Genomic DNA, 57,671 nt, shown 5'->3' on the forward strand with positions numbered 1-57,671 from the left:
AGACCTTGGATTGATTCTAAATTCAGCGAATCTACAATGCTGTTGACCAGGCGCACAGGGTCATTGGCATCAATATCTTGACCAAGTTCTGCAGGAAATAGCAGGATGGGGTCGGATATGTAAGGACGAAAGTGTAACTTTGTATTCATTAAGTAATTGATATTTGCTAAGTTACTCAAACTTAGTGAACGAACGAAGCCCTAGCTTGTGAAAGTTGGGGCTTTGTCGTTGGATGAGGAATAAAAAAAGGAGGCTGCCCCAAAAATGAATTTTGACACAGCCCCCTTTTATTTCAAAACCGTGAATTTGCTACAATGTTGACGTGTTGACGTGTACTGAAACTCGCTGCCTGATGATTCAAAATTCTTTGCCTGACGAATTTTTATCCAAGTTAACTTGGATTTTTTTTCTTTGCCTGATGGTTGAAAATCCATCAGGCAAAGAATTTTGAACAAACAGACACTGTTTTTCCGGCAGATATTTTGAGGATAACGTGTACGGACATTTTCATCCGGCGGGAGAAACGCGGATATTTTTTCCAGACTATAATTTACTAACTTTGCGCACTGCATTCATGGAACTTCCCATGAGTAGATATATTAAACATTTATTAAGGGTTGGTTGGAGCTGCAACTCCGTTTAATCCTTTGTTTGATTGAAAATGGTTTCTCTGGAAAAGATAAAAACATATAATAAACAGGAATTGCTCTTTTGTTTTTTTCTGTTTACACTGATACTGCCAAACATTATACTGAGTTTTACCGAACCGTACAGTATATTGTCTTCCTGGATCAATGTATTATTGCCGCTCGGGGTGTATGGTTTTTTGATCAATCTCAAATGTAAACCGGGTATTTCTTTCTTGCTGCTCTCCCCCATTATTTTCATCAACGCTTTTCAGTTAATTATCCTGTCCCTTTTCGGAGAATCCATTATTGCCGTGGATATGTTTCTCAATCTTTTTTCCACGGATATGGATGAAGCGTCGGAATTGTTGGGCAATTTATTACTCCCGATTTTAGGTACTCTGGCAGTCTATATACCGGCCGTAGTCATAGCATGCTTCTCTGCGCGCAGTGAAAAAACCCTTCCAATGCGGTGGAGAAGGTTCAACCGGATCGCCTCGCTTTCACTTATTATATTGTCTGCTGTTTTTATTTTCCTGTCCAAGAAAAAAGATAATACTTATCAGATAAAAAAAGAGGTTTTTCCGGTCAATGTGTTTCATAATATGAAATTGGCGGCAAAGCGGGTAAATGAACTTCGTAACTATAAAAAAACATCGGAAAGTTTTGTGTATAACGCCAAAGCCACACACATGCTTTCGGCGAAAGAGGTCTACGTGCTGGTAATCGGTGAAACGTCCCGTGCCTGTCAGTGGCAATTGTACGGATATGAGCGTGAAACTACACCCTTGCTTTCTGCGATTAAAGATGAACTTATCGTATTCAAAGACAACATGACACAAGCGAATACGACCTATAAGAGTGTGCCTACTATTCTGTCGCCTGCATCAGCACAAGAGTTTTCCGGTTTGCATAAGATGAAAGGTATTTGCACTGCATTCAAAGAGGCCGGATTTTACACGGCTTTTATTTCTACGCAAGCCAAAAGCCATGGTTATATAGAATATTTCAGTCAGGAAGCCGATGAATCTTATTTTTTGAGACTGGAATATCCCGGAAGGAGGATTATGGACCACGAGATGCTCCCCTATCTGGATCGCTTGCTGCATTCTGAAAAACAAAAAATCCTGGTTATACTGCACTCTTACGGCTCTCATTTCAATTATCAGGATCGTTATGAAAAGGAAGAAGCTCTTTTCAAACCCGACAAGGTGGAGTCTACATCAAGAAAATATCTGACTCAACTAAGAAATGCTTACGATAATGCGATACGCAGCACCGATCGTTTTCTTTATGATGTGATCGACCATATCAGGCAGATGAATGGTGTGAGTGCCATGATTTATGTTTCCGATCACGGTGAGGATATATACGACGATGACCGTAATCGCTTTTTACACTCCTCACCTACTGCCTCCTATTATCAGATCCATGTACCTTTGTTGCTATGGCTTTCGGATGAGTATAAAAAAGCTTTTGAAGATATTGCAGAGATTGCCTTGCGAAATGAAACCAAACCGACATCCTCTCATGATGTTTTCCATACCTTACTGGATCTGGCAGGAGTAGAGACTTCTTATAAGAAAACAAGCAGATCTCTGATACGTACGGACTATGAAGCAGGTGTTCGCTACTATCTGAACGACTATAATGAAGCTGTTCCCATTCCCGAACTCGATTTGAAAAAGGAAGACAGGCAGATGTTTGCAAAGAAAGGGCTTGCCTGGCAATAGTAGGAAACAGCCTAGAAGAATATGTGCCGAATTTACAAGAGTATATGGGTAACCGGCACCTCGATACAATAATCGATCGGCATCATTGCATTGATGAGGAGTACAGAGTCATAATCCGAAAGTTCGGAAAGATAAATCACTTTTTCACTGATTATACCTCGCTCTAAAAGCCAGGATCTTTGCACACCTTTGAGCAAAGGATGGGCGGGTGTATAGAGTTGGTGCTCTTTTCTTAGCAGTATGTTCGAGTAAGAGGTGTCTGTGATTTCACCATTTTCTCTAAACAGCAAAATATCGTCAGCGGCTCCTTTTTGTTCGTAACAATCTTGTAAGACTTTCCGATCGGCATATTTCAGATGATAGTCCAAAGAGACAGGCATCGGCACGGCTTTCAGGGAGTTTATTCCCCGCTTTTGATAACGTGTGTATCGAATGTCTCTCACCTCTTCATCGTAAAGCACCCGGCATTTTACTGTCCCACATTTGATTGGAGAAGGCACTTGCTTGAGTACATCGGGGAGAGACCATGTGCAACGAACAGCATATTCATCAAAAACTTGTTTAACCCTTTCATGATGAAAATCGAGCAATTGAGGTTCTCCGTCCGTAAATCGGACAGTTTCAATAAATTGAGGAAAGCTTTTCATCGTTTAGAATGGTAAATAAACTTTTTCACAAACTTCATCGTACTCTTCACGTGCCATACTGTTGATGGTAATTCCTCCACCGCTTCTGTAAAACATTCGGCCGCCCGGACGCTGTTCGATATAACGGATCATTACTCCTGTATCAAGGCTTTGTCCATCGAAATAACCGAATACACCGGTATAAAATCCACGCTTTTCGTTCTCGGCTCCGGCAATCGCTTTAACTGTCGCTTCTTTAGGTGCCCCGCAAATAGAACCGGCCGGTAAGAGTTTGTGAATAATAGAGCCAATCTGTGCCTGCCAGTCATCGGGCAATACTCCTTCTATTTCCGAACTGACCTGTAGCAGTTCTCCCTTATTGGTTTTCAGGCGGTCTATATACCTGAAACGTTTGACCTGCACATTTTTGCTAACCATGGACAGATCGTTTCTGATGAGATCAACAATCGTATAATGTTCCGCACTTTCTTTGTAATCCGAAAGGATAATGGCTTCGGCATCAGGGATTGAGGCATCGATAGTGCCTTTCATCGGGTTGCAGGAGATATACCCGTCTTTTAAACAGACAAACCGCTCCGGAGAAAAACAGACGAACCTCCCCGGTATACACAGCTTGTACAGGGCTTTGGCTCGTAAATAGATTTCCGGTAGGGATAAATCGACTTGAAGAGGCGTTGAAACGGTGAGATTGGCCAAAAAAGAATCGCCCCGCACGAGTGCATCACGTATAATCCGAAAACGTTTTTTGTATTCTTCAAAAGTGATGGGGGACGAGGAAAAGCGGAAGCGAGCAACACCTTTGTCTGTTGTTGAAACTGCATCATTGGAAACTCCTCTTACATCGAATAAAACCTCTTGCTGACTTAGCGGTTCTTCGATCAATATCAATTCCGATAACTCATAATCTACCGCAAAAAGAAAAGGTTTTTTCTGCGAACCCAAGCGATTCATCGCTTCAAATTGATTGTCAATAGAAGTCATGTATACGGATATACTTTTTAATTGCTGCTACAAAAGTAATATCTTCGCAGACAAGTTAGCAGACTACAATGAAAAAGATACTCATTGCCAATAATCATGATTCGTTCGTGTTTAACCTTGTCGAACTATTGAGACGGATCGACGGATGTGTTTTCGATATTCGATTCACGGAAGATATTTCTCCGACTTCCGTGGATTCGTATGACGGCATACTGCTTTCTCCGGGTCCGGGATTGCCTTGCGAGCAGAACAATTTAATGTCGTTGATTGATTATTGTCACACCACACACAGTATTTTAGGGGTTTGTCTGGGACATCAAGCCATTGCAGAATATTTTGGCGGAAAAATCTTCCGCCAAAAAACACCTTTGCACGGTCATGTCGACCGGCTTGAAAGAATAGAGGGAAACGACCTGCTGCTAAAAGATATTCCACCGGGTTCGGTAGTAGGGCGCTATCATTCGTGGGCGGTAGACCCGATTTCATTACCGAATGATTTAGAAGTAACATCTTATGCTGAATCGGACGGGGCTATCATGTCTCTGTCACACACACGGCTCTCTGTTCATGGCGTACAATTTCACCCCGAAAGCTATATAACGCAACGGGGTGAAACATATATTAGAAACTGGATCGTCAGTATTTGACACTCCGATTTTATTATAGGTGTAAGATCAGATTTTAATATTGCCTTCTACATTTTGCTCTAAGATTGCATCTTCTTTACCGGTAAGGGTTGCCCATGCATAACTCAGCATACCGGCAATCTTGCCGTTTTTGGTGTCCCAATAGTAACTGTTCAACGGAGCCACTCTGATAATAGACACGTTGGGGTCTTCTTTGCCCTCAAACCAGGGATTAGCCATATTAGACCATCTTTCTTCAACAGTTTTTCTGTCTTTATAAATGAAAGCATGGCCATAAACCGAAAGATACTCCGAGCTGTCTTTATTCGTAAAGAAAAGCTGCACCCGATTGTCATTTTCGATATCTGCATTCTTCTTGCTGTCGCTGCCGCTGATAAACCATAAGTTTCCATCCTCATCGCATTCCTTGAGTACCATGGGGCGAGATTCTATCGGCAGTTGCTTCAGGTTTGTAGCAAACAGGCAAACACGAGCTTTCTCGGATATTTCTTTCAGTTTATTAATAGCTTCGCGGTGTATTAAATTCTCTTTTGACATAGGTTTAGAATAATTATTTGCGTTTTTAATAAACTCGTTTTATTTTAAACATTGCCAAAATAAAAAAGTTTATTCCGTCTAATCCTTACGATACCGAACAGGACGACTGTTCGGATTTACAGCAATCTACCCTATCCTTAAAAGAAGGTGTGCCAAAATAGACATTTTGATTCATCTTCTTTTTTAGTAATTCCCATATCAGAATTCAAAGAAAAAAGGGTGCATCGAAAATAAATTCGACACCCCCTCTTTTCTTTCGTAAACAAAATGACGGATTAGATACCGACGTAATTCATGGGAGTAATTTCGCGAAGTTCGGCTTTTACAGCTTCACTTACATTTAACGTTTCGATGAACTTAGCGATGGTTTCGGGGCCGACCGCTTCATTTGTTCTTGTCAATGCTTTCAACGTTTCATAAGGGTTCGGATATCCCTCTCTGCGCAAGATCGTTTGTATCGCTTCTGCCACAACGGCATAGTTGGCTTTCAAGTCCTGCTCCAGTGCCTCTTCGTTCAAAATCAGTTTATCGATACCTTTCTTAAGGCTCTTGACAGAAATAACGGTATGTGCAAAAGGTACACCCACATTACGCAGCACGGTGCTGTCCGTAAGATCGCGTTGTAGCCGGCTGACAGGCAACTTGCGCGCCAGAAACTGGAAAACGGCATTGGCCATGCCAAGGTTACCTTCGGCATTTTCAAAGTCTATAGGATTTACTTTATGGGGCATGGCAGAAGAACCGACCTCACCGGCTTTGATTTTCTGCTTGAAATAATTCATGGAAATATACATCCAGATATCTCGTGCAAAATCTATCAAAATAACATTCACGCGGGTCAAAGCATCGAATATGGCAGCCATCTGGTCATAATTCGAAATTTGTGTTGTCAGCATTTCACGCTCAAGGCCAAGACTCATCACAAAATGTTTGGCAAAGGTACCCCAATCATGTTCGGGATAAGCTACTTTATGTGCATTCAGATTACCGGTAGCTCCACCGAATTTGGCCGTATGAGGAATCAGCATGATACGCTCGTATTGTGTGCGCAATCTATACACAAAAACATTGATTTCTTTGCCTAATCTTGTAGGACTGGCCGGTTGGCCATGCGTGCGCGCCAGCATAGGCACATCTTTCCACATTTCCGCCATTGCCTCCAGTGTATCGATCAGGTGAACCAGTTCAGGCAACAGTTCCAAATCCAAAGCTTCCTTTATCATTAAAGGGAAAGCCGTATTGTTAATATCTTGAGAGGTCAAACCGAAGTGAACGAACTCTTTTTCTTCACCCATCCCCAAAGCTTCGAATTTTTCTTTAATAAAGTATTCGACTGCTTTTACATCATGATTGGTTACGGATTCTATGTCCTTAACTCGTTGAGCGTCGGATTCGGTAAATTCCTTATATATATTGTGCAGCTGTTCTTCGCGTTCGGGGGTAATGAATGTCCGTAGTTGGGACAATTCTTTGCAAAGGGATATAAAATATAAGATTTCAATGCGTACGCGGTAACGAATAAGGGCTGCCTCTGAAAAATAGCTCGCCAGTCCTTCTACCTTACTGCGGTAACGTCCGTCAATGGGAGAGATTGCATTCAATACATCCATGATATATACTATTGGGTTTGATTATTATCGGCAGGCAAAAAGAAACATGTGCCTGTCTGTTTTTAACAATTATTCAAAAATAAGCATTATTCTGCTATATGAGGCTAATTATTCATGATGTCTTTTTTGTTTTTAGAGATTGAAATTCTAAGAAATAGAGGAGCTAAAGTCTATGTTTAGAGTGAAATAGCTTGTTTTTCTCATTTTTTTCATCTCTTTTGCAGGATATATGGCCTTAAGATGTTGTTTGAATAAAAAAAAATGCTACTTTTGGTAGTAACAATTGTAGTATAAGCTGACTGTTAAGCTTATAGTTACTTGGGTTTTTATTTATTACGATTGTGTATTAAGAGTTTTATTCGGGGACTTCACATATCATCATACCGGATAGTTAGATTGGTATCTGTCGGTTAATGAATTTCTTTTATGTTTTACTAATACAATGATATTGAATTATGAACAAATCTGAATTTATCGCAGAAGTAGCAGCAAAGGCTGGCATGACAAAAGTAGATGCTCAGAAGAGTGTTAACGCTTTTATTGAGGTAATCCGAGAGCAAATGAAAAAAGGAGAGAAAGTTGCGCTGTTAGGTTTCGGCACATTCTCTGTAACACAAAAAGCAGCACGCACCGGTATCAATCCGAAAACAAAGAAAGCCATTAAAATTCCGGCTCGTAAAGCTGTTAAATTCAAAGCCGGCTCTGCTTTGGATGTGAATAAAAAATAGTTCATATTTTATTTCTGAGTTATACGGATACTTGCAAATCGGGAGGTTTGTAAGTGTCCGTTTTTTATTCTTGACTCATGAAAGGTTTATACTGCTATTGGAGATGTGTCTAAACCTCATTCCGAGAGATTGGTTATATTTGAAACAATTCTCTATATATAAGTAAAGTAAATATGTCATTTAGAAAATATATAAAACTCCCAAATAAGGTCAGTAATCGGTTTAAGGTTTTATTTACACTCTTTATTTTAGCCGTAATTATTTCTTTGCTTGCTCCCGGAAACAAGGGTTTCAAATATCAATTTTATAAGGGAAAACCTTGGAATTATGAGCTATTGACGGCTCCATACGATTTTCCTGTTTATAAGAGTGATGCCATCATTACAATGGAGCGTGACAGCGTAAGAGAATCCGTTTTACCTGTTTACGGTCTGGACAAAGAGACCGGGATGAAGATGCTTACAGACTGGAAACACGATTATGAAAAGAAAGCTTCCGGTCGTGTGAACTATCAATACTACACCTATGTGCAGAATTCTTTGCGTAAGATATACGACACGGGTGTTATGTCGAATGAAGAAAAGTCGAATTTGAGAAAGCACGGACATCTCGAATTAAAGTTGCTTAACGAAAATAACGAAACCCACACCGTACCCATTTCACGGTTTCTCACCCTAAAAGAAGCTTACGAACTGCTTTTTGAAAACATTCCCTCTTCTCTGGAACGGAAAGAACTGTCCAATCTCGATCTTTCTTCTTATTTATCAAGCAATGTTATCTACAATCAAGCTCTTACAGAGCAGATGATCAAGGGCGAAATCGATAAACTGTCCCTTTCCACCGGTATGGTACAGGCCGGGGAGCGAATCGTAGACCGTGGGGAGATTGTGGACGGTTATACTTACAACGTACTGAACTCCCTGAAACGTATATATAATGAGCGTTTGGGTGGAGAGAGCCAGATTTTTGCCGTAACGCTCGGAGGCTTTCTGATGGTCAGTTGCTTATTATTTGCCTTGTGGCTGATGCTAAGTTTTTTCACTAACAGAAACTTCGTAAAAAAATACCGGAATGTGGTTTTTCTTGCTGTATTGCAGCTACTGTTCATCTCTCTGACGCAGATGGTAGTCAATTACCAGTGGTTTACCCTGTACATCATTCCCTATGTAATGTTGCCTATTTTGTTGCGCACATTCTTCGATACCTGGACGGCTTTCCTGGCCTACCTGTCCACCATTCTGATTGCTTCTATTTTCGTACCCAACCCCATGGAGTTTATGGTTATGCAGATTGTTGCCGGTATCGTTGCCCTAAGCAGTCTGCAAAGTCTGACCTCCCGTTCGCAACTGATTCGGTGTACTTTTCTGGTTTTCGTGTCTTATGCTTTAACTTATATGGCATTGGAGCTCTTCCGCGAAGGCTCTCTGGATGCCGGTATTTTCCTGCCTTTTCTATATTTCGGGATTAACCTGATCTTTTTGATGTTTACCTATCTGCTGGTATATCTTATCGAAAAAGGTTTCGGATACGTTTCAAACATCAGTTTGGTGGAGTTGAGCGATATTAACACGCCTTTGCTCCGTCAGCTCAGCGAGGTGGCACCCGGCACTTTCCAGCATTCGCTGCAAGTATCTATTTTGGCTACCGAAGCGGCTTTGCAAATTGGAGCAGATGTACAGCTTATACGTACAGGTGCGCTCTACCACGATATCGGGAAAATGAAGAATCCGACTTATTTTACCGAAAATCAAGGGGTGAATAACCCGCATGAGCTGCTCCCGTTCGATGAGAGTGCACGGATTATCATCAGACACGTTAGCGACGGAATAGCTTTAGCACAAAAATACCAACTGCCCGATGCGGTTATCGACTTTATCCGTACCCACCATGGACGCGGACAGGCAAAATACTTTTACAATTCCTATTACAATCAACATCCGGGTGAGACTATCGATGTCGAGCAATTCACCTATCCGGGACCGAATCCGTTCACAAAAGAGACCGGCATTCTGATGCTGGCCGACGCCGTAGAGGCTTCGAGCCGCAGTCTGAAAGAAGTGACTGAAGAAGGTTTGGAACAGTTAGTCAATAAAATCGTGGGGAATATTATCTCGGAAGGCTTGCTTAACGATACGCCGATAACCTTCCATGACGTTCAGATTATCAAGTCGGTTTTTGTGAAAAAACTCAAAACCATGTATCACGCACGCATCACTTATCCGGACAGGATAGAGACCGATGCTCAACCTGTCAAAGCATGAAACCGATCTACATCATAGGTTTTATGGGTGCAGGTAAAAGCACTGTGGGAAGTTTACTGGCAACGCTCAACCATTTGCAATTTATAGACACGGACATTTTTTTGGAAGCCCGTTTCCGGAAAAGTATTCGCGATATGTTTGTCGAAGTTGGCGAAGAACGTTTTCGGCAAAGAGAACATTCAGTAATCGAAGAGCTCTCCGGTATGAATGATACGGTGATAGCTACAGGTGGCGGACTGCCCTGTTTTCATAACAATATGGCACTGATGAATGAAACCGGAAAAACCGTTTATCTGGAAGCATCGGACGAAGCGCTCTTCGATCGGCTCTGCCTGTGCAAGCGTACCCGTCCTGCCATCTGTAACCTTAGTGAAGAAGAAATACGTGAGTTTGTGCATGCTACCATGCTCAAACGTCGTCCTGTTTATGAACAGGCACAATACCGCATTTCTGCCGAACAGTTGATGAACAGAGACGATGAGGTTCGTCTGGCACAAAAAATTGCAGAAAGTCTCAATCTTTAACCCCGGATTTTATCGGCCAATAAGCCAGACTGCCGAAAATCAATAACCATATCAATATCAACACCCAAATAGAGATAGAGAAATTTAACTTATCCATGGGCAGCCCGGCAAACAGTTCTACAATCCGCTGCATCAGAATACCAAGCCATTCCACCAGATTTCCCAGACAGACGGCAGAACCTACAACTGCTTCCCACAGCATCCAGAATAAGGCAACAGGAATAAGCAGTACAGCAACAAATACCAGGGGGATATTGCTCCAAAAGAAAAGTAAGGAGATACTCCCAAAGTGATACAGGCAGAGCGGTATAAGCAAGATTTGCGCCGAAAGGCAGACTGCCAGACTTTGCCATATATAGCGAAGAACCGGTTGTTTTACCGAAGGTATTAGACGCTCAATCCTCGGCATAAAGATAATAATAGACAAGACAGCCGTAAAACTGAGTTGAAAGCCGATCCCTTTCCATTCGTAGGGATTCCAAAGTAACATGAGCAGTGCCGCTACCCCCAGAGCATTTATCGCATCTGTCTTCCGCCCTATCATTTTACCGCAGCCGTATACCGTAAGCATCAGAGCAGCTCTTACCGTAGGTGCTGAAAAGCCCGTTACCATGGTAAAAAGCCAGCCACCGATAATCATCGACAACCATTTAAGCCGGTGCAATGTAACCCACGGAGCGATAAGCATAAAAAAACAGGCGATGAATCCTACTACAACAGCCAGATGAAATCCGCTTACTGCCAATAAGTGAGCCACGCCTGCATCATTGAATTGCTTCCTGAGTTCAGGAGAATCCTCTTCATTCAAAACACCCAAAGAAACAGCTTTGACCAGAGACTTTACCGAAGGTGCTATTTGTGCCTCATCCACCTGCTCTATCAGTTCTCTTCTTAGTTTTAATGCTTCCGATTGCAATGTGACCGCCGACGTGAAAGAGCTTATCCGTGAGCGAGTTGTGGTATAGATTATACCCACCGTTTTCTTACTTTTCAGCCATTCGGCATAGCGTTTATTTCCATTGGTCGCCTGACGGATATCTTTGATCAGGCAGGCTGAGAGTTCAACCTCATCCCCGGCATCGAATTTCCATTGACCGGTATAGAGCATGAATCTTTTTCCGAACGCATATTCGATGGCCTGCTTAGATGCTTTGTAAAGCACGATTTCATATCTGGTCCTACCGTCACGAGTAGGATGACCCTCGTTTATGACAGCAAATCGGATATTGCTAACAGTATTTGCCGGAAGCTCTTTAAAATACCATTTCTCCATTATCAACCCTACTGTGCTTCCTGCCAATATCAGGATAAAAGGAAAAAGAACCACCGTATGCACCAATTGCTTCCAATTGAAGTTTCCCGCCCCTATGGATTTGCTGATGTTCTTTCGTCCGGATACCGGTATCTTGCGCGTAAGTAAAAGCAAGACCATAATAGCCCAAACAAACCAGAATCTATAAAATAACATCCCCGTAAGTATACAAAGAAACAGCATGAATGCCGGCCTTTTGTACACTTCACGGGGAATATATGTGAGTTTGTTCAATATTTTCCTAACCATAAAACGTTGCGGCTTCGGATTGAACAGATTTTCCTTTAGCGTCTCAATTCTTTCAGCAGATTGATAGCCTCTTCCGGAGATCGATGTCCGAATATATAGCTGCCGGCCACCAATGCGTCTGCACCGGCCTGCACCAGTTCGGCACCTGTTTTTTCATTGACACCGCCATCCACTTCTATCAGCGTATTCAGCCCTTTTTCATCGATCATCCGTCGCAGTTTCTGCACCTTCTCCAGAGTTTGCCGAATAAACTTCTGTCCCCCGAATCCGGGGTTTACACTCATCAACAGTACCATGTCCAATTCACATAAAATATCCTCCAACAATTCCACCGGAGTGTGCAGATTCAATGTCACAGCAGCCTTCATACCGGCATCGTGAATAGCCCCTATCGTCCGATGCAGGTGGTTTTGTACCTCGTAGTGCACATTCATCATCATAATATCCAAATCGGCCAGCCTTTTGATAAATTTCTCGGGTTCCACAATCATCAGATGTACATCCAACGGTTTTTTGATGAGCGGTTTGATAGCTTCCAGTATGGGAAAACCGAAAGAAAGATTAGGCACGAACACGCCGTCCATAATGTCGATATGCAGCCAGTCTGCACGGCTGTTATTTATCATCTCTATATCTTTATACAGATGTAAAAAATCCGCCGAAAGCAATGACGGGGAAACGATGATTTCTTGATGTTTGTTCATAGCAATTAACACATGCGTCATGAGGTTTGCTTCCTGACACAGAAACAACCCTCATGCGATGACATTTGAAATGTGATTAAATTAATGCTGCGAGTAATCGCAGTTTTGCCAAAGTGGCTTTGTGGCGTATCGATTGACGCTCTATTTCAGATTTAAGAACGATTTGGAGCCGTTCACGCTCAGACAAGGAGTAATAATCTCTCATAAGCAGATACGTTACGTTATTAAATAAGAATATACTCAGGCTGCATATTCCCCAACAAATATAGGCAAGAGTCCCAATATTTATACCACAAAAACCATTGTTGCGGTAAGGTTTCTCATAAATACCTTGCAGATAATGATGTAAAATCCTTTTTCTTCCGCATACAGTCTGTCTACAAGGGGGATACTCTATCTATATTCTATCTTTATAACGTATCAGGTATGCTGCTTATTGTTGTGCCTGTCTGCGCAAATTTATCAGAGCATAGCGCATTCGTCCCAAAGCTGTATTTATGCTCACACCTGTGGTTTCAGCTATTTGTTTGAAACTCATATCCTGCCAATAACGCAGAAAAACGACCTGTCGCTGTTCTACGGGCAGAGTTTTAAGATTTCGATACAGTTCGGCAAGTTTATCTTTTTTCAGCATCACCTCCTCCTGGTTAAGATCTTCAGAAGGCATATACTCCACCCACTCGTCTGTTCCATTGAGGAACAGAGGGTCGTCGGCAATCTTTTGAATGCTCTGTTTTCTGTAATTATCCATGATCAAATTGTGCGCAATGCGTATTACCCAAGCTTTGAATTTACCTTGAGCCGCATATTTACCCTTTTTTATCGTGGTAATTACTTTAATGAAAGTATCCTGAAAAATATCTTCTGCCAGATCGGGATCGCTAACATTGAAACGAATATACGTGTGCACCGCAGCATCATATCGTTCCAGGAGTATATTAAAAGCTTCATTACATCCGTCTGCATACAATACAACCAATTGGTCGTCTGCGAGTTCTTTAAGTCTCTTCATAGGTTTTACCATGAATGGATTAAGTTAATAACTATTGCAGGTAGATGTATTCTATAGGCAGTCTGTTTATTGAATAATTAAACTTATTGAAAACAAATTAAAATAAAACAATCGACGTTTGCAAATTTTCAGCTCTACAACTTGACGTCCTATCGGTAAAATTCTCAGTATCGGATAGCCTTCCCGAAAAGAATGTACTTAATATATAACAACTGTTTTGCAAAAATTCCGGATTACTATGGCAGGGCTACCTTGTCGAGGATACCGGTAAGGTAAGCGATTGTAATGCCATAGTTGGTCATCGGCACTCCCTGACGTTGGGCCTGCCGTAAACGAGACATCACCATCCTGCGCGTAAACATACACGCTCCACAATGAATGACAAGGTCGTACGGGGTAAGATCTTCAGGAAAATCTTTGCCTGAAACCACTTCGATCTGCAGGGAACTTCCGACACGGTTACGCAGAAGAGCGGGAATCTTGACACGACCGATGTCTTCGGTCTCAGGAGCATCAGGAGCATGAGTACATGCCTCGGCTATAAGAACTCTCGACCGTGGAGTGAGACGGGCAATTGCTTCGGCACCGTGAACGAAACAATCGACATCTCCTTTGTAGGCAGCAAAGAGAACGGAAAAAGAAGTAAGTAAACTCGTGTCAGGTTTCATTTCACAGACCTTCCCGAAAACCTGCGAATCGGTGATAATCAATTTCGGCGGAGTAGAAAGTCCTTCCAACGCACTTCTCATTGTTTCCGGCGTACAGCAAACCGGTATGCAACCCTTGTCGAGCAGCTCACGTATGGTCTGTACCTGCGGAAGGATAAGCCTGCCTTTCGGTGCCTGTACATCCTGAGGCATCACAAGCAGTACGATATCTCCCGCCACGGCAAGAGAACCGACAATACTCCCGGTTACCTCTCCTTTGGCATATATACTGCGAAGCACCTCCCTGAGTTTTTCTATCCCCATACCGGTATGGCTGCTGAGAAAGACGGGAGACTGTTCCGTTGCCTCCTTGAGTACATCGAACATCCGATCCGGATAACTATTCACATCTGATTTATTGAGAACAGGAATGACCGGAACCTCTTCCAGTCTTAAACGTTTTATCCATTCGAGCTCCAAAGAGATATCTTCGGATGAGATCACTATGATAGCGATATCGGCACTCTGCATCGTACGATCGGTGCGCTCCACACGAAGCGGCCCCAATTTTTCGTCCGCATCATCGAATCCGGCCGTATCTACCAGCACACAGGCTCCAAGCCCCGGCATTTCAATAGCTTTACTCACAGGATCTGCAGTTGTACCCGGAGTTTCGGAAACCAGAGAAACAGACTGCCCCGTAAGAGCATTGATCAAAGAGGACTTACCGCTGTTGGTCCGCCCGTAGAGAATAATATGCAACCGCTCCGATTGAGGTATCTGTGCCATTGAGTTATATCTTAAAATACCGGCCGGAAATTAAAACCTGAAATCTCTCTTCCCCTCTTCTATTTCTGAAAGATTGCGGGTCGCTCTCTCACGTACTTTGAGGTTGGGGATCATCTTAAGGCCGGCAGCAATCAATTTTTCACCTTTCAGCCGAGTATCGGCAGAAGCATAGTCCTCCAAATACTCCTTAAGGGTGATAAGCGCATTGGGGCCGCAGCAATTGGCAATCTGCCCGCTTTTGACCAGAGACATAAATCGATCGCCGGTGCGTCCTTCTCGATAACATGCTGTACAGAAGCTCGGTACATACCCCAAATCGATGAGCCACGAAACAATCTCATCAAGCGTACGCGTATCGCTGAGATCGAACTGCGCCGTTTCCCGTGCTTCGTTTTCCGTACTTGTTGCATAACCGCCCACGGTGGTGCGGGAACCACCGCTGAGTTGAGAAACTCCGACTTCGAGAACGCTTTCACGAGATCTTCGGGATTCCCGTGTGGATATGATTATACCCGTATAAGGTACTGCAATACGCAGCACCATTACGATACGACGAAAAATATCATCGGAAATAGAGTTGGGAAAATCTGCCGTATCCACATCATCGGCAGGACAAATTCTCGGTACGCTGATGGTATGCGGCCCCACACCGAAAACAGCCTCAAGATGCTCGGCGTGCATCAACAATCCTGTAAAGTCATATTTATAAGTACTCAGGCCGAAGAGTACCCCGATACCCACATCGTCTATCCCCCCTTCCATAGCTCTATCCATAGCTTCGGTATGGTAGATATAATTGCTTTTAGGACCTGTGGGGTGAAGCACCTCGTAAGTCTTCCTGTGGTAGGTTTCCTGAAACAGGATGTACGTACCGATGCCCGCTTCACGCAGCTTTCTGTAATTCTCTACCGAGGTGGCTGCTATATTAACATTCACACGCCTTATGGCACCGTTCCTGTGCTTAATGCCGTATATCGTAGCAATGGACTCGAGAAGATAATCCATGTTATTGAGTGTCGGATGCTCGCCCATTTCAAGAGCCAGCCTCTTATGCCCCATATCCTGCAAAGCAATTACCTCTTCTATTATCTCCTGCTGCGACAGTTTGCGTCGCGGGATCATCTTGTTCCTGGCATGATAAGGACAATAGGTACAGCCGTTGACACAATAGTTGGATAAGTAAAGAGGTGCGAACATCACAATACGATTGCCATACAGTTTTTGCTTGATCGCCTTTGCTATCTCAGACATACGCTGTTGCAGCTCAGGATCTTCGCATTCAAGAAGGAGAGCTGCCTCGCGGTGTCCTAATCCTTTTCCCTCTGCAGCCTTAACGAGTATTTTCTCTATCAGCTCCCGATTATCCTTATGCGCTTCAGCAAAAGCCAATGTTTCCATAATCTCCTCATGGGAAATAAATTCATCAGCCTTTTTCGATGTCTTATCGTATTTCATTTTTATAGTTTCATACCGTTTTCACAAGGAAAAAACAAAAGTAACAAGAGTTTGTTCATCCACACCGTTTCCAACTTCTTCCCTGTTATATCTTAGGGAAAATAAGGCTTCCATCCCTCATATCCGGCATGATCGCCGCGAGCCATGGAAATTTCGTACCCGATATCCTGCAGCTCTGTGGCAAGATCTCTGATACCCTGCGCCGATTCGCTACCGAAAGCCACCTTGTTGTCGTACAGGGAATAATCTTTACGGAGTGAAGGAGGCGAAAGGTTGGGCATCACTACGTTGGCTCCGGCCAGAATGCCTCCGACACGTCCTTTGCCCGGAAGGGAAGCCAGTGCAGTGGTTGCCGGTATAAGTGACTTGGGAAGCATGAGACGGCATATAGCAATAAGCCGAAGGGTGCGGTCTATCGTTCCCGCCGTCTCTCCGGCAAAAGGTGTGGCATGATGGGGAATAAAAGGGCCTAAACCGATCATCTCGGGTTGCAATTCTTCAATAAAACGAATATCCTGCACAAGATGTTCAAGCGTTTGTCCCGGACTCCCGACCATCACTCCGGTACCGGTCTGAAAGCCCAGTTTCTTAAGATTGCGCAAGCATTCTATCCTGCGGGCTATGCGCATCGAGGGGGGATGGAGATATGAGTAATGACTGCTATCGAACGTTTCGTGTCTGAGCAGATAGCGATCGGCTCCGGCATTACGAAGTCTGAGATACGAGCGATAAGACTTTTCACCAAGAGACAGGGTTATGGCACAATCGGGAAACTCTGCATGTATATCTCGCACAATCGCTTCGACCCACGATGCCGGCTGCCCGGGATCCTCTCCACCCTGAAGAACAAAAGTTCTGAGTCCGATTGCATACCCTTCACGGCAACACATCAACACCTCATTATGGGAGAGACGATATCTGGTTATCTCCGAATTATCTTTACGTATACCGCAGTAGAAACAGTTATTGCGGCAAAAATTGCTGATCTCTATCAGTCCTCTCAAATAAACTTTATTTCCGAAATGTAAAAAAGCAACCTCTCTTGCCCTTCGGTGCAGATACGAAACGGTATCTGCATCGGAACAAGAGAGGAGTTCTATCAGGTCTCTATCGGAAAGCGTACGATATGCTGCAAGCCGGTCAACCTCTTTCTTCATATGTTTCCTTTACCTTCGTAAGCTGCTGACTAAGCTGACGACGTCCCGATACAATGTCGTTATAAGCACTCGGTCCGGATATACAACCGCCTTCGCAAGTCATCACCTCGATAAACTGGCCGGGGGCTTTCTTCGACTTTGCATAACTGCGCAGCATGGTAATGTTCTTCCTGTTCAGGTCGGCCACCTCTATGCCGTTCACTTTGCCGGCATCCTTTCCGAGGTAAGCCTTTACGGCACCCATTACACCGCCATTAAGTGCAAAACCATGGGCTTCGCGTACCGAATTGAATACCATTTTATATTCAGGAGCCTGTTCAAGTTCTATATCCATCCCCTTAAAAATGGCACCCACCTCTTCAAAGGTCAGGATCATATCCACTTCTTCATCACGACGTATCTCCTGACGTTTACCGATACAGGGACCTACGAATACGATTTTGGCATTCGGGTATTTCTTTCGTGCGATACGTGCAGTATAGTACATGGGCGAGCCGGTCGAAGAAACAAAGGGTTTCATTTCGGGAATGTGCTTATTGACGAGTTCGATGTATGAAGGACAGCAAGAAGTTGTCATAAAAGGTTGTCCTTCTTCGAGCTTCTCAAGAAGTTCATGCGCTTCGTTGCTCGTCGTATCCATTGCTCCCTGAGCAACTTCGATAACATCGGTAAATCCGATCTGCTTGAACGCTCCATAAACCTGATCGATCGTGGTCTTGAACTGACCGAGGATAGACGGAGCAATAATGGCAATAACCTCTTCCCCTCTGCGTATACTCTGTAACACATCGAATGCCTGCGAAATCTCGAATATCGCACCGAACGGACAAGCTTTAAGACACTTTCCACAATAAATACATTTGCTCTCATCGATCGACTCGATGCCATACTCATCCTTACTGATCGCCTTTACCGGGCAAGCCTCTTCGCATGGTACGGGAATATAGACAATAGCGTGGTAAGGGCAGGATTTATGGCAGATACCGCAACTTACACAGGTATCGTGATTGATTTGCGCCTGCCCGTTCTTCTGAAAACTGATAGCATCCTTAGGGCAGTTGGTATAGCAGCTACGTGCCACGCAACCTCGGCAGAGGTTAGACACTTCGTAATTGATCTGCACGCAAGAGGTGCAAGCCTCATCGATCACACACATCAGATTCTCCTTGTTCGGAGCCTCCCGTTCAAGTGCTTTTTTCGCATATTTGGAAAGCAAATCGACTTCATCCTCCTCATCGGTCATATCGAAACCGAGCAAAGGAAAACATTTATATTTCCAGACAGCACGCTCCTTGTGAGGACAGCATCTGCCTAACGTCTTCGATCTGCGTGGGCTGAGTTCGATGGGCAGACGATCTATTTTCTCGACCAACTGTTTTTCATTCCACAACTTAACAAGATTTGCCAACAACTTGTGGCGAACGATCATTACATTGCTTGTATACGCCATACGATATGATAATAATATACTTTTGCGGCACAAAGATAAGCCCCAAAAGTAATACGATGCAATTATTTTTGCCCTTTCTGTAAAAACGGTTTGTAAAAACAGATAAAACCCTTCTTTTCCGTTTTTCCTGTAAGTCTTTAAGGTATCATAAATATTAAAAAGAATTTTCCCAATCTTTTTTCAGTACACGTCAAAATAATACCCATCAGATAACATGAGCGAAATGCTCCTTTGAAAGACCAAGTTCAACGAATCGAAAAGTGAGATGAGACAGAGGAGGGCGGTTACGATAACTTGAGTTGCTGTTTCAATGAGGATTGCATTCTTCTATCCGTTTCGCTTCATCTAAAATCTCCGCAAAAACCCTCCCGGCTTATGCACAAGCCGCCTGCAATCGTTTCAACAAAAGCCATTCAATCGAACTCACGTTTACTGAAGGGAAAATTGTATTTATATAAATATGTATTCCTCTATCCGAAAGCTATTCTTCCGGAATATGATGAAGAACAATAGAGCTATGAAGTTTGAGGCAAATCTTTCCCATCAAATCCGAAGGGCAACAGAAAACGACAATCATCCAAAACAATTGCACTGTCAACACCGACCATATAAACAGGATATGCATGATGGCGCATGGAACTTTCCATAATCACCTGTCTGCAGGCACCGCACGGAGAAATCTCCTCTACACGCCTACCCTCTGTAATGGCCACCAAAACGAGTTTTTTGATACCGACATCGGGGAAATGGGCTCCGGCATAATAAATGGCAGTACGTTCGGCACATATTCCGGATGGATACGCTGCATTTTCCTGATTGGAGCCTACCACGATTTCTCCATTGTCCATCAACAGAGCTGCTCCCACATTAAACCGGCTGTATGGAGCATAAGCCTTCAGAGCTGCCTGCTCGGCAGACTGCTCCAACATTCTCAACTCATCATCGAATTCTGCACGTGGTATTCTCGTATAATCAATTGTAAAAAGTTCCTTCTTCATATCAATTATGTAAAATCTGAATTGATCATTAAAACTGCTCAATAAGCATTCACGAAAACATACCTGTATTGAATATACAAAATCGTATAACGTTCCATGCCCATATCAAAAATAAGCATATTATTATGATAAAATGATATTCCGATAATAAACCGAACATACGTAACGTTATCTAAATACGTATAACTAATAGGTTAAACAAGAAACCTGAAAAAATAAACTATAACAATCAAAACAATAAAGATTAAGAACAATCGCTATGAACAAAATTCTGAAAGTTTTCGTCCTCACTTTGGGAGTAATCGGGTTAAGTGCCGCAACGACTGTGGGCACATACAAATGGATGCAAAGCAAGACGTCCTCAAAAGAGTTTGCAAATTCAATGCAAACTGCACTGCCGGAAGGCACAAACACACTCAATAAATACGGATTTCAAAATGCGGCTTTGGAGCCCGGCTATAAACCGGCATCCGTAACAGCTGCTCCCAATCTGGTGGAAGCTGCAGAAAAAGCAGTACAGGCCGTGGTACATATTCGCGTGGAAGGTCAACGCAGTATGAGCCGCCGCTACATAGATCCTTTTGAATATTTCTTCGGTAATGGCAACCCTTTTGCCGAAAGGCAAATGCAACCTGTTGTCGGTTTCGGGTCGGGAGTAATTGTCAGCAGTGACGGTTATATCATTACGAATAATCATGTAATCGACAATGGAGATAAAATCAGCGTTACACTGAATGACAATCGGACCTTCAGTGCCAAACTCATCGGTACAGATCCGGCGACAGACATTGCCGTGATAAAGATCGAAGGGGAAAAATTTCCGTCCATTCCTTTCGGAAACTCGGACAATCTGCAAGTCGGGGAATGGGTATTGGCCGTAGGCAACCCATTTAACTTTACATCCACTGTGACTGCGGGTATTGTCAGTGCAAAATCAAGAAACACCTATCCGGATAGCTCCAAAGGACCTAAAGTAGAATCTTTTATTCAAACGGATGCAGCCGTCAACAGGGGCAACAGCGGAGGTGCTTTGGTGAATGCTGCCGGAGAGCTGGTAGGTATCAATTCGATGATTTTTTCCGAAACGGGCAACTATGCCGGTATTTCATTTGCAATACCCATAACAATAGCTGCAAAAGTGGCTCAAGACCTCAAAACGTATGGAAATGTGCAAAGAGCTGTTTTAGGTTTTTCCGGAACAAATGTTACCGATGAACTGATTAAAGAAAAAGGACTGAAGGTAAACGAAGGTGTATTTGTGGCCGACTTCTCCGAAATAAGTGCGGTATACGCAGCAGGTATAGAGAAAAACGATGTTATAACCGCCATCGACGGACAAAAAATTAAAGACTTCGGAGAACTGCAAGGGATAATCAGTCGTTACAGACCGGGAGATGTTATCAACGTTACCGTGGATCGTTTCGGACAAAAAAAGGACTTTAGCGTAAGCCTGAAAAATAAACATGGCAATACGAAAATCATACCTCAATTTTCTGGTCTCTCCGAGATGGGAATAAAACTGAGAGAATTGTCCGGCAAACTTAAAAGAACCTATGGCGTTTCTTACGGTGTGGAAGTAACAGAAGTAACCAAAGAAGGAAAGTTTGCAAAAGCGGGTGTCAAAAAAGGATTTATCGTTCTTTCGATCAATGACCAGCCGGTATACAATATCAACAATATGGAAAAAATGCTTTCGACAGCAGAAGATAGAGGAATAAACAAGCTCTACGTCAGAGGTTTCTACCCTAACGGCAATGTTTATACCTATCTGATACAATGACCATAATACTATCCGGAAGCCTCTTATAGAATAAACGGGAAGACGAAATTCTCCCGGAAACGGTTTCTACGGCTCTTCTCTTAAATACCGGATATTTATTTTCTGAAAAGTTGTCCCGCAAGCCGATAAAATCAGCTTACGGGACAACTTGTTTTGAACTTCTTGACCCAGGCTAACCTATTATATAGATATTGTTTAGCTGGCTTTTCTTACCTTTGGAGTAATACAATAAACATTTATTCATCAATAGCATTGAACTATGGCAACGCCCGAATTCAAGTATCAGAAGCCTTTTCCTTTAGGGACTGACAAGACAGAGTATTATCACTTAACAAAAGACTACGTTTCTGTAGAAAAATTCAACGGACAGGATGTATTAAAAATAGATCCGGAAGCTCTAAGGGTATTGGCTCGTACGGCTTTCCATGATGTTTCGTTTTACCTCCGCCCCGAACATCAGCAAAAAGTAGCCAAAATACTGAGCGACCCGGAAGCCAGCGAAAATGACAAGTTCGTAGCCCTGACATTTCTTCGCAATGCAGAAGTTTCGGCCAAAGGACAACTGCCCTTCTGCCAGGATACGGGTACGGCCATCATTTTAGGCAAAAAGGGACAACAGGTCTGGACGGGAGGACACGATGAGGAATATCTCTCGCATGGCGTATACGATACTTATACGACAGACAATTTGCGTTATTCCCAAAATGCACCGCTGGATATGTATAAAGAAGTGAATACCGGCTGCAATTTGCCTGCTCAAATAGACCTGCTCGCAGTAGACGGTATGGAATATAATTTTCTCTGCATTGCCAAAGGCGGAGGCTCTGCAAACAAGACATATCTGTATCAGGAGACCAAAGCTTTGCTTACTCCCGAGAAGTTGAAAAAATTCATCGTTGAAAAAATCAGCACGTTAGGGACAGCAGCATGCCCTCCTTATCATATTGCCATCGTTATTGGCGGCACATCGGCAGAAACCAACCTGAAAACCGTTAAACTGGCATCGGCAAGATATTACGATGAACTGCCCGACTCCGGCAACGAATGGGGGCAGGCCTTTCGGGATAAAAAACTGGAGCAGGAAATTCTGGAAGAGTGTTATAAATTAGGATTGGGAGCACAGTTCGGAGGTAAATATTTTGCCCACGACATTCGCATCATCCGTATGCCTCGCCACGGGGCTTCCTGCCCTGTGGGTTTAGGAGTGAGCTGCTCTGCCGATCGCAATATCAAAGCCAAAATCAATCAAGACGGTATATGGATCGAAAAACTGGAAACAAATCCAGGACAATACATCCCGGAAGAAATGCGGAAGGGCACGGAAGGGAAAGTGGTAAAAATCGATCTGAACCGCCCGATGAGTGAGATTCTGGCCGAACTGACCAAATATCCTGTTTCTACCAGATTGTCTCTTAATGGCACTATCATCGTAGGGCGCGACATTGCACATGCAAAACTGAAAGAGCGCATAGACAACGGAGAGGGATTGCCTCAATACGTAAAAGACCATCCGATCTACTATGCAGGACCTGCAAAGACTCCGAAAGGTATGCCGAGCGGTTCCTTCGGACCTACAACAGCAGGACGTATGGACAGCTATGTGGATTTGCTGCAGGAAAATGGCGGCAGTATGATTATGATAGCAAAAGGGAATCGCAGCCAACAGGTAACGGACGCCTGCAAAAAGCACGGAGGTTTCTATCTGGGCAGTATCGGAGGGCCGGCTGCTATTCTTGCACAAGACAGTATTAAAAAAGTAGAATGCCTCGAATATCCCGAACTGGGCATGGAGGCTATCTGGAAAATTGAAGTAGAAGATTTCCCGGCTTTTATTCTGGTCGATGACAAAGGCAATGATTTCTTCACTCAAATTCGTGAGAATTGCTCCAAATGCGGTTTGAATAAATAACAAACTCCTTTTATTTTTAACCCTGTGAGGGCTGCTTTGAGCGGTTGCATAAACCTCTGAGGCAGCCCTCACATATAAAAAGCGTACGAAAAAAGAAAGCTCCTCACGCTGTTACTTAAGCAAGAATAACGTACCTTTGCAAAGCGTTGTATGGGGTTTGAAAAAAGAGCCTTCTTCCGACAAACCTTTTTCACGTTACGCTGTTTGAAATCATCAAGTTAAAACCAACAAGAAAGTGGCAGACACAAAGTATATTTTTGTTACCGGTGGGGTTGTATCCTCATTAGGAAAAGGCATTGTGGCAGCATCACTGGGCAAACTTCTTCAAGCCCGAGGCTACAACGTAACTATTCAGAAATTCGATCCATACATTAATATAGACCCGGGAACATTGAATCCCTATGAGCACGGCGAGTGCTATGTGACGGACGACGGTCATGAAGCCGACCTCGATCTGGGACATTACGAACGCTTCCTAAATATCGCCACATCCAGAGCAAACAATATCACTACCGGACGCATCTACCAAAATGTTATTCAGAAAGAACGGCGCGGGGATTATTTAGGTAAAACGGTGCAAGTGGTGCCACACATCACGGATGAAATCAAACGCAATGTAAAACTGTTGGGACAAAAACATCAGTTCGATTTCGTGATTACAGAAATCGGCGGTACGGTGGGCGATATCGAATCACTACCGTTTTTAGAAAGTGTCAGACAGTTGAAATGGGAATTGAAACAAAACTGTGTGGTCGTTCACCTGACTTATGTACCTTTCATTTCTGCGGCTAAAGAGGTTAAGACCAAACCTACACAACACTCTGTAAAGATGTTGCAGGAGGTGGGTATTCAACCCGACATGCTCGTTTTGAGAACGGAACATCCGCTATCTGAAGATATCCTCAGCAAAGTGGCTCTATTCTGCAATGTAACCAAAGAAAGCGTGGTGCAAAGTGTGGATGTGCCCACGATATACGAAGTGCCACTGGTACTGCAACGTCAGAGTATGGATAAAACCATTCTGGAAAAAGTGGGACTCGAAGCAGGCCCCACACCCGAACTGAAACAGTGGAAGGAGTTTTTGGAAAAAATGCACTCGGCCAAGGAAACTGTAAATATCGGTCTTGTCGGCAAATATGTGGAATTGCAGGATGCTTACAAATCTATCGACGAATCTTTAATGCAGGCTGCCATCTACAATCATCGGAAACTGAACCTTGTTTCCGTGCAAAGCGATAAAATAAACGAAAATAATGCTGCCGAACTGCTAAAGGATTTCGACGCAGTTGTCATAGCCCCGGGTTTCGGTTCCCGTGGAGTAGAAGGTAAGCTTTGTGCCCTCAAATATACACGGGAGAACAATATTCCCACATTAGGCATCTGCCTGGGCATGCAATGTATGGTCATTGAATTTGCCCGCAACGTACTGGGTAATACGGGAGCAAATACAACAGAAATAAACCCGAATGCCGCATTTAAGGTAATCGATTTAATGGAAGAGCAGAAAACGGTTACGGATTTAGGGGGGTCGATGCGACTCGGAGGCTACGACTGCTCACTGAATCCGGATAGCCATTTGGCTAAAATATACGGCTCGGATTTTATTCATGAGCGTCATCGTCATCGCTTCGAATTCAACAGCCAATACAGAAAAAACTTTGAAGCTCACGGCATGCACTGCGTGGGAGAAAACCCAGACACAGGCCTCGTGGAAGCGGTGGAAATCGAAGGACACAGATGGTTCATCGGAGTACAGTTCCATCCGGAATACAACAGTACGGTGGTGCGTCCGCACCCTCTGTTTATGGATTTTATCCGTGAGGCCATAGCCGTACACAACGAAAAAAAGAAATAACGTCTAATTGCATAAACTTCAATAGCTATACTGCATAACAGATTTGCTATAAAACATAACGAATGGATAAAAATACAATCATTGGGGCGATATTGGCCGGTTTGATTATCATCGGTTTTTCTTTGTTGAATAAACCTACGCCTCAACCGCAACCACCAGTACAATCGACAGCGGATACGGCACTGTTAACGAGCGAACAAGAGACAACCAAAACCTTTTCCATTACAGATTCGACAGCCTTATCGGAAGGTGATACCACACAGACAACGACTGCTACTCCTCTATACCTTCAAAAAGGCACAGAGAAACTGATCTCTCTGAAAAACGATCTGGTAAAAATCGAATTGAATACTTTAGGAGGTATTCCGGAAGAAGCCCAATTATTGAAATATAATGCACAGGAAGGTAAAGAACTGTTCCTTTTCAAAAAAGGAGATCTTTCTTTCAATCTGCCTTTACGCACGGTAGAAAACAAGATACTTAACACGGCAGAACTTTACTTCAATCCGCTTAACGTTACAGACAGCACCGTAACGATGCGACTGAACATCGATGAACAGAATTATCTGGATTTCGTATATACGTTGATGCCCGGAGATTATCGAATTAAAATGAACATCATGGCCAAAGGGTTAGACCGTTTATTACCCGCCAATATGTCGTTGCAGGATCTGGAGTGGGAACAAAGGATAAGACAGCAGGAGCAATCATGGAAATTCGAAAATCAGTATACCAGCGTTATGTACCGCTATGCGGCGGGAGGAGTGGAACGTATCAATAAGAGCAAAGAGAAGAAATCGGTTCAGGAAACTCTGCGCTGGATAGCTTTCAAGGATAAATATTTCAGCACTGTTCTCATCAGCCGGGCTCCGTTTCAAGATAATGTAATCTCTTCTGCCGAATTCAAAGAAGATAGCGGTTACATAAAAAACTTTTCTCTCAAATCTACCCTCCAATGGAATATCGAAGATGGAGAGAAAGCCTCTTTAATATGGTATGTAGGACCCAACGATTATAACCTGCTGAAAGCATACGACAAAGGATTAAACGGCAATGATCAACTGGATCTGGACCATCTGGTCTATATGGGCGGCAAACTGCTGAGAACCATTAACGTATATATGATCATACCGGTTGTAACTTTCTTAAGCTCACAGATAGGCAGCTGGGGTATCATCATATTGATATTGACCATACTGATTAAGATTTTCTTGTCTCCTTTCACATTCAAAAGCTACCTGTCACAAGCAAAGATGCGCGTACTAAAACCGCAAGTGGAGGCGATCAGTGCAAAATACCCGGGGAAAGATCAGGATGCCATGATGAAAAGGCAAACAGAAACAATGAGTCTCTACCGAGCTGCCGGAGCCAATCCGATGAGCGGCTGTTTGCCCATGCTACTTCAACTCCCTTTCCTCATTGCACTGTATATGTACTTCCCGACCTCTATCTATTTGAGAGGAGAAAGTTTCTTGTGGGCAAAAGACCTTTCGACATATGACCCTATCATCAGCTGGAACTTCGATATCCCGTTCATCACCGGATTATTGGGTAACCACATCAGCTTATTCTGTCTGTTGATGACCATCGTCAATATTGCTTTCAATAAATATTTGATGCAACAGAACAGTGCTCCGGCACAGGAAGGAATGAAGATGATGAAAATAATGCCTTACTTTATGTCGGTATTTCTTTTCTTCTTCTTCAACCAAAATGCTTCGGGACTTTGCTATTATTACTTGCTGACGTCTTTACTTACCATGATTCAAAACTGGGCTTTCAGATTTGCAATCAACGAGGAAAAACTTCTGGCACGATTGGAAGAGAATAAAAAGAAACCCCGAAAAAAATCGAAATGGCAACAGCGTCTGGAAGAGGCACAAAAACAACAACAAGCAATGCAACGCCAAAAAAACAAACACCGCTAATGAAGAAAAGATATCGTAATTAGTGCTATTTTAGTTGTATTAAATCATTATAATATATGCACATAAAAGTAGAAAACGTTCATTCTCCTGTCAAATATCGACAGCGTACAAGAATATCGTTTTCTACTTTTTTCAATTATATAACTCTATGGAACCCTTAAAACACGAATGTGGCATTGCCACAGTCAGGCTGCGCAAGCCATTAAGTTTTTATCAAGAAAAATACGGATCATGGATGTATGGTTTGGATAAACTGTACCTCCTGATGGAGAAACAGCATAACAGAGGACAGGAAGGTGCCGGACTGGCCGTAACCAAACTATACAGCACACCGGGTGAGGAATATTTATTCAGAGAAAGAGCTTTGGGAGCAGATGCTATTAGAGAAATATTCGACAACGTATCCACGTATCTCTCCAAATTTAGTAAAGAACAGCTCTCGGATCCTTTATTTGCACAAAATGCCATCCCTTTTGCCGGCGAATGTTATATGGGTCACCTCAGATACAGCACCACAGGTAAGAGCGGGATATCTTTTGTACACCCGATGATACGCAGAAGTAATTGGAGAGCAAAGTGTCTGGCAATCTGCGGGAACTTCAACCTGACCAATGTCGACAATATATTCAAAGAAATCACCTCTGTCGGACAACACCCCCGTCATACCTCGGATACGCATATCCTTTTGGAACAGATCGGTCATCGATTGGACAGGGAAGTTGAAAGGCTATACCGCACAGGTCATGAAAAAGATCATTTGGAGGGCATGGAGATCACTCACTATATCGAAGATCGCATAGACCTTGCAAACGTATTGAAAAAATGTGCTCCACTATGGGATGGAGGCTATGTAATGTGCGGCCTGACGGGTAGTGGCGAAAGCTATACCCTGCGCGACCCTTGGGGCATCAGACCATGCTTCTACTATATAAATGACGAAATCATCGTTATTGCCTCCGAACGGCCTGTCATTCAAACGGTAATGAATGTAAAAGCCGATCAAATCAAAGAACTCAAACCCGGTGAAGCAATCTTTATCAACAGAGCAGGCACTCCAAGACTGGAACAAATTCTTGCTCCCAGAGAATACAAACCATGCTCTTTTGAACGTATCTACTTCTCTCGCGGCAGCGATCAGGATATATACAACGAACGCAAAGCTCTGGGGATAGCCCTTACCGAACCGATCTTAAAAGCGATAAATCACGACTTGGAGCACACCGTATTTTCTTTTATTCCGAACACGGCAGAAGTAGCTTATTACGGAATGATAGAAGGACTGAACAGGCATCTGGATGAAATCAAATACGAAAAGCTGCGGAAAAGGGAAGAACTTTCAGACGAAGAATTACGGAAAATTCTTGCATTGAAAGTTCGTATCGAAAAGGTAGCCATAAAGGATATCAAGCTGCGCACTTTTATCACCGAAGGCAGCAGTCGAGATAATTTGGCAGCACACGTATATGACATTACCTACGGAACGGTAACACCGGGGATCGACAATCTTGTTATCATCGACGACAGCATTGTTCGCGGCACGACGTTAAGACAAAGTATTATCGGTATCATGGACAGACTCGAACCGAAGAAAATTGTAGTCGTATCAAGTTCCCCCCAAATACGCTATCCCGATTATTATGGCATCGACATGAGTAAAATGCGTGAATTTATTGCCTTTAGGGCTGCGATTGCATTATTGCAGGAGCGGGGCATGGAGCATATTATTCAAAATCAATACCGCAAGGCTATAGAACTAAGAGCAAAACCGTGGGATGAGTGTGTAGAAAATGTGGTTAAAGCCATCTACGCTCCTTTTCAACAGCAGGAAATTTCTAAAAAAATGGTTGAACTGTTACGTCCGGAAAATACCCAAGCAGAAGTTCAGCTACTGTTCCAGAGTGTCGAAGGGCTGCATACGGCCATTCCGAACCATCCCGGAGACTGGTATTTTACAGGAGACTATCCCACCCCCGGCGGTTCCCACTTGGTAAACGAGGCTTATATAAGCTATATTGAGCAAGACTATCACAACTAACAATAAAACCGAGCATCAAGCATGTTTCAAAAACAAAGAAAAGCAACTCTTATTCTCGAAGACGGTACGAAATACCATGGATATTCATTCGGCTATGAAAGCCCGGTGGCCGGCGAAGTTGTTTTCAACACAGCAATGAACGGATATCCGGAGAGTTTAACCGACCCCAGTTACCGCGGACAGATTATGGTTATGACTTATCCGTTGATCGGCAATTACGGAGTACCCTCCACTACACTCAAAGAAAACGGACTCTACGAATTTATGGAAAGCGACCGCATCCACATGGAAGCAATTGTGGTATCGGACTATTCGGGAGATTACAGCCACTGGAATGCAGTTGAAAGTTTGGCAGACTGGCTGATACAGGAAAAAGTTGTGGGTATCACCGGCATAGATACTCGTGCCTTGGCCAAACACCTGCGCATACATGGATCTTTGAAAGGCAAAATACTCATGGAAGGCATGGAAGACATCGACTTTGCAGATCCCAACCGGGTAAACCAAGTAGCAGAAGTTTCCGTTAAAGAAATTATCACTTACGGTAATGGGAAGAAGAAAGTCGTCCTTGTCGATTGCGGGGTAAAAGACAATATCGTCCGCTGCCTTATGAAGCCGGACATCACCCTGATACGCGTCCCTTGGGACTACGATTTCAATACCATCGATTACGACGGACTGTTTCTCAGCAACGGCCCCGGAAATCCTGAAATGTGCAGTATCACGGTTGAACATATAAAGAAAGCCATTCAAAAAGATAAACCGATATGCGGAATCTGTATGGGCAATCAGCTTCTGGCCGTTGCTGCAGGTGCCAAAATTTATAAAATGAAATATGGCCACCGGAGTCATAACCAACCCGTTCGTGAAATCGGCACCACACGATGTTTTATTACAAGCCAGAACCACGGTTATGCAGTAGATACAGCAACTTTGGATGAAAACTGGCAAGCAAAATACATCAATTTGAACGATGGATCCAACGAGGGGATATGTCACAAAACGAAGCCTTTCTTCTCTACACAATTCCATCCCGAAGCATTCGGGGGTCCAACCGACACTATGTTTATTTTTGACGAATTTCTGCGCTCTTTATAATTCCTACCCCATGACGAGATACTATCTAAAAGGATATTCACCCAAAAGTAAAACGGTTATTCTCCTAAGAACCCTGATCATGCTTCTTCCGGTCTGCGGAATAATCGGCTTGGGATTGAATATCCATTGGGATTCCATGGGTTTGAATCGGAACTTTTACCCCATTTGGATCAATTGTATCTTGCTGCCATTTATATTTTCTTTCCATCGTTCCGAAATAATTATAGATGAAAAGCTGCAAACATACCGGTTTGTACATTTTTTATGGGGTACACGTTTCACCCAGCCGTATACTTTAGATAAATATCGAAATGTCGAAATCGTCAATAAGAAAAAAGGAGAGGTGAAATTAAATCTGAAAAACGGAAGCGCATCCTATTTCTATATGGATGCTCCCGAGGTATTTGTAGAAAAAGTAAACGGACTTTTACAGAAAAATTTTAACAACGACCATGATAGATAAAAGTAAAATAAAAAAAGTGCTTTTGCTCGGTAGCGGAGCACTGAAGATCGGTGAAGCCGGCGAATTCGACTATTCCGGTTCTCAGGCTCTGAAAGCCATCCGTGAAGAAGGCATCAAAACTGTATTGGTTAATCCGAATATCGCCACGGTTCAAACATCCGACGGCATTGCCGATGAAATCTATTTTCTTCCGGTCACACCGTTCTTTGTCGAAAAGGTCATTGCCAAAGAGCGTCCGGACGGCATTCTGCTTTCTTTCGGCGGACAAACAGCTCTCAACTGCGGTGTACAACTATATAAAAACGGCATTTTCGAGAAATACGGCGTTCAGGTTTTAGGTACCCCGGTTCAGGCTATTATCGACACGGAAGATCGCGAATTATTCGTACAGAAACTTGATGAAATAGACGTTAAAACGATCAGCAGTCACGCCGTCGAGAATATCGAAGCAGCCAGAAAAGCAGCATCGGAGTTAGGTTATCCTGTTATCGTTCGTGCTGCATACGCCTTAGGAGGATTGGGCAGCGGCTTCTGCGACAATGAAGAAGAGTTAAAAGAGCTGTGTCGCAAAGCATTCTCTTTCAGTCCTCAGGTACTGGTGGAAAAAAGTTTGAAAGGCTGGAAAGAAATCGAGTACGAAGTGGTACGGGACTGCCATGACAACTGCATCACCGTATGTAATATGGAAAACTTCGATCCTCTGGGCATTCACACCGGAGAAAGTATTGTCATAGCTCCGTCTCAAACGCTTACAAACAGCGAATATCATAAATTAAGAGAGCTGGCCATCAGGATTATCCGCCATATCGGTATCGTAGGAGAATGTAACGTACAATATGCATTAGACCCGTACAGTGAAGATTACCGGGTCATCGAAGTCAACGCCCGTCTTTCACGTTCTTCGGCTCTGGCTTCCAAAGCGACCGGTTACCCATTGGCTTTCGTTGCTGCCAAATTAGGTTTAGGTTACGGACTGTACGAACTGAAAAACTCCGTTACCCAAACGACGCCGGCTTTCTTCGAACCCGCGTTGGACTATGTCGTTTGTAAAATACCCCGGTGGGATTTAGGTAAATTCCACGGCGTTTCCAGACAGTTGGGAAGCAGCATGAAATCCGTAGGTGAAGTAATGGCCATCGGACGAAGTTTTGAAGAAGCCATTCAAAAAGGCCTTCGCATGATCGGACAGGGTATGCACGGCTTCGTTGAGAATAAAGAGTTAGTCATACGGGATATAGACAAGGCCCTGCATGAGCCTACTGATACGCGCATCTTCGTTATCAGCAAAGCTTTTAGACAAGGATACACCGTAGATCAGATACACGAACTGACCAAAATCGACCGCTGGTTCTTACAGCGTTTGCACAATATTATCAACACGGCAGAAGCACTTGAGTCTTTAACCCGTTTGGACGAACTGCAGCCGGATTTACTTCTCAAAGCCAAACAACAGGGTTTCTCGGATTTCCAAATAGCGAGGGCGATTTATAAAAAAGCCCGTAATTCGATGGAAAAAGCGGTTTTGGAAGTTCGCAGTCGCAGAAAAAAGTTCGATATTGTGCCGGTAGTCAAACAAATAGACACTCTGGCGGCAGAGTATCCGGCGGAGACAAACTATCTGTATCTAACTTATAACGGTACAGAAAATGACATCGAATATACCAACGACCATAAGAGTGTAGTCGTACTCGGATCAGGAGCCTATCGTATCGGCAGCTCTGTGGAGTTCGACTGGTGCGGCGTAAACGCTCTTAACACAATCCGCAAAGAAGGATGGCGCTCGGTAATGATTAACTATAATCCGGAAACGGTCAGTACTGACTATGACATTTCCGATCGTTTGTATTTCGATGAACTCACTTTCGAACGCGTCATGGATATTCTCGATTTGGAAAATCCTCATGGAGTCATCGTTTCTACAGGAGGCCAAATCCCCAATAATCTTGCCTTACGCCTCGACGAACAGAACGTGCCTATTTTAGGAACAACCGCCAACAGCATCGACAATGCGGAAGACAGACATAAATTTTCCGCCATGCTGGATCGCATCGGTATAGATCAGCCCCGCTGGCAGGAACTTACGTCACTGGAAGATGTCGATAAATTCGTCGAAGAGGTAGGCTTTCCGGTATTGGTACGCCCGAGTTACGTACTAAGCGGCGCAGCCATGAATGTTTGTTCCAATCAGGAAGAGTTAAGGCGCTTTCTGGAGCTGGCGGCAAATGTATCCAAACAACATCCGGTCGTTGTAAGTCAGTTCATCGAAGGAGCCAAAGAGATAGAAATGGATGCCGTGGCAAAGAACGGTGAAATCATAGCCTATGCCATCAGTGAACACATCGAATTTGCCGGTGTGCATTCGGGCGATGCAACAATTCAGTTTCCTGCCCAGAAACTTTACGTGGAAACGGTGCGCAGAATCAAACGCATCAGCCGCCAAATCGCAGAAGCATTGAAAATATCCGGCCCTTTTAACATCCAATATCTGGCAAAAGGAAACGAAATCAAAGTTATCGAATGCAACCTGCGTGCCTCCAGAAGTTTCCCGTTTGTAAGCAAAGTTCTTAAAATCAACTTCATCGAACTTGCCACCAAAATCATGTTGGGTCTGGATGTACAAAAGCCGAATAAAAGCGAATTCGATTTGGATTACGTCGGCATCAAGGCTTCTCAATTCTCCTTTACCCGTTTGCAAAAAGCCGACCCCGTGTTGGGCGTGGATATGACAAGTACGGGCGAAGTGGGGTGCATTGCAGACTATACCGATGAGGCCATTCTGAAATCCATGCTTTCCGTAGGATACAGAATACCGGAAAAAAGCGTACTGCTATCTACGGGCGGATACAAACAAAAGGCTGCGATGCTCGACGCCACCAAGCTTTTAGCCGAAAAGGGATACAAGCTCTATGCAACAGCCGGCACGCACAATATGCTCAAAGAAAACGGCATAGAGTCGACTTTAGTCTACTGGCCGAGCGACGAAGGAAAAATGCCCCAGGCCATAGATTTGCTCCGTGAAAAGAAAATCGATATGGTGGTAAATATCAATAAAAATCTGACTCCCGGAGAATTGACAAACGGATATAAACTGAGGCGTACTGCAATAGACCTGAATATACCGTTGCTCACGAATGCACGTCTGGCTTCTGCGTTTATCACTGCTTTCTGCAATATTCCGATAGAAGACATAAAGATAAAAAGCTGGCGTGAATACAAATAGTATTGCAAGCTCCGGCAAGAACAGAATACCGGATATAGACCTGACCAAAGCCATTGGCATTTTGCTGGTGGCTTTTGGTCATTTTGGTGCCATGACAGAGCAGCCGGGATGGTTTCTTACCATAAAAGAAGTTATATATACTTTTCATATGCCCATGTTTATTCTGCTCTCAGGCTATCTGTTTGGGCAATCCAAAGCGAACCGAAGCATCAAACAGTATCTTATCATCGGGTTTTGGCATTTAATCATACCCTATCTGATATTTGCCCTGATATTCGACTCAATCTACCACATCATTACCGGAGATCAAATATGGTTTCAAGCACTGCTTAGCCCGTTATACAAAGCACCGCAGGGGCATGCTGTTTATCTGTGGTTCTTACCGGTACTGTTTTTTCTCCAACAAATAGCCCGCCTCACAAAGAAATTCGGATCCATGCCCGGTATTTTTCTGTTCGGCCTGCTGTGGTTGGTTCGCCAGGGAATAATTTTACCGGAATGGTCATGGCAGCTCGACACGCCTCTTTTTTTCCTCAGTTACCTGTCGTATTACGGCATCTATTTCTTCATCGGATGGGACATGAACAGCAGTAAAAAACAGCCTTCCCGTATCCGGTCGGCAATCTTTACGCTTCTGTTCGCAGCGGCACTGTGGATTCGTTTCAATATGATACTTTGCCATGCCCGTAGTGTGTTGCTCCTGTTAGCCTTAGCCATAACAGGAAGTTTAGCCGTCTGGAACGGGATGAGATTATGGCGAACACCATCTGCAGTCAGAAGCTTCACAATGGAGTTGGGGCGCAACAGCTATATCGTCTATCTTCTGCATCCTCTTATCATGTATCCTTTCGGTTGGGCTATAATACACTATCATTTCAACTATGCTCTGATGATGTTTGCAGCCATCGTTATGTCGGTGGCGGTTTCTGCTTTCATATGGCGAAAACTGCTACCCAAAAGCAAATTGCTAAGTTTCATTTTAGGCAACTCCTCCTCTTCTACAAATACATCCGAATAAAGGATCATAGAAAAAAGACGGCGTGTCATCATGTGCAAATGACTGTGTTCCTTGCGACATTCGGCTTCGGTCACGTACTTCGCGCTCCTTTCAGCCTCAGTCTTAACGCCTTGTACTCTACGCATTCCGATACATCTAACAGGGGCTGTGCCAAAAATGAATTTTGACACAGCCCCCTCTTATTTTTCCGGAATAACTTCCTATACCTGCTGTAATCGGTTTTTACTTTATACGGCTCTAACCGCGCACGATTTCTCCTTTTTCATCGGCTGTTAAGACAATCTCTTCTCCCGGAGAAACCTCCCCGTTCAAAATCATATCCGTGAGCTTGTCTTCTACTTCTTTTTGTAAAGCACGTTTCAAAGGCCGTGCACCGAACTGTACATCAAAACCTTCCCGGGCTATGGCGTCTTTAGCTTCTTCCGTCAGCGAAAGATTATAGCCGGCTTTAGCTATGCGTTTCAATATCGCTTTGAGCTCGATGTCCACAATACGTCTGATATCGGACTTCTCCAAACTGTTGAACAGGATCACATCATCCAAACGGTTCAGGAACTCAGGACTGAAAGTCTTGTTCAAAGCCTTTTTAATGATACGTTCTTCATAAGCTTTGTCAGACGTATCCTCCAAATCTCTATACCCTATACCGCGACCGAAATCTTTCAACTGACGCGTACCCACATTGCTCGTGATGATGATGACGGTGTTTCTGAAATCTACCCGGCGCCCCTCGCTGTCGGTCAGATAACCCTCATCCATTACCTGAAGCATAAGATTATAAACATCCTGATGCGCCTTTTCGATCTCATCGAGCAAGACCACGCTGTAAGGCTTCCGTCGCACCTGCTCCGTAAGCTGTCCGCCTTCCTCGTATCCCACATATCCCGGAGGAGCTCCCACCAGTCTGGATACGGCAAACTTTTCCATGTACTCGCTCATATCCACCCGTATCAAAGCATCCTCGCTGTCAAAAAGATACTCGCTCAGCTTCTTTGCCAGATAAGTTTTACCCACTCCCGTAGGGCCGAGGAATAGGAATGAGCCGATCGGTCTTTTTTCGTTTCTCAACCCCAAACGACTGCGTTGGATGGCTTTGCTTATTTTATTAATGGCATCATCCTGACCGACAACCTGCAGTTTAAGATTTTGAGCCATTTCACGCAATCTCTCATGCTCTACTTTGGCTATCCGCTCAGTAGGCACACCGGTCATCATAGCTACCACACGGGCTACTTCATCGGTTCCTACCGTTTCACGGTGCAGATCCATTTTCTTCTTCCACTCTTCGCGAGCTTCCGAGATAGCACTTTCTATCTGCCGCTCTTTATCGCGGTAAGAAGCTGCCAACTCATAGTTTTGAGCTTTTACCGTTTGTATCTTCAATTCCTGAATACTTTTCAACTCTCTTTCCATCTCCTCGATTTCAGGAGGTACACCAACATTCTTAACATGTACGCCGGCACCAGCTTCATCCAAAGCATCGATGGCTTTATCCGGAAAGAAACGCCCGGATACATAGCGGTCTGTCAGATCGACTGCCATCTTAACAGCATCGTCGGTATAAGATACACAATGAAATTCCTCATACTTCGACTTAATATTTTTCAAAATCTCAAGGGTCTCTTCTTTCGTATTAGGCTGCACGATAATTTTTTGGAACCTGCGCTCCAGAGCACCATCTTTTTCTATGCTCTTTCTATACTCATCAAGCGTTGTGGCGCCGATGCACTGCACCTCACCGCGCGCCAATGCGGGCTTAAGCATATTGGCCGTATCCATGGAGCCTGCGGCTGCTCCGGCCCCGACGATCGTATGCAACTCATCGACAAAAAGTATGATATTGGGGTTTTTCTTCAATTCATCGATAACGGCCTTAAGCCGTTCTTCAAACTGCCCTCTGTACTTCGTGCCGGCAACCAGCAAGCCCAAATCCAGACTCACAATACGTTTATCAAAAAGAACGCGGCTCACATTGCGTTCAACAATGCGTTGGGCCAGCCCCTCCACAATGGCGCTTTTACCCACACCGGGCTCTCCGATCAGAACAGGATTATTTTTCTTCCTCCGTCCGAGTATCTGTATTACCCGTTCGATCTCCTGCTCCCGGCCGATCACAGGATCCAGCTTCCCGCTCTTAGCCTGTTCGGTAATATCCACGCCAAAGTTGTCCAAAGCCGGAGTTTCGGTAGGCGGTTCCATGCTGCCCGTAGCTGTAGCTTTCGCCGAACTTTCCGCTGCGGGTCTACCCTCTGAATAATGGCTGCCGCCATCCTGAGGTGAATTATTCTCCTCCTCATAATCATCCTCCTGATATCCGTTTACGGGATTGGAAAAATTCCGCTCCAACAAATCGGATTCCGCATCACGATTATATGTCTGACTCTTGTCTGATTGCAGTTTCATAAATTTCTCTCTGATTAAATGTTGTCCCTTTGTAAATAAAATACAAGTCAGCAAATGTTCTACATCTATGGCGGCAGCTCCTGCCGCCATGCTTAACTCCGCTGCCTTTATAATACAGGTTTTGCAATTTATATCAAACTCCGGCACCACCGGCGTCGATGGGATATATTCGGGCACCAGTGCAGCTACGCGTGCATTGAGTTGCCCGTATAGCTCCGTCGTGTCTAATCCGTACTTTGAAAAGACACGATTTGCACCGTCTTCATCAACTTCCATAATAGCCACAGTCAGTATATCGGCCGTAACGACCGATATATTAAGATTGGCAGCGATTTCACAACTTCGCTCCAAAGCCTTTCTGAAAGTTGCCGTATAATTCAATTCCATAAAAATATCTCCTTAATTTGAATAAATACAAAAATCGTGCCATAAATATTCAATCAAGAAAGAAGGTGTGTCATCATTTGCAAATTACTGCGTTCCTTGCGACATTCGTCTTCGCTCACGTACTTCAGTATGCTCCCTTGAGCCTCTGTCTTAGCACCTTGCACTTTACACATTCTGACGCACCTGAAAGGGGCTGTGCCAAAAATGAATTTTCACACAGCCCCATCACATAAAATCACGAAACAATCATTGCACAAAAATTAGACAGAAATAATTTACAAGGTTTAATCTCAAGAAAATACCTCCCTTTTATAACGTGTAAACGGGCTGTTTTATGATATAGGCAGCCGGTATAGCTAAATCACTCACAATGAGCAAAGAAGTGCAGAGACTCAAAAGACAAAAATTCTTTGCCTGACGGTTTGAAATTCTCTGCCTGACGGATTTTTATCGAAGTTAACTTGGATTTTTTTTCTTTGCCTGAAGAATTTTCAACCATCAGGCAGAAAATTTTCACTTTCCGCAAAAGGCTGTATCACAAATCTTTATAAAATGAACGAAAAAGACTTTCAAAGGCTCTTATAAACAGAACATTTGGAGACGGTCTCCTGCCCTTTTATACCCTACCCGGCAGTCTTTTTGCACATTCGCCAACAACGTTGAAATATCTCCTCCGATCATGTTTCAGAGATAAAGCAAGATGTCGTATCTTCGAAGAAACAAAATTTGAATCCGCATGAAAAATCGCTTCCTAAGTCAACTTGTCAGTATCTTTTTATTTTTTCTGGGTTTACAGCAGCTAACAAACGCTCAAAGCTGGCATCAGGATAAATTCAGCATGTTTATCCATTACGGTCTCTACAGTCTTTTTGGCGGAGTGTGGATGAACGAACCGGTGACCGGAGGATACAGCGAACAGATTTTATCCTTCGGCATACACTTTTCCGACTGGTATGAAGATGCAGCACGCTCTTTCGACCTGAAAAATTGGGATGCGAACAAAATAGCTACATTGGCCAAAGAAGCGGGAATGCGCTCCATTGTTTTTACATCAAAGCATCATGACGGCTTTTGTATGTTCAAGACTGCCACCACACCGTATAATGCGGTAGAAGCGACACCATCGAGAAGAGATCCGATGAAAGAATTGAGTGAAGCCTGCCGGGAAAAAGGGCTGAACTTCGGAGTCTATTTTTCTCTCATCGACTGGCATTTTCCGCCGGCCATGCCTATCAGCTCGCACAATGCGGATAGCATCACTCCCGAACACCATCGGTATAATATGCAGCAAGTAAGGGAATTGATGAACAACTATGGCCCCATCAGCGAAATATGGTTCGACATGGGTTCGCTCACTCCTGCACAAAGTCAAGAGTTATACAGTCTGGTGCATGATATACAACCTGACTGTAAAATAAGCGGCCGGTTAGGCAACGGTTACCACGACTTTTCGGTTATGGCAGACAATCAGTTGCCTGAAGAGCCTCTTGTTATGCCCTGGCAAACGGCTGCTTCCATTTACCCGGAAACTTGGGGGTACCGTTCATGGCAAAAACAAAAAACCGTTCAGGAAAAAATCGACCAAAAGATCACCGACCTTGTCAGAGTGGTTGCCCGCGGGGGTAACTATCTGCTCAATATCGGGCCTAAAGGAGACGGCTCCGTGGTGAAACATGAGGAGGATATACTCAAAGGAATCGGCCAATGGTTGAAAACATACGGCAAAGCTATTTACGGCTCCGGACACACTCCCTACAACCATATCATGCCATGGGGCGAATGTACGAGACAGGGAAAAAGTCTGTACCTGTTCGTTTTACCCCAGCACAGAAATTCAATTATCCGGCTGTTGCCGCTGAACTGCAAACCGGAACGGATACTGGCTATCGGAGCCGGTAAAGAACAACCTGTACAGTGGCACAGCAACGGGGAAAGGGGTATCGACATCGAAATACCGGACATCGCCGAGAAACCCTGGATTGTATTGCGTGCAGATTTTGCAGAAGAAAATATCCGTGCTACTTCTCACGATTTTGTACGCAAGCATACCACTCTCTCGCCTTCTAATGCCGAAATACGCTTTGCACATACTTGCGGGGATTACTACACAGGGCGGAATATCGCCGTTTCTCAAACATGGTATACGGAAAATCTGCCTCAAGAAATTCGATATACCGAAGGAGAAAAGGGAAAAACAATAGATATTCAAGTGAACGGTTCGGCAAACAAAACCATTACGCTAAACGGAGCAGACGAGGAAACTGTCCGCATCAAAAGAAATGCCTGTGTTTTAGCCCCCGCACACATCAGAGCAACAGGCGGTGTTTTGGGCAGTATACCCAAAACTCTGAATACGAAAACCGAGTTTGAAAAAGAATGGCTGGCTACAATGGAAAACAATGGAAAACTTCCTTATGGAGCTCTCTCTGCCATATATTATGTTCGAGACATTGTCTGTCCGTCTTCTTTGGATCTCCCCGTGGAGGTTGTTTATAATAATGGTATCCATGTGCTTCTTAACGGAAAACAGATTCATTCGCAATTCATCCGTGGTACGGCCGGCCAGAAACAGATGCTGTTGCTTCCTCTGAACAAAGGTAAAAATCGGATTGTCATTAAGTATTACAATCGCTTTGCACCCGTTTTAGAATGGGGCTTCAAGCCTCTCGACAGCTATAAGCGGTACAGTCAACCCTTAAATCTCCCTAAAGAGAAAAAAGAAAAAAGAAACAGCATAACGATCTCAGGCAACAAGACAACTTTTCCTGTAGAAGATATACAGGCTGCGAATATTCGCATCCGGTAACTTTACTGCAATACACAAAAGGGAAAAAGCAGAAATATAAACCTTTTTTTGAAGAAGTTTCGGCCTAAATTTACAATGGTGTTGCTCTTGATACCGGAATCTGCGTTAAAGGAGTATTTCACTTCAAGAACTTGTTTTTTCTCAGAAATTCGTTATCTTTGCACTCGTTATCAAAAACAATGGCCGCGTAGCTCAACTGAATAGAGTAGCTGACTACGGATCAGCCGGTTACAGGTTTGAATCCTGTCGCGGTCACTTTTTGAGAAACGCCCCATGGCCGCGTAGCTCAACTGAATAGAGTAGCTGACTACGGATCAGCCGGTTACAGGTTTGAATCCTGTCGCGGTCACATCTTATTATAATACATTACGTGATTAACCACAAAAGCTGCCCCATGGTTTGGAGCAGCTTTTTCTTTTATCCGGGCACAGTCTTTCGGCCCTGTAAGGTTTTGCCTTCTATCTGGATAAGAAAAATCTCTCAAAATACGAGAATTCGATAAAAGTCTTTCGCTTGTATCGACCCCCGGTTAATTTGAAAAAATCTAAACATTTTATCCTTTTACAGTTTCAGCTCATCGAAATTCAGTCCGAGAGCTCCGGCTACACCGCGACCGTAATTTTCATCGGCCATCGTGCAGTTACGAATATGACGGATCTTTATTTCTACCGGTATGTCGCCCATATGACGCGCAGTATTGTCAAAGAGGGTTTGCTGCTGCTCGGGTGTCATAAGACGAAAAAGAGCGCGCGGCTGAGAGTAATAATCACAGTCATCTTCACGAAAATCCCACTGATAGGCTGCACCATCAAGCTCCAGAGGAGGCTCTTTATATTCATTGTTATCCTGCCACTGACCATAGCTGTTAGGTTCGTAGCCGAGGAGGGAACCATAGTTGCCGTCCACACGCATGGCTCCATCACGATGATACATGTTGAGAAAAGGACAGCGACTTCTATTAACCAGTATTTGATGATGGTTCACCCCCAAACGGTAACGTTGAGCATCTCCGTAAGAGAAGAGACGCCCCTGCAACATACGGTCGGGAGAGAAACCGATACCGGGAACAATATTGGCCGGATTGAAAGCAGCCTGCTCCACATCGGCAAAGTAGTTTTCAGGGTTACGATTAAGCTCCATCACTCCCACATCGATAAGCGGGTATTCTTTCTGTGACCAAACTTTGGTCAAATCGAAAGGATTAAAAGGACAATTCTTTGCCTGTTCTTCGGTCATGACCTGAATTTTCATGTTCCAGCGTGGAAAATCTCCCCTCTCGATACTGTCATACAAATCGCGCTGATGGCTCTCACGGTCCTTCCCAATAATAGCTTCCGCTTCGGCATCGGTCAGGTTCTTAATACCTTGCTGCGTATGAAGATGAAATTTCACCCAAACCCGGTCTCCTGCAGCATTAATCATGGAAAAAGCGTGACTGCCGAAGCCGTGCATGTGTCGATACGAATAAGGGATACCGCGATCACTCATGGTAATGGTCACCTGATGAAGAGCTTCGGGTAAAAGAGTCCAGAAATCCCAGTTATTATGAGGACTACGCAGATTTGTACGCGGATCGCGCTTAACAACGTGATTCAGATCAGGAAACTTCAGTGGGTCACGCAGAAAAAATACGGGTGTATTATTGCCCACGAGATCCCAATTTCCTTCCTCGGTGTAAAACTTCACGGCAAAACCCCGAATATCACGCTCGGCATCGGCAGCACCACGCTCCCCGGCCACAGTGGAAAAACGGGCAAAAAGATCTGTTTTCTTGCCGATTTCAGAAAAAATAGCGGCACGAGTGTATCGGGTAATGTCATGCGTTACGGTAAATGTGCCAAAGGCACCGGAACCCTTGGCGTGCATTCTGCGTTCAGGAATTACTTCACGGTCGAAGTGTCCTAATTTCTCCAGAAACCATACGTCCTGAAGTAACATGGGGCCACGCCTGCCGGCCGTTGCCACATTCTGATTGTCAGAAACCGGCGCTCCGGCAGCCGTAGTTAATTTTTTTGTTTTTTTTGAATCCATAGAAATGATTTAATTGAGATAAAACTTATTTCTTAATATGTGCTATAAAACCATCCAGCACCTGTTTATGCTTATCGCTGAGACAAGCCTTTTTGGATTTGAGTATAGCCGCTTGCTTGACAGCCGAAAGGTCGAGTTGCTTTTTCATACGACGGAAAAGGCTGCCTGTACTGAACTTATAAGTAGAAAAAAGCAAAAGATTTTCCGGTAAAGCGGATGGAAGTTGACGGGCAAATTCAACCCATCTGTCATGCGGATGTTGATTGACAACAAACCAGCCGCCGGTCCAGCAGCCGAGCAGAAGAAAATCGCAATCGTGCAACATCTCCTGCTTGAAATCCGCTGTAGAACAAAAACTAACGCTAACACCTTTTGTCCATAGATACATCGCCATTTCACGGGCAAAAGCTGCCGTTTTTCCTCTACGACTATAATAGACGATCGTTGCTTTCATGTTATTCGAAAATATAATACGCTTTATTGGGATTGTGATTATTTTATTCACACAACAAATCTGAGCCAAGCAATAGTATCGTTCAAATGAAATGATCTATATTAAGGATAGTCCGAAAGTATTTCTATACGGATAAACTTCAATTTATCATCTATGATACGAAATTTATGTGATGAACAAAAATCGTCTGGGATCTTTAATAATGGTAATATTTCTTTTTTATACAATATAACGTTTTTATGGATTTAATAAATAAGGTATCACAAATCTCTCAAATGACGGTGCGCCATCATGCGCAAATGACTGCGTTGCCTGTGACCTTTGGCTTCGGTCACGTACTTCGGTGCTCCCCCTTGGGCCTCAGTCTTAGCTCCTTGTACTTTACGTATTCCGACGCATCTAAAAGGGGCTGTGCCAAAACCGAATTTTGACACAGCCCCATTGATAATAATTCTGAAAATGGTTTGTAAAGCTATCAATTGTTATAGCTTGTCACCGTTCTCCTCTGCTATTTTTTTAAGTATTCTATCTATTTCTTTACCATGCAAACCTCTCTCCACGATGGTACCATCCGGTGCAAATAATATAATATGAGGAATACCCTCTATGGCATACAAGGTAGTAGCTTCTTCATTGCTCACAATCTGCGGCCATGTCAGTCCCAACTGCTCTACCCCCTTTTGCAGTTTTTCCGTTTCGTCCCAAACGCCTACACCCACTATTTGCAGCCCTTTCGGTCCAAAAGTTTCCTTAACTTTTTTCAAATTCGGCATTTCCCGTTTACAGGGACCGCACCAGGAAGCCCAAAAATCCACCAGGGTATAATGTCCTTTGCCTACATACTCACTCAACTTTACCTTCTTTCCTTGGAGATCTTCTCCCTCGAAATCGACAAAAGGCTGACCTTTCTCCGTATTGTTTAAGTTCTGTATACTTCTCAAATAAGATTTAATGAAATGGTCTTCGAGTACTTTCTTTCCGGCAATCGACTTCCACATCTTAATCTGTTCCGGCGTTGTCTGGGGTAATCTGAAAAGATTCTTAATAGCCATAACCCCCACACCATCATTGTTATGTTTCTTCAACACTTCCTCCGAAAGAGATAATACGGCATGTTCATACGAGTTTACAAGATTTTGCTCCTCCATAGCAACATGCTCCTGAGTTAAAGCAGAATCCCGTCCTAACTCTTCAATATGCTTAATCGTATTTGTAGTAAGACTGTCCATGGAGGAAATATAAGCATGTAATTCATCATTCAAAGGTGTTCCCTTGGCAGACATGCCACTAAGGTCTGCTGTAATATTACCTTCCTCTGGAATAGCATAGGCAAAAAAACCTCCGGAAACTATCTGTACAATATTTATGGTATCATTGATTTTTCCGGTAAAAGTGAATGCATTGTCTTTAACTTTAACGCTATCCATCAGAGTAAAAGACAAATCATACAAATAAACATATTCGCCTTCCGCCTCAGCAACTTCGGGGATGGTTCCGCTGATCATATATGTCTTATCCTGTTTTGCACAGGAAGCAATAATTCCGGCTAAGACAAAAAGCCAAACAATAACTTTCTTATTCATATTTTTCATTTATTACAGTTATTTTTATTTTACAGCTAACTGAACTCTTTTGTTCAGAAAAGTGGCTTTTTCTGAAAAGAAAAGCGAACCATCCGGAATTAAGTAAAGAAATTCCGAATAGCTCGCCAAAAGAATTGCTTTTACTATTATAATATCAATATGCACGAGCGAACAGCACTCTTTGCCGGGAAGGTTTACCCGTAACCATACATACGCCGGGAGTCTGATCTCCATTAAGGGGAATACAGCGAATGGTCGCCTTGGTTTCATTTTTTATCAGAGCCTCCGTTTCGGCCGTACCATCCCAATGTGCCAGAATAAAACCGCCTTCCTCGATTTTTTCCTTAAATTCATCATAAGTATCCACCGTCACGGTATGGGCTTCGCGGTAATCGAAAGCTTTCTTAAAAATATTCTCCTGAATATCGTTCAAAAGAGTCTCTATATGTGCATCTATCCCTTCCAGCGGCATGGTTTCTTTGGTCAGCGTATCACGACGGGCTACTTCGATGGTACCGTTTTCCAAATCACGTCCTCCCATAGCCAGTCGAACAGGAACCCCCTTCAACTCATACTCCGCAAACTTCCAACCCGGCTTGCGGTTATCTGCATCATCGTACTTAACACTGATACCCCGGGCTTTCAATTTAGCCATAATCTCTTTGACCTTTGCCGAAATTTGATCCAACTGTTCCTGAGAACGGTAAATAGGCACAATGACAACTTGAAAAGGAGCCAGTTTCGGTGGCAACACCAAACCGTTATCATCCGAGTGGCTCATGATCAAAGCCCCCATTAAACGGGTCGAAACCCCCCAGGACGTTGCCCAAACCAACTCACGCTCTCCTTCCTTATTCGTAAAAGTAACATCGAACGCTTTAGCAAAATTTTGCCCCAGGAAGTGAGAAGTTCCGCTCTGCAAAGCCTTACCGTCCTGCATCAAAGCCTCTATCGTATAAGTATCCACAGCTCCGGCAAAACGTTCACTGGCGGTTTTTACTCCTTTGGTTACCGGCATAGCCATATATTTTTCGGCAAAAGTGGCATATACCTCGAGCATCTGACGTGCCTCGGCCACAGCCTCCTCACAAGTGGCATGAGCCGTGTGTCCTTCCTGCCATAAGAACTCGGCCGTACGCAAAAACAATCGAGTACGCATTTCCCAACGAACCACATTAGCCCATTGATTTACCAGAATAGGCAGGTCACGATGGCTCTGTATCCAGTTTTTATAAGTATTCCAAATAATCGTTTCCGACGTAGGGCGGACAATAAGTTCTTCTTCCAATCTGGCTTCGGGATCAACGACAACACCACCCTCCGGATTTGTTTTCAAACGATAGTGAGTAACCACGGCACACTCTTTGGCAAAACCCTCCACATGATCGGCTTCCCTGCTCAAAAAACTTTTGGGAATAAACAGCGGGAAATAGGCATTCATATGACCGGTTTCCTTGAACATATCGTCCAAGATTCGTTGCATCTTCTCCCAGATAGCATAGCCGTAAGGTTTTATAACCATGCAACCTCTCACTGCCGAACTTTCGGCCAAATCTGCTTTAATCACCAAATCCTGATACCACTGCGAATAACTCTCACTGCGAGGTGTCAGCTCTTTCAGTTCCTTTGCCATTATGATTGAAATAAATTATAAACATTTTTAATTGCGAGCACAAAGTTACAATAAAAGCATACAAAAGAGTTATGCTTACTGTGATCTTTTAGAAAAAGGCCGTCAAAGCCAAACCGATACCCAAATAATCAAAAGGTTGCGACTCTTCAAAATAAGGTGGAAAATCATCTTCTGGATCTATAAATAACTCATCGACTTGAAATCCGATAGTCGGCCTCGAATAGTTATAATTGGTATAGAATGTAAATCCGAGTTCGCTGTTAACCTTATAAGTAATCGAGGTTCCCAAGCCTCCTCTCCACGCCGTACGGGGCGTATATTCGATGATGTCTACAATCTTTCCGAGCACCGGGTCAGGAGGAATAAGTTCAAAAGAAACTTTTCCCTTCGCCCCAAAAGCCAATCCTAATTGAGCTTTGGCCATCAATAACCATTTATCAGAGAATGTATAACCGAACTGAGGACCTACCGACACATTCATGGTTCCGATGGATTCCATCAATAACTTTGCGTTGCCCAGGCTCGGATCATCGTCATCCAATAAGAAGGGAAGCGACGGATTAATGGAAAAACTCGTAAAAGAGATTTCCGCCCCTATCCCCCAACGTTTATTAAAAAACCATGCACTCTCAAGTCCCCCCTCAAACCCTAACCGGGAACGGGAAGACTCATCTTCCAGAAAGCCGGCCATATTATGCGTCGGAGTGGCATTTCCCAATTTCACGGAAAGAAAAGACGGATTGCCATTACTTCTGAATTTTGACAAAAGCCCGAGATTATCACCTTTATTCTTGTAAATTTTATCGATAAAAAAGTACCCCAATTGCGTAGACAGGATACCGATACCGGCCCCTCCCAACAAGTCCGAAACCCAGTGTCTGTTATTCAAACTTCGTCCGAGGGCTGTAAACATAGCTCCGGAATAACCCAATATACTGTATCTCGGATTGACAGGGCCATACTCCTTGTGCATAAAAGTAGCATTGGTAAAAGCCATGGCCGTATGCCCGGAAGGAAAAGAATTACATGCAGATCCATCCGGCCGTTCTACCATAAAAGTATATTTCATGGTGTTAACCAGAATAGCCATAATACCCAAACTCGCTGCATGCGAAAAAAAAGCTCGAGGCAAATTATTCCGTCCCTTGACTCCACTCATATTCAAAGCATAAGTGGCTACAGCCGGGGCATATTGAATATAATCATCGAACCGGTTGCGAAATCCGGGGACATATCGATTTCGTATTTCCCGAATACTTTTTCGCTCACCCCATGTTGCAGCTGCAGCCGTAAAAAATAAACCGGGAACAAAACCGACCTTGGTAAACTCGTGGTGAAAGATGTTTTGCCTGCTCCGCGGTATCTTCAGAAAAAGACTGTCCTTAAATATCGGAGCAGGACAATTCACACTGTCTACAGCTAAAATCGCAGGAGTAATTATTTCCTGTGAAAACACCCGGGTCTGAAAAAGAACACAGAGAAAGGAAATAAAACCTTTAACAATCAGATTTCTCATACCATAATATAAAACAACGAAGTAAAGCCTGTTTTTTTGAAGACTTTACTGCCAAAAATCTCTCTTTTGCAAAGGACATGATAAATCTGAGCATTCAACATAATAAAATAAAAACAGCTTTGGTAAAACAAATAATACTTTGAGTGCCACTGAAAATGCCCCATACAAAAACCGAATTAAAGAACAAACTTTGTTATTTTTTTCAAAATATACAAACCTGTTAGTAAACAAGAACTACAAAACCTCTATAATCAATCTCAAAGAACAACCCCCAAACAAGCCAATATCTCCAAAGACATAAAATAATTATATCGTATCGAAAAAATCCTTTGTTGCCCCCGAAGAGGAGCGACCTCGAATCGCTTCCGGATCGTACCGCAAAATGAATGCCTCAAAGAGAAGGCATTCGGCCGGTGTAAACCCAAAGTCGTCTTAAAACAAAAAGTGTGTCAACCTGAAATGGTTTTTAGAAAAAACAGTGTAAATTTAATCTCGAACTTGACCGCCCCGGGTGTCAACTTTTTCAGTACACGTTAGTGTGTCAACCTGAAATGGATTTTAGAAAAAACAGTGTAAATTTAATCGCGAACTTAACCGCCTCGAGTGTCAACTTTTTTCAGTACACGTCAAGTTTAGTCACCTGAGTAACTTCCTTAGGTGTTTTATTAATTTAATATTTAAAAATTATGAAAAAGTTGTTTTAACCGCAATGGCATTAATGTGCCTACCAGTTTTCTCTTTGGCTGAAAAAATAGCTGAAGCTCCTATGAGTTTTCCTGTACCTATTGAAGTGACAGTTGAAGAGATGGTTGCAAATCCAAAAGTAGATCCGTACATACAGATGTACTGTGTATGGACTACTTGTACAGGTACAATATGCGATGAGAAATTCTCTGATGATAAAGTCGCAATAGATTTTATTGATAAATTTGATCATTGTTATGATTAACTTTTTAGAAATGAAAGTAAAAATTTCGATCATAATTTGCATTCTCCTTTTGTTTTGCGCTCAATCAAATGCTCAGTCATATAGAGCTATGTACGAGGGAGAAGAGGTAAATTTATATGATGGAGAGGTCATTCGTGACCTCTTCATCCTCGATATCTCGAAGAGTGGAAAAAGTCTATTTCAAAGCTATTACTCCGTAAAAAGAGATTCAATCAGAGATGTCGAAATCAAACGTGGCATAGATCGCTATGAAATTTTAGCTCAAATGCGAAATGTACAACCCGGAACAAAGAACAAAGTCTTTTTCGACCCTCAAAAAAAGAGTTTCACAGAAATTGACCACGGAGGAATAGATTATTTCAAAACCTCAGAACAGATTAAGGAACGCAGTTATACATTCGCAGACTCAACAAAAGTGGTGGCAGGATATTTTTCGAATGCAGCAATAGTTTCTCTTTATGGTCGGGAATGGGTTGTTTATTACACCACGGAGATCTCAATGCCATACGGTCCATGGAAAATCAATGGTTTACCGGGATTGGTGACCGAAGCATACACAACAGATGGTGCATATAGATTTACACTTACCGGATTTGAGAAGATGGCTGAAAGCAGAGTTATTGAGGTTCCGTTCAAGATGAACAATCAACCCGTACTTGAAGTGAGCCACAAGGAAATGCTTTGGATAAGAAAACTTTGTGCGTGTAAGGATCCAAGACCAATACTGAAGAAGTACTCAAAGGGTGCTGACATGAGTCAAATGTACCACGACAAAATAGATAAGAGATACCGTGAGCTGGCAAAACGATACCAGTACATAGAGAAAGAGTAAAATGAAAAGGTGCTGCCTCATAGTTTTGTCTTTACTCTTATTTTCACTAACCAATCTATCGTCACATGCTCAGATGGTGATAGCGGGGGAGGTCGTACAAAAGAATGGAACTGAAAAAGTCGCCGGTGCTATCCTTTACCTGATAGATGCCAAAAGCAATAAGTCTATCAGTATCGCTCAGAGCGAAGATGACGGCAGTTTTGTATTCAAGAGCTCTAAACAACCGGAACAAGATCAGGAGTTGGTGCTCAGGGCTATCCTCTTGGGTTACAAGCCTCTCAAACAAGTTGTAAAGTATTCGAATGGGATGGTACTCAGGCTTGAAATGGAGGCTACCTCCTTTGAACTCAGAGAAGTGAAGATAAAAGCTCCGGCAATCAGAGAGTTGGGTGATACAGTCATTTATCGAACCTCCGCCTTTGCCCAAAAGCAGGATATGACCTTAGCGCAGGTACTTGAAAGAATGCCGGGATTGGAGATTGGAAATGGAGGCCTGATAAAATATGAGGGTAAACCGATCAATAAGTTCTACATAGAACAGATGGACTTGCTCGGGCGAAGGTATAGTATGGCAAGCAACTCTCTCAGACCTGAGGATGTGGCTGCAGTGGAGATTTATCGCAACCACGAACCTCTCAGAATGCTGGAGGATCAGTCACTATCAGACAGGGCAGCACTCAATATCAAACTAACGAAGAGAGCCAAAGGAAGAATACTTGCGTGGGCGTGGCTATCAGCAGGTGTTGGAGAGGATCCGTTTCTATACGACTTAAATGGACGAATAATGAGGTTTAACTCCACGTCTCAGGGCCTTTACTTAATTAAAGCCAATGACACAGGCAAAGACGTGATTGAAGAGATACGTGCTCACGAACTGTCTATGAGTAGAAAGCTGGTCTTTTCGATGAGTGATTACGCCTCTCCCGACTTTTACCAAAGTATGGGCGAAGCACTTAAGGGATCGCCAATAGGCAAACGACAGAGATTTAATCACTCCTGTGTACTTTCGGGAAATCAGCTGCTCAAACTTGGAGACCACCGGTTTCTACGTATCAATGCTCTCTATAGTGATGAAAGATTTAACTCCTCTAAACAGGAGACAATCGACTATACGCTACCCGATGGTCACTCGCATACCCTAACCGGCGAACAAGACTATGAATCAAGAGAGAGGCGAATGGTGATAGAGGGTGACTACGAACACAACGGTGACAGGTCCTACTTTGACAATAAGACCAAGTTAGAATACAAGTCCGGCAACAGTATAGATCAGCTGAGACAGGATCATGCAGCATACGAGCAAAAGTTGTCACTCCCCTACCTAAAGATTGAAAATAGCACCACGTATCTCTTCAGACTGGGTAAAAGATTGATAAAGTTGGATAATAAAGCTAAATATCTATCTCGCAATCAAACTATAAACACATCCTTTCATAGAAATCAATCGATCAAGAGCAGTCTTTTGGACAACAGTCTGCTTCTTGGTGCTAACCGGGTCCTGGGGAAACACCAATTAGACAACACATTACAGTGGGACTTACAATATCACAACATAGGAGTAGAGAGTTCATGGTTGTTGCAGAAACCGGAACAGCTTTCTGAGTATCTCTCCAATAGTATTCGCTGGAGTCCTCAGTACAATTGGAAGATCGGGAACTGGTATCTGATGGCAGAGCTACCTGTTACTTACTATGCCTATAAATATCAACATAAAAATGAGAATTTCGTAAAGGCAGAGCTATATCTGAGGGGCAGCAAGTATTGGGCTAATAACCTGAAAGCGGATGGATCATACCGCTTCTATCACCATATTTCAGGAGCATCAAGCCAACTTCCGGGACTCAAAATAATTGACTCCCGGAGACTTACCGAGCTACTTCCAAACCCATATCAAGGAAATACTCATACAGGCACACTAAATCTATCATATACGGTACCGACGAGTGGCACAGCAATCAATGCAAGCACAACCTTATCAAATAGCAAAAGGGCATATACTTCATCCTCCGAACTACAGGATGGCTATATAGTATTCAAGCAAATAGAGCGTCCTTCGATTTCAACAAGGTGGAGTAATAGCATTCGAGTATCACAAACATTCTGGCAAGGTAAGTTGGATGCCTCAATAAAAGGGTTATATAATCGAAGCCGGTCAGAAACTTATATTCAGAAAGAAGAAATTGATTTGATTTCCCACAATTACTCGGTATGGACAGATCTATCTTTACGCATCACACCGGATATCAAATTAGACTATTCAGGTTCGCTAATGGAGAATCGATCCAATAGTACTGAGGGCAGGACGCTGATACTTCCTAAGTTGCTTATGCAAAAACATAAGGGCACACTACTCGTATGGCTCTCTAACAAATGGTCAGCTACTGCTACTGCCGAACATCACCATACTTCAGAAAAAAAGAGAGGCAGCTCTTCCAATGTTACCTTCCTCGACTTGGGATTCAAATACCACGGAAAAAAGGTGGGTATAGACCTGCTGGTATCAAATATCACCAATCAGATGAATTATGAAGCGATTACGATAAACGAGCCTCATACATCTATAGTCACCACACCGCTACGCCCTTTTGAAGTGTTGCTCACCTTTACCTTAAAGCAGTGAAAACAATAACGGAATTATTTATGGATCTGTATTGCAGAAGATCTTGAAGCAATGGCATATAATCTCAAATTTATGCCTAACCCTGTTATATCCACAAGCATCGGATAAGCAGGGAAAGCTTCTTGAAGATAAATCAATTTCATCCTGAAAGGGATAATGAGGAAGTATAACTTTCGACATTTTATTTGTCCAAGAACGAAAAACAGAACTAAAAGGGAAAGGCATAGCACACAGAATTGTGCAACAGCCTAAAAAAGCATCAATCAAGCTATTTGTAAGAACATAAATACAAAAAAATAAAGCTCTGACGAACGAGACTTACAGTGCAACTGCATCAAAATAGAGAGTTATCTTTTGGTTATGGATATACAAGATTATTTTTCTAAGGTAGAAGACCCACGGGTAGTGGGTCGTTGTAAGCATAAGTTAAGCGATATTTTAGTAATTGCACCGGCGAGTTATCTGTGTGGGGGGCGAGGATTATGAGTCGATGCGCAATACAAAGACAAGCGATCCTTACGGAAGAGGTTATTCAAAGCCGCATTGAATATGGACTACCTCAAAAAGCTGCTAAAGATTTGATGCGGTTGCCCTGTACAAAACACATTGGGATATTTGGAACATTCGTTTTTTTTCTACCTTTGGAATCGATGAGTATATTACGAAGACGTGCATATATTGCAAGTAGAGATTCGCCATCTTTAGTTTTTACAAGTGCAATGTGATTTGTAGTTTTGTTGAATTATTTTATTAGAATTAAGGCGTTAAAAGATTTCAATATCCACGTTGACACACAATAAGCATAGTGTCAAAAATGGGATGTTTAAGTCTTGCAACTGGCTTTAAGTGCAAGGTTTGTTTCGTAAAAAATAAAAAGCGTAATCCTGAAAAGCTTTGAAAGAGTAGGGAAAATAAAAAAAACGTATTTTTTTGAGATCTGTGAAAGACAACTCCTTGTTTTTGAATAAACTAAAGTTGAGTGAAATAAAAGGAGGGATGCCCCCTAATAAGTCTGACCAAGAGTGCGGATATACTGACACAAAACGACCTGGATTGTTAAACGACCGATGTGATGTGGCACGAGAATCACTTCTAGATGTTAGTGATACGCATAGGGCTATAGACACTCCATTACCTAAACCTTGAAAATAAACTTTTTGGTCAATAGAGCCCTTCTATTAACGAAGAAACTTAACACTATGAAGAAAATTGTAACAGTATTGCTTTCCGTTATTTTATTCTATACAACCACTAGTGCTAATAATGATTATAGGGATTACTATAAGAGTCTAGTGGAAAGTAAAATTGATGAAGCTAATGGAAAGTATGAAGAAGCATATAAAAAATATTTGGTCACATTGAACTCTGCATATCCTTTTCCGGATGACATTATAGCAACGATAAGATGTTGCATGAAAACCCAGCATAAAAAAGATATACCTCAATTAATTAAATTGTTAGTTCAGAGTGGATTTAAAACAGAAGAAGAAACCTTTCCTGTTTTGAGAAAGAACAATACAATGGTAGATTTCTATAGGACATTTCCAATAAAGGAGTATGCTGAATATTTTTATTCTATTTATCCTCAAGAACGGAAAGAATATCTAACAAGTGATCGCGAATTAAAAAGTAGGATATTAAATTCTTTTTCTACTTTGGAATATTTTATAATTCAACAACGTATGATGATGCCGAATGACATCGCAGTACAAGAAAATTCCTATAAAATTGTTTGTGATTTATTGCTCAATCTTGAGAACACCGATCAAGATTTTTCCAGATTAGGTACGGATACTTGGTTAGATCAAAGGTTTATTGTGTTATTAGTACATACTGCCCAATATCTGTTTGGTATTGATTATGAAAGATTTATGAGATTTGACCGTTTTTTGTGGAATATGGTGCTTCAAGGGAATTTGCATGCAGAGCAATATGGAGTAATCATTGATGCTGCTCATTTTTCAAAGGATGGAATGTCCTTGTTTGGAAATTTTTTAAGTTCAGATGAAGATGGCAATTGGATGGTTTCGCCTGTAAAGAATCTAGAAAGTGTTGACAGTTTAAGAGCTAGTATATTCTTATCTCCTTTATGGGTGAAAGCTAAATTGAAGAATATAAAGTTACCTGCTGGTTACGATTACAAAAAATAATTAACCTTATAATTGCACATGATTATTAATATTAAAGATGAACATGAACCAACCACAGATCTTCTTGTAAATCTTTAGCAGCTTTTTGAGGTAGTCCATATTCAATGTGGCTTTGAATAACCTCTTCCGTAAGATAGCTTGTCTTTGTATTGCGGTATTGCGCATCGACTCATAATCCTCTCCTCCACACAGATAACCAGCTAAACAAATAACTAAAATATCGCTCAACTTATGCTTGCAACGACCCACTACCCGTGGGTCTTCTACCTTAGAAAAAAATCTTGTATATCCATAACCAAAAGATAACTCTCTATTTTGATGCAGTTGCCCTGTGAAACTTATTAACCTTAGTATACTTTTATTTAAGATTTTTTATCTTTGTACAAATGAGAGAACATAATAATTGGTTAAAAGACGATATTATATTTAGTTAAGAACCATTCTCATCAAAAACAACAAAAAGAATTTGGATTATGAAAAAAATGGTAATGGCTGTTGCAGCCTTGGGAATGCTACTCACAGTAGCTTCATGTTCTCCTAAGAAAAGTGCATATCGCCAAGCTTACGAGCAAGCAAAACAACGTGAAATTGCAGCAGATGATAATTCTGTAGTTAAAGAGGAAACCCCGATGGTATCCGAGCCTTCCGCCAACATTTCCATCCGTAAAGAACGTTTGCAAACCGTAGAGGGGGAAAACGAAGCTAACCTGCGTCAATACAGTGTCGTTGTGGGCAGCTTCCAAAATGAAGCCAATGCCAAAGCTCTAAAAACCAGAATGACAGCTGACGGTTATAATTGCATACTGGCTAAAAACGAGTTCGGTATGGTTCGTGTCATCGTTGCAAGTTTTAACTCATACAACGAAGCAGCCGGCTCTCGCGATGCAATAAAAGCGCGTTACGCTCCTGAATTTTCGGATGCCTGGTTATTGGAAAGAAGCCTTTAATGGATATTCAAAAAGAAAAACTTCTTACAGAGTATAACACGTTCCACATACCGGCAACTGCCCAGTGGTTTATTACATACGACTCTTTAGAAGAACTCAAAACATTACTCCGGGACGAATATTTTCAAGAGTGCCGGTCTTTATCTGTTGGCGAGGGAAGCAATTTGCTCTTCCTCGCTAATTTTCATGGTATTATCTTACACTCGAATATTCGCTCGATAGAAGAGATCGAGCGGGATGACGAACAGATTGTGCTCAGGGTCGGAGCCGGAGTAAACTGGGACGATTTTGTGGCCTATGCAGTAAAACATGGCTACTACGGCATAGAAAATCTTTCTCTCATACCGGGGCAGGTAGGCTCATCTGCCATTCAGAATATCGGGGCATACGGCACAGAGGCGTGCCAATACATCCGTGCCGTACATACCATTCACCGACGCACGGGTGAAGAGCGGGTTTTCGATGTAAACGAGTGTAACTACCGTTACAGACACAGCATATTCAAAGAACCGGAATATCAGGACTATATCGTTTGGGCAGTAGACTATGCCCTGCACCTGAAACCGATACTGAACCTTACCTACCGGGAATTGGCAAACAAATACGGAACAGATAAAGAACAGCCGAGTTTGGCGGATGTAAGACAAACGGTTATAGACATCCGAAGGGCCAAACTGCCCGATCCCGAAGAGATCGGTAATGCCGGCAGTTTTTTCATGAATCCTATTATCACAGGAGAAGCATTCGTTCAATTGAACAAAGAATATCCCGATATTCCCCACTACCCCATGCCTGACGGGCGGGTGAAAGTTCCGGCCGGATGGCTGATCGAGCAATGCGGTCTGAAAGGCTACAAAACCGATAAAGCAGGAGTTTACGAAAAACAAGCGCTGGTACTGGTCAATTTGGGAGAAGCCACAGGCACGGATATTGCCAATCTGGCTGCCTTTGTTCAAAAATCCGTGGCAGAAAAATTCGGTATTACCATTCAACCTGAAGTAAAATATATCAGCTGAAACCATCTGAAAAAACCTTATTGAAGAAAACTCTCTATTACAATGGACGTTCGTGTAAATCCTATGCGTATAATACTGTTGGGTACGGGCACAAGTACCGGAGTGCCGGAAGTGGGTTGCGACTGTCAGGTATGCAAAAGCGACGACCCAAGAGATAGAAGACTAAGGTCCTCGGCACTGGTTATTACTCCTTCCGGAAAAAAAATACTGATAGACTGCGGCCCGGACTTCAGGCAGCAGGCACTGACTGTCGGACTGGATTATTTGGATGCGATTATCCTGACTCACGAACACTACGATCACGTCAGCGGGCTGGACGATCTGAGAACCATTGCATGGCAAAGAGAATTACCCATATACGGCGAACCGAATGTTATCGATGCCGTCAAACGAAAACTCTATTACTATTTCAGCCCTAACCCTTATCTGGGTACACCGCGGCTTAAGCTGATCGAAGTCCATGAAAAACCTTTCACCATAGGCGATGTAACCATTACTCCCATTCGGGTTTTTCACGGAAAGTTACCCATACTCGGCTACCGCATAGGCGACATGACGTATATCACCGACATGAAAACCATCGCTCCCGAAGAAATCAAAAAATTTGAAGATTCACGGCTGCTCATCATGAATGCACTGAGAGAGTGCAAACCGCATCCCACACATCAATCGTTTCAAGAGGCTGAAGCGGTCTTATCCAAAGTAAACAGCCGTGTACGGTGCTATTTCACACATCTGTCCCATCATGCCCCTACGCATCGAAACATGGAACAGATGTTTCCGGAAAACATCCGTCCCGCCTATGATTTTATGGAGTTGAAACTTGACACGGACAGCATAACCCAATGCGATTACCAAAAAGAAAAAGCTCCTTTTACCTACGTAGATTGGGGACTGATCGAATACGGCGAAGCTCTGAATCGCCAGCGTTCTGCCTTTTCGGAAGCAGTAACACGTAAAAAAGAAAATCA

At 43.1% G+C, this 57,671-nt stretch carries 41 protein-coding genes, 2 tRNA genes and 2 pseudogenes (1 of these 45 running past the window's edge); 25 read left to right on the top strand and 20 right to left on the bottom strand.

Features of this window, described 5'->3' with window-relative positions; translation table 11 throughout:
• Nucleotides 1-661: 661 nt before the first annotated feature.
• Complete coding sequence (locus A3GI_RS0107435; protein ID WP_018360825.1) at nt 662-2,359, top strand: phosphoethanolamine transferase; 1,698 nt, start codon at nt 662-664, stop codon at nt 2,357-2,359.
• A 32-nt stretch (nt 2,360-2,391) separates the two neighbouring features.
• On the opposite strand, the gene A3GI_RS0107440 is transcribed toward A3GI_RS0107435, so the two are convergent.
• Together A3GI_RS0107440 and A3GI_RS0107445 are read right to left on the bottom strand one after the other, a co-directional pair.
• Nucleotides 2,392-3,006, bottom strand: a complete 615-nt coding sequence (locus tag A3GI_RS0107440; RefSeq protein ID WP_018360826.1) for an aminotransferase class IV — start codon at nt 3,004-3,006, stop codon at nt 2,392-2,394.
• Nucleotides 3,007-3,009: 3 nt separating this feature from the next.
• On the bottom strand, nt 3,010-3,987 hold the full coding sequence (locus tag A3GI_RS0107445; protein WP_018360827.1) for an aminodeoxychorismate synthase component I: 978 nt from the start codon (nt 3,985-3,987) through the stop codon (nt 3,010-3,012).
• Nucleotides 3,988-4,055: 68 nt separating this feature from the next.
• Between A3GI_RS0107445 and A3GI_RS0107450 the strand changes: the two genes are divergently transcribed.
• On the top strand, nt 4,056-4,634 hold the full coding sequence (locus A3GI_RS0107450) for an anthranilate synthase component II (RefSeq protein WP_018360828.1): 579 nt from the start codon (nt 4,056-4,058) through the stop codon (nt 4,632-4,634).
• A 27-nt stretch (nt 4,635-4,661) separates the two neighbouring features.
• Here the strand turns inward: A3GI_RS0107450 and A3GI_RS0107455 are convergent, their stop codons facing one another.
• The gene (locus A3GI_RS0107455; RefSeq protein WP_018360829.1) at nt 4,662-5,171 is read right to left on the bottom strand and encodes a pyridoxamine 5'-phosphate oxidase family protein; all 510 of its coding nucleotides are present in this window, start codon (nt 5,169-5,171) and stop codon (nt 4,662-4,664) included.
• A gap of 275 nt (nt 5,172-5,446) precedes the next feature.
• Nucleotides 5,447-6,781, bottom strand: a complete 1,335-nt coding sequence (gene purB, locus A3GI_RS0107460) for an adenylosuccinate lyase (RefSeq protein ID WP_018360830.1) — start codon at nt 6,779-6,781, stop codon at nt 5,447-5,449.
• 455 nt (nt 6,782-7,236) lie between these two features.
• Between purB and A3GI_RS0107465 the strand changes: the two genes are divergently transcribed.
• The 3 genes from A3GI_RS0107465 (at nt 7,237) to A3GI_RS0107475 (ending at nt 10,294) form a co-directional block, all read left to right on the top strand.
• Nucleotides 7,237-7,509, top strand: a complete 273-nt coding sequence (locus tag A3GI_RS0107465; RefSeq protein WP_018360831.1) for an HU family DNA-binding protein — start codon at nt 7,237-7,239, stop codon at nt 7,507-7,509.
• Between the two features lie 173 nt (nt 7,510-7,682).
• Complete coding sequence (locus A3GI_RS0107470; RefSeq protein WP_018360832.1) at nt 7,683-9,770, top strand: HD family phosphohydrolase; 2,088 nt, start codon at nt 7,683-7,685, stop codon at nt 9,768-9,770.
• A complete protein-coding gene (locus A3GI_RS0107475; RefSeq protein WP_018360833.1) occupies nt 9,767-10,294 on the top strand; it encodes a shikimate kinase in 528 nt (175 codons plus the stop codon). Before A3GI_RS0107470 ends, A3GI_RS0107475 begins: the two co-directional genes overlap by 4 nt.
• On the opposite strand, the gene A3GI_RS11265 is transcribed toward A3GI_RS0107475, so the two are convergent.
• The 8 genes from A3GI_RS11265 to cdd form a co-directional block, all read right to left on the bottom strand.
• Complete coding sequence (locus A3GI_RS11265; protein ID WP_018360834.1) at nt 10,284-11,855, bottom strand: ComEC/Rec2 family competence protein; 1,572 nt, start codon at nt 11,853-11,855, stop codon at nt 10,284-10,286. The genes A3GI_RS0107475 and A3GI_RS11265 overlap by 11 nt on opposite strands.
• A gap of 35 nt (nt 11,856-11,890) precedes the next feature.
• Nucleotides 11,891-12,559, bottom strand: a complete 669-nt coding sequence (gene rpe, locus A3GI_RS0107485) for a ribulose-phosphate 3-epimerase (RefSeq protein WP_026216007.1) — start codon at nt 12,557-12,559, stop codon at nt 11,891-11,893.
• Nucleotides 12,560-12,992: 433 nt separating this feature from the next.
• A complete protein-coding gene (locus A3GI_RS0107490) occupies nt 12,993-13,571 on the bottom strand; it encodes an RNA polymerase sigma factor (protein WP_018360836.1) in 579 nt (192 codons plus the stop codon).
• Between the two features lie 236 nt (nt 13,572-13,807).
• Complete coding sequence (gene hydF, locus A3GI_RS0107495) at nt 13,808-15,007, bottom strand: [FeFe] hydrogenase H-cluster maturation GTPase HydF (RefSeq protein WP_018360837.1); 1,200 nt, start codon at nt 15,005-15,007, stop codon at nt 13,808-13,810.
• A 30-nt stretch (nt 15,008-15,037) separates the two neighbouring features.
• Nucleotides 15,038-16,462 (bottom strand): [FeFe] hydrogenase H-cluster radical SAM maturase HydG, encoded by a 1,425-nt coding sequence (gene hydG / locus A3GI_RS0107500; protein WP_018360838.1) that lies wholly within the window; start codon nt 16,460-16,462, stop codon nt 15,038-15,040.
• Nucleotides 16,463-16,554: 92 nt separating this feature from the next.
• Nucleotides 16,555-17,619 (bottom strand): [FeFe] hydrogenase H-cluster radical SAM maturase HydE, encoded by a 1,065-nt coding sequence (hydE, locus tag A3GI_RS0107505; RefSeq protein ID WP_018360839.1) that lies wholly within the window; start codon nt 17,617-17,619, stop codon nt 16,555-16,557.
• The gene (locus tag A3GI_RS0107510) at nt 17,603-19,069 is read right to left on the bottom strand and encodes a monomeric [FeFe] hydrogenase (protein WP_025003588.1); all 1,467 of its coding nucleotides are present in this window, start codon (nt 19,067-19,069) and stop codon (nt 17,603-17,605) included. Before A3GI_RS0107510 ends, hydE begins: the two co-directional genes overlap by 17 nt.
• A gap of 515 nt (nt 19,070-19,584) precedes the next feature.
• Nucleotides 19,585-20,067 (bottom strand): cytidine deaminase, encoded by a 483-nt coding sequence (gene cdd / locus A3GI_RS0107515; protein WP_018360842.1) that lies wholly within the window; start codon nt 20,065-20,067, stop codon nt 19,585-19,587.
• A gap of 259 nt (nt 20,068-20,326) precedes the next feature.
• On the opposite strand from cdd, the gene A3GI_RS0107525 reads away from it, so the two are divergent.
• The 9 genes from A3GI_RS0107525 (at nt 20,327) to A3GI_RS0107565 (ending at nt 35,373) form a co-directional block, all read left to right on the top strand.
• A complete protein-coding gene (locus A3GI_RS0107525) occupies nt 20,327-21,847 on the top strand; it encodes a Do family serine endopeptidase (RefSeq protein ID WP_018360843.1) in 1,521 nt (506 codons plus the stop codon).
• 259 nt (nt 21,848-22,106) lie between these two features.
• On the top strand, nt 22,107-23,756 hold the full coding sequence (locus tag A3GI_RS0107530; protein ID WP_018360844.1) for a fumarate hydratase: 1,650 nt from the start codon (nt 22,107-22,109) through the stop codon (nt 23,754-23,756).
• A gap of 235 nt (nt 23,757-23,991) precedes the next feature.
• On the top strand, nt 23,992-25,611 hold the full coding sequence (locus A3GI_RS0107535) for a CTP synthase (protein ID WP_018360845.1): 1,620 nt from the start codon (nt 23,992-23,994) through the stop codon (nt 25,609-25,611).
• Nucleotides 25,612-25,673: 62 nt separating this feature from the next.
• Complete coding sequence (yidC, locus tag A3GI_RS0107540) at nt 25,674-27,539, top strand: membrane protein insertase YidC (protein WP_018360846.1); 1,866 nt, start codon at nt 25,674-25,676, stop codon at nt 27,537-27,539.
• Nucleotides 27,540-27,687: 148 nt separating this feature from the next.
• Nucleotides 27,688-29,574 carry an amidophosphoribosyltransferase gene (locus tag A3GI_RS0107545; RefSeq protein WP_026216008.1) on the top strand — a complete coding sequence of 629 codons (1,887 nt, stop codon included), beginning with the start codon at nt 27,688-27,690 and terminating at the stop codon, nt 29,572-29,574.
• A gap of 21 nt (nt 29,575-29,595) precedes the next feature.
• Nucleotides 29,596-30,672 (top strand): glutamine-hydrolyzing carbamoyl-phosphate synthase small subunit, encoded by a 1,077-nt coding sequence (carA, locus tag A3GI_RS0107550; RefSeq protein ID WP_018360848.1) that lies wholly within the window; start codon nt 29,596-29,598, stop codon nt 30,670-30,672.
• 10 nt (nt 30,673-30,682) lie between these two features.
• Complete coding sequence (locus tag A3GI_RS0107555; protein WP_026216009.1) at nt 30,683-31,135, top strand: hypothetical protein; 453 nt, start codon at nt 30,683-30,685, stop codon at nt 31,133-31,135.
• Complete coding sequence (carB, locus tag A3GI_RS0107560; protein WP_018360850.1) at nt 31,125-34,355, top strand: carbamoyl-phosphate synthase (glutamine-hydrolyzing) large subunit; 3,231 nt, start codon at nt 31,125-31,127, stop codon at nt 34,353-34,355. The genes A3GI_RS0107555 and carB overlap by 11 nt, the downstream gene beginning before the upstream one ends.
• The gene (locus A3GI_RS0107565) at nt 34,342-35,373 is read left to right on the top strand and encodes an acyltransferase family protein (protein WP_018360851.1); all 1,032 of its coding nucleotides are present in this window, start codon (nt 34,342-34,344) and stop codon (nt 35,371-35,373) included. The genes carB and A3GI_RS0107565 overlap by 14 nt, the downstream gene beginning before the upstream one ends.
• 237 nt (nt 35,374-35,610) lie before the next feature.
• Here A3GI_RS0107565 and A3GI_RS0107570 read toward each other — a convergent pair whose 3' ends face one another.
• Nucleotides 35,611-38,163, bottom strand: coding sequence for an ATP-dependent Clp protease ATP-binding subunit (locus tag A3GI_RS0107570; RefSeq protein ID WP_018360852.1), 2,553 nt, complete (start codon nt 38,161-38,163; stop codon nt 35,611-35,613).
• Between the two features lie 736 nt (nt 38,164-38,899).
• Here A3GI_RS0107570 and A3GI_RS0107580 point away from each other — a divergent pair.
• From A3GI_RS0107580 to A3GI_RS0107590, 3 genes are all read left to right on the top strand, one after another.
• Nucleotides 38,900-40,969: an alpha-L-fucosidase gene (locus A3GI_RS0107580; protein WP_018360854.1), complete on the top strand. Its 2,070-nt coding sequence runs from the start codon at nt 38,900-38,902 to the stop codon at nt 40,967-40,969.
• A gap of 181 nt (nt 40,970-41,150) precedes the next feature.
• Nucleotides 41,151-41,224 (top strand) — tRNA-Arg (locus tag A3GI_RS0107585).
• 20 nt (nt 41,225-41,244) lie between these two features.
• Nucleotides 41,245-41,318 (top strand) — tRNA-Arg (locus A3GI_RS0107590).
• Between the two features lie 212 nt (nt 41,319-41,530).
• On the opposite strand, the gene A3GI_RS0107595 is transcribed toward A3GI_RS0107590, so the two are convergent.
• The 6 genes from A3GI_RS0107595 to A3GI_RS0107615 form a co-directional block, all read right to left on the bottom strand.
• On the bottom strand, nt 41,531-43,000 hold the full coding sequence (locus tag A3GI_RS0107595) for a catalase (RefSeq protein WP_018360855.1): 1,470 nt from the start codon (nt 42,998-43,000) through the stop codon (nt 41,531-41,533).
• A gap of 25 nt (nt 43,001-43,025) precedes the next feature.
• Nucleotides 43,026-43,454 carry a flavodoxin family protein gene (locus tag A3GI_RS0107600; protein ID WP_018360856.1) on the bottom strand — a complete coding sequence of 143 codons (429 nt, stop codon included), beginning with the start codon at nt 43,452-43,454 and terminating at the stop codon, nt 43,026-43,028.
• 260 nt (nt 43,455-43,714) lie between these two features.
• Nucleotides 43,715-43,933, bottom strand: coding sequence for a hypothetical protein (locus A3GI_RS10875; RefSeq protein WP_018360857.1), 219 nt, complete (start codon nt 43,931-43,933; stop codon nt 43,715-43,717).
• A 3-nt stretch (nt 43,934-43,936) separates the two neighbouring features.
• Nucleotides 43,937-45,037: a TlpA disulfide reductase family protein gene (locus tag A3GI_RS11930; RefSeq protein ID WP_162151357.1), complete on the bottom strand. Its 1,101-nt coding sequence runs from the start codon at nt 45,035-45,037 to the stop codon at nt 43,937-43,939.
• Between the two features lie 154 nt (nt 45,038-45,191).
• On the bottom strand, nt 45,192-46,670 hold the full coding sequence (gene proS, locus A3GI_RS0107610) for a proline--tRNA ligase (RefSeq protein ID WP_018360860.1): 1,479 nt from the start codon (nt 46,668-46,670) through the stop codon (nt 45,192-45,194).
• 88 nt (nt 46,671-46,758) lie between these two features.
• A complete protein-coding gene (locus tag A3GI_RS0107615) occupies nt 46,759-48,186 on the bottom strand; it encodes a phosphatase PAP2 family protein (protein WP_018360861.1) in 1,428 nt (475 codons plus the stop codon).
• A gap of 709 nt (nt 48,187-48,895) precedes the next feature.
• Here A3GI_RS0107615 and A3GI_RS0107625 point away from each other — a divergent pair.
• The 5 genes and pseudogenes from A3GI_RS0107625 to A3GI_RS0107645 all read left to right on the top strand — a co-directional run bounded on the left by A3GI_RS0107625 (nt 48,896) and on the right by A3GI_RS0107645 (nt 54,737).
• The gene (locus A3GI_RS0107625; protein WP_018360863.1) at nt 48,896-49,135 is read left to right on the top strand and encodes a hypothetical protein; all 240 of its coding nucleotides are present in this window, start codon (nt 48,896-48,898) and stop codon (nt 49,133-49,135) included.
• A gap of 10 nt (nt 49,136-49,145) precedes the next feature.
• Nucleotides 49,146-49,967: a GLPGLI family protein gene (locus tag A3GI_RS0107630; RefSeq protein ID WP_115087403.1), complete on the top strand. Its 822-nt coding sequence runs from the start codon at nt 49,146-49,148 to the stop codon at nt 49,965-49,967.
• A gap of 73 nt (nt 49,968-50,040) precedes the next feature.
• Entirely contained in the window at nt 50,041-52,587 is a 2,547-nt protein-coding gene (locus A3GI_RS0107635) for a peptidase associated/transthyretin-like domain-containing protein (RefSeq protein ID WP_018360865.1), read from the top strand.
• A 360-nt stretch (nt 52,588-52,947) separates the two neighbouring features.
• Nucleotides 52,948-53,080: pseudogene (locus A3GI_RS11990) on the top strand (transposase family protein); the annotation flags it as partial.
• Nucleotides 53,081-53,786: 706 nt separating this feature from the next.
• Nucleotides 53,787-54,737 (top strand): hypothetical protein, encoded by a 951-nt coding sequence (locus A3GI_RS0107645; protein WP_018360866.1) that lies wholly within the window; start codon nt 53,787-53,789, stop codon nt 54,735-54,737.
• Between the two features lie 126 nt (nt 54,738-54,863).
• Here A3GI_RS0107645 and A3GI_RS11655 read toward each other — a convergent pair.
• Nucleotides 54,864-55,030: pseudogene (locus tag A3GI_RS11655) on the bottom strand (transposase family protein); the annotation flags it as partial.
• Nucleotides 55,031-55,210: 180 nt separating this feature from the next.
• On the opposite strand from A3GI_RS11655, the gene A3GI_RS0107655 reads away from it, so the two are divergent.
• The 3 genes in view from A3GI_RS0107655 to lipB are tightly spaced (at most 42 nt apart) and all read left to right on the top strand, a layout consistent with a single transcriptional unit that may run on beyond the window.
• Nucleotides 55,211-55,684 carry an SPOR domain-containing protein gene (locus A3GI_RS0107655; RefSeq protein ID WP_018360868.1) on the top strand — a complete coding sequence of 158 codons (474 nt, stop codon included), beginning with the start codon at nt 55,211-55,213 and terminating at the stop codon, nt 55,682-55,684.
• Entirely contained in the window at nt 55,684-56,700 is a 1,017-nt protein-coding gene (gene murB / locus A3GI_RS0107660; RefSeq protein ID WP_018360869.1) for a UDP-N-acetylmuramate dehydrogenase, read from the top strand. Before A3GI_RS0107655 ends, murB begins: the two co-directional genes overlap by 1 nt.
• A gap of 42 nt (nt 56,701-56,742) precedes the next feature.
• A protein-coding gene (gene lipB / locus A3GI_RS0107665; protein WP_018360870.1) for a lipoyl(octanoyl) transferase LipB crosses the window boundary here: on the top strand, nt 56,743-57,671 show its 5' portion. 595 nt of this gene lie beyond the right edge of the window; only the first 929 of its 1,524 coding nucleotides appear in the window; the start codon lies at nt 56,743-56,745; its stop codon lies beyond the right edge, outside the window.

It is taken from the genome of Porphyromonas macacae DSM 20710 = JCM 13914, from assembly GCF_000379945.1.
Taxonomy (GTDB): Bacteria; Bacteroidota; Bacteroidia; order Bacteroidales; family Porphyromonadaceae; genus Porphyromonas; species Porphyromonas macacae.

Excerpts from the sequence above, each read along its gene's own strand:
- hydG (WP_018360838.1), bottom strand. The coding sequence starts at position 16,462 with ATGAAATACGATAAGACATCGAAAAAGGCTGATGAATTTATTTCCCAT.
- cdd (WP_018360842.1), bottom strand. The coding sequence starts at position 20,067 with ATGAAGAAGGAACTTTTTACAATTGATTATACGAGAATACCACGTGCA.
- murB (WP_018360869.1), top strand. The coding sequence starts at position 55,684 with ATGGATATTCAAAAAGAAAAACTTCTTACAGAGTATAACACGTTCCAC.
- A3GI_RS0107530 (WP_018360844.1), top strand. The coding sequence starts at position 22,107 with ATGGCAACGCCCGAATTCAAGTATCAGAAGCCTTTTCCTTTAGGGACT.
- A3GI_RS0107450 (WP_018360828.1), top strand. The coding sequence starts at position 4,056 with ATGAAAAAGATACTCATTGCCAATAATCATGATTCGTTCGTGTTTAAC.
- A3GI_RS0107570 (WP_018360852.1), bottom strand. The coding sequence starts at position 38,163 with ATGGAATTGAATTATACGGCAACTTTCAGAAAGGCTTTGGAGCGAAGT.
- A3GI_RS11265 (WP_018360834.1), bottom strand. The coding sequence starts at position 11,855 with ATGGTTAGGAAAATATTGAACAAACTCACATATATTCCCCGTGAAGTG.
- A3GI_RS0107435 (WP_018360825.1), top strand. The coding sequence starts at position 662 with ATGGTTTCTCTGGAAAAGATAAAAACATATAATAAACAGGAATTGCTC.
- A3GI_RS0107655 (WP_018360868.1), top strand. The coding sequence starts at position 55,211 with ATGAAAAAAATGGTAATGGCTGTTGCAGCCTTGGGAATGCTACTCACA.
- carB (WP_018360850.1), top strand. The coding sequence starts at position 31,125 with ATGATAGATAAAAGTAAAATAAAAAAAGTGCTTTTGCTCGGTAGCGGA.
- hydF (WP_018360837.1), bottom strand. The coding sequence starts at position 15,007 with ATGGCACAGATACCTCAATCGGAGCGGTTGCATATTATTCTCTACGGG.
- A3GI_RS0107465 (WP_018360831.1), top strand. The coding sequence starts at position 7,237 with ATGAACAAATCTGAATTTATCGCAGAAGTAGCAGCAAAGGCTGGCATG.
- A3GI_RS0107445 (WP_018360827.1), bottom strand. The coding sequence starts at position 3,987 with ATGACTTCTATTGACAATCAATTTGAAGCGATGAATCGCTTGGGTTCG.
- purB (WP_018360830.1), bottom strand. The coding sequence starts at position 6,781 with ATGGATGTATTGAATGCAATCTCTCCCATTGACGGACGTTACCGCAGT.
- A3GI_RS0107580 (WP_018360854.1), top strand. The coding sequence starts at position 38,900 with ATGAAAAATCGCTTCCTAAGTCAACTTGTCAGTATCTTTTTATTTTTT.
- A3GI_RS0107595 (WP_018360855.1), bottom strand. The coding sequence starts at position 43,000 with ATGGATTCAAAAAAAACAAAAAAATTAACTACGGCTGCCGGAGCGCCG.
- A3GI_RS0107645 (WP_018360866.1), top strand. The coding sequence starts at position 53,787 with ATGAAGAAAATTGTAACAGTATTGCTTTCCGTTATTTTATTCTATACA.
- A3GI_RS11930 (WP_162151357.1), bottom strand. The coding sequence starts at position 45,037 with ATGAATAAGAAAGTTATTGTTTGGCTTTTTGTCTTAGCCGGAATTATT.
- proS (WP_018360860.1), bottom strand. The coding sequence starts at position 46,670 with ATGGCAAAGGAACTGAAAGAGCTGACACCTCGCAGTGAGAGTTATTCG.
- A3GI_RS0107525 (WP_018360843.1), top strand. The coding sequence starts at position 20,327 with ATGAACAAAATTCTGAAAGTTTTCGTCCTCACTTTGGGAGTAATCGGG.
- carA (WP_018360848.1), top strand. The coding sequence starts at position 29,596 with ATGTTTCAAAAACAAAGAAAAGCAACTCTTATTCTCGAAGACGGTACG.
- A3GI_RS0107470 (WP_018360832.1), top strand. The coding sequence starts at position 7,683 with ATGTCATTTAGAAAATATATAAAACTCCCAAATAAGGTCAGTAATCGG.
- A3GI_RS0107555 (WP_026216009.1), top strand. The coding sequence starts at position 30,683 with ATGACGAGATACTATCTAAAAGGATATTCACCCAAAAGTAAAACGGTT.
- A3GI_RS0107600 (WP_018360856.1), bottom strand. The coding sequence starts at position 43,454 with ATGAAAGCAACGATCGTCTATTATAGTCGTAGAGGAAAAACGGCAGCT.
- A3GI_RS0107545 (WP_026216008.1), top strand. The coding sequence starts at position 27,688 with ATGGAACCCTTAAAACACGAATGTGGCATTGCCACAGTCAGGCTGCGC.
- rpe (WP_026216007.1), bottom strand. The coding sequence starts at position 12,559 with ATGAACAAACATCAAGAAATCATCGTTTCCCCGTCATTGCTTTCGGCG.
- A3GI_RS0107615 (WP_018360861.1), bottom strand. The coding sequence starts at position 48,186 with ATGAGAAATCTGATTGTTAAAGGTTTTATTTCCTTTCTCTGTGTTCTT.
- A3GI_RS0107490 (WP_018360836.1), bottom strand. The coding sequence starts at position 13,571 with ATGAAGAGACTTAAAGAACTCGCAGACGACCAATTGGTTGTATTGTAT.
- A3GI_RS0107635 (WP_018360865.1), top strand. The coding sequence starts at position 50,041 with ATGGTGATAGCGGGGGAGGTCGTACAAAAGAATGGAACTGAAAAAGTC.
- A3GI_RS0107630 (WP_115087403.1), top strand. The coding sequence starts at position 49,146 with ATGAAAGTAAAAATTTCGATCATAATTTGCATTCTCCTTTTGTTTTGC.
- A3GI_RS0107510 (WP_025003588.1), bottom strand. The coding sequence starts at position 19,069 with ATGGCGTATACAAGCAATGTAATGATCGTTCGCCACAAGTTGTTGGCA.
- A3GI_RS0107625 (WP_018360863.1), top strand. The coding sequence starts at position 48,896 with ATGGCATTAATGTGCCTACCAGTTTTCTCTTTGGCTGAAAAAATAGCT.
- A3GI_RS0107440 (WP_018360826.1), bottom strand. The coding sequence starts at position 3,006 with ATGAAAAGCTTTCCTCAATTTATTGAAACTGTCCGATTTACGGACGGA.
- A3GI_RS0107455 (WP_018360829.1), bottom strand. The coding sequence starts at position 5,171 with ATGTCAAAAGAGAATTTAATACACCGCGAAGCTATTAATAAACTGAAA.
- yidC (WP_018360846.1), top strand. The coding sequence starts at position 25,674 with ATGGATAAAAATACAATCATTGGGGCGATATTGGCCGGTTTGATTATC.
- A3GI_RS0107475 (WP_018360833.1), top strand. The coding sequence starts at position 9,767 with ATGAAACCGATCTACATCATAGGTTTTATGGGTGCAGGTAAAAGCACT.
- hydE (WP_018360839.1), bottom strand. The coding sequence starts at position 17,619 with ATGAAGAAAGAGGTTGACCGGCTTGCAGCATATCGTACGCTTTCCGAT.